The sequence below is a fragment of the Deltaproteobacteria bacterium genome (genome assembly GCA_019309045.1).
Lineage (GTDB): Bacteria > Desulfobacterota > Syntrophobacteria > BM002 > BM002 > JAFDGZ01.
In genome coordinates this window covers 1-43,392 of record JAFDGZ010000037.1, presented here as the reverse complement: position 1 = coordinate 43,392, position 43,392 = coordinate 1, and the positions used below count along the sequence as shown (strand labels likewise).

At 55.4% G+C, this 43,392-nt stretch carries 44 protein-coding genes and 1 pseudogene; 13 read left to right on the top strand and 32 right to left on the bottom strand.

The window, feature by feature from the left end:
- Positions 1 to 108 precede the first annotated feature (108 nt).
- A complete protein-coding gene (locus tag JRI89_09580) occupies positions 109 to 498 on the top strand; it encodes a HEPN domain-containing protein (protein MBW2071494.1) in 390 nt (129 codons plus the stop codon).
- A gap of 635 nt (positions 499 to 1,133) precedes the next feature.
- On the opposite strand, the gene JRI89_09575 is transcribed toward JRI89_09580, so the two are convergent.
- The 3 genes and pseudogenes from JRI89_09575 to JRI89_09565 all read right to left on the bottom strand — a co-directional run bounded on the left by JRI89_09575 (position 1,134) and on the right by JRI89_09565 (position 4,884).
- Complete coding sequence (locus JRI89_09575) at positions 1,134 to 2,291, bottom strand: hypothetical protein (protein ID MBW2071493.1); 1,158 nt, start codon at positions 2,289 to 2,291, stop codon at positions 1,134 to 1,136.
- Between the two features lie 570 nt (positions 2,292 to 2,861).
- Positions 2,862 to 3,206: pseudogene (locus JRI89_09570) on the bottom strand (DUF86 domain-containing protein).
- A gap of 439 nt (positions 3,207 to 3,645) precedes the next feature.
- Positions 3,646 to 4,884, bottom strand: a complete 1,239-nt coding sequence (locus JRI89_09565) for a cytoplasmic protein (GenBank protein MBW2071492.1) — start codon at positions 4,882 to 4,884, stop codon at positions 3,646 to 3,648.
- Positions 4,885 to 5,288: 404 nt separating this feature from the next.
- On the opposite strand from JRI89_09565, the gene JRI89_09560 reads away from it, so the two are divergent.
- From JRI89_09560 to JRI89_09530, 7 genes are all read left to right on the top strand, one after another.
- The gene (locus JRI89_09560) at positions 5,289 to 5,663 is read left to right on the top strand and encodes a hypothetical protein (GenBank protein ID MBW2071491.1); all 375 of its coding nucleotides are present in this window, start codon (positions 5,289 to 5,291) and stop codon (positions 5,661 to 5,663) included.
- A 246-nt stretch (positions 5,664 to 5,909) separates the two neighbouring features.
- Positions 5,910 to 6,641: an amino acid ABC transporter ATP-binding protein gene (locus JRI89_09555; protein MBW2071490.1), complete on the top strand. Its 732-nt coding sequence runs from the start codon at positions 5,910 to 5,912 to the stop codon at positions 6,639 to 6,641.
- A gap of 12 nt (positions 6,642 to 6,653) precedes the next feature.
- A complete protein-coding gene (locus JRI89_09550) occupies positions 6,654 to 7,451 on the top strand; it encodes an amino acid ABC transporter substrate-binding protein (protein MBW2071489.1) in 798 nt (265 codons plus the stop codon).
- A 54-nt stretch (positions 7,452 to 7,505) separates the two neighbouring features.
- Positions 7,506 to 8,174 (top strand): amino acid ABC transporter permease, encoded by a 669-nt coding sequence (locus JRI89_09545; GenBank protein ID MBW2071488.1) that lies wholly within the window; start codon positions 7,506 to 7,508, stop codon positions 8,172 to 8,174.
- A 3-nt stretch (positions 8,175 to 8,177) separates the two neighbouring features.
- Complete coding sequence (locus tag JRI89_09540; protein MBW2071487.1) at positions 8,178 to 8,840, top strand: amino acid ABC transporter permease; 663 nt, start codon at positions 8,178 to 8,180, stop codon at positions 8,838 to 8,840.
- A gap of 15 nt (positions 8,841 to 8,855) precedes the next feature.
- Entirely contained in the window at positions 8,856 to 9,920 is a 1,065-nt protein-coding gene (locus tag JRI89_09535; protein MBW2071486.1) for a D-cysteine desulfhydrase family protein, read from the top strand.
- Complete coding sequence (locus tag JRI89_09530; protein ID MBW2071485.1) at positions 9,917 to 11,089, top strand: saccharopine dehydrogenase NADP-binding domain-containing protein; 1,173 nt, start codon at positions 9,917 to 9,919, stop codon at positions 11,087 to 11,089. Before JRI89_09535 ends, JRI89_09530 begins: the two co-directional genes overlap by 4 nt.
- Before the next feature lie 304 nt (positions 11,090 to 11,393).
- Here the strand turns inward: JRI89_09530 and JRI89_09525 are convergent, their stop codons facing one another.
- Positions 11,394 to 12,149 (bottom strand): hypothetical protein, encoded by a 756-nt coding sequence (locus JRI89_09525; GenBank protein MBW2071484.1) that lies wholly within the window; start codon positions 12,147 to 12,149, stop codon positions 11,394 to 11,396.
- The gene (locus JRI89_09520) at positions 12,094 to 12,546 is read right to left on the bottom strand and encodes a hypothetical protein (protein ID MBW2071483.1); all 453 of its coding nucleotides are present in this window, start codon (positions 12,544 to 12,546) and stop codon (positions 12,094 to 12,096) included. The genes JRI89_09525 and JRI89_09520 overlap by 56 nt, the downstream gene beginning before the upstream one ends.
- A gap of 556 nt (positions 12,547 to 13,102) precedes the next feature.
- Between JRI89_09520 and JRI89_09515 the strand changes: the two genes are divergently transcribed.
- Both JRI89_09515 and JRI89_09510 read left to right on the top strand, forming a co-directional pair.
- Positions 13,103 to 13,255 (top strand): hypothetical protein, encoded by a 153-nt coding sequence (locus JRI89_09515; GenBank protein ID MBW2071482.1) that lies wholly within the window; start codon positions 13,103 to 13,105, stop codon positions 13,253 to 13,255.
- On the top strand, positions 13,252 to 13,542 hold the full coding sequence (locus JRI89_09510; GenBank protein ID MBW2071481.1) for a hypothetical protein: 291 nt from the start codon (positions 13,252 to 13,254) through the stop codon (positions 13,540 to 13,542). Before JRI89_09515 ends, JRI89_09510 begins: the two co-directional genes overlap by 4 nt.
- Positions 13,543 to 13,661: 119 nt before the next feature.
- On the opposite strand, the gene JRI89_09505 is transcribed toward JRI89_09510, so the two are convergent.
- Positions 13,662 to 14,948 carry a BamA/TamA family outer membrane protein gene (locus JRI89_09505; GenBank protein MBW2071480.1) on the bottom strand — a complete coding sequence of 429 codons (1,287 nt, stop codon included), beginning with the start codon at positions 14,946 to 14,948 and terminating at the stop codon, positions 13,662 to 13,664.
- A 618-nt stretch (positions 14,949 to 15,566) separates the two neighbouring features.
- Between JRI89_09505 and JRI89_09500 the strand changes: the two genes are divergently transcribed.
- On the top strand, positions 15,567 to 15,854 hold the full coding sequence (locus JRI89_09500; protein MBW2071479.1) for a transcriptional regulator: 288 nt from the start codon (positions 15,567 to 15,569) through the stop codon (positions 15,852 to 15,854).
- Between the two features lie 309 nt (positions 15,855 to 16,163).
- On the opposite strand, the gene JRI89_09495 is transcribed toward JRI89_09500, so the two are convergent.
- The 5 genes from JRI89_09495 to JRI89_09475 all read right to left on the bottom strand — a co-directional run bounded on the left by JRI89_09495 (position 16,164) and on the right by JRI89_09475 (position 22,747).
- A complete protein-coding gene (locus JRI89_09495; protein MBW2071478.1) occupies positions 16,164 to 16,796 on the bottom strand; it encodes a class I SAM-dependent methyltransferase in 633 nt (210 codons plus the stop codon).
- Positions 16,797 to 16,927: 131 nt separating this feature from the next.
- Positions 16,928 to 18,022 (bottom strand): ABC transporter ATP-binding protein, encoded by a 1,095-nt coding sequence (locus JRI89_09490; GenBank protein ID MBW2071477.1) that lies wholly within the window; start codon positions 18,020 to 18,022, stop codon positions 16,928 to 16,930.
- A gap of 13 nt (positions 18,023 to 18,035) precedes the next feature.
- A complete protein-coding gene (locus tag JRI89_09485; protein MBW2071476.1) occupies positions 18,036 to 19,982 on the bottom strand; it encodes an iron ABC transporter permease in 1,947 nt (648 codons plus the stop codon).
- Between the two features lie 247 nt (positions 19,983 to 20,229).
- Entirely contained in the window at positions 20,230 to 21,231 is a 1,002-nt protein-coding gene (locus JRI89_09480; GenBank protein ID MBW2071475.1) for an extracellular solute-binding protein, read from the bottom strand.
- Positions 21,232 to 21,574: 343 nt separating this feature from the next.
- A complete protein-coding gene (locus JRI89_09475; GenBank protein MBW2071474.1) occupies positions 21,575 to 22,747 on the bottom strand; it encodes a phosphatidylserine/phosphatidylglycerophosphate/cardiolipin synthase family protein in 1,173 nt (390 codons plus the stop codon).
- A gap of 328 nt (positions 22,748 to 23,075) precedes the next feature.
- Between JRI89_09475 and JRI89_09470 the strand changes: the two genes are divergently transcribed.
- Positions 23,076 to 23,333 carry a hypothetical protein gene (locus tag JRI89_09470; protein ID MBW2071473.1) on the top strand — a complete coding sequence of 86 codons (258 nt, stop codon included), beginning with the start codon at positions 23,076 to 23,078 and terminating at the stop codon, positions 23,331 to 23,333.
- Between the two features lie 31 nt (positions 23,334 to 23,364).
- Positions 23,365 to 23,643, top strand: a complete 279-nt coding sequence (locus tag JRI89_09465; protein MBW2071472.1) for a hypothetical protein — start codon at positions 23,365 to 23,367, stop codon at positions 23,641 to 23,643.
- A 48-nt stretch (positions 23,644 to 23,691) separates the two neighbouring features.
- Here the strand turns inward: JRI89_09465 and JRI89_09460 are convergent, their stop codons facing one another.
- The 21 genes from JRI89_09460 to JRI89_09360 all read right to left on the bottom strand — a co-directional run.
- Positions 23,692 to 24,126 carry a type II toxin-antitoxin system VapC family toxin gene (locus tag JRI89_09460; protein ID MBW2071471.1) on the bottom strand — a complete coding sequence of 145 codons (435 nt, stop codon included), beginning with the start codon at positions 24,124 to 24,126 and terminating at the stop codon, positions 23,692 to 23,694.
- Positions 24,123 to 24,395, bottom strand: coding sequence for a type II toxin-antitoxin system prevent-host-death family antitoxin (locus tag JRI89_09455; protein MBW2071470.1), 273 nt, complete (start codon positions 24,393 to 24,395; stop codon positions 24,123 to 24,125). The genes JRI89_09460 and JRI89_09455 overlap by 4 nt, the downstream gene beginning before the upstream one ends.
- Positions 24,396 to 24,624: 229 nt before the next feature.
- Positions 24,625 to 25,917, bottom strand: coding sequence for a 3-phosphoshikimate 1-carboxyvinyltransferase (gene aroA / locus JRI89_09450; protein ID MBW2071469.1), 1,293 nt, complete (start codon positions 25,915 to 25,917; stop codon positions 24,625 to 24,627).
- Complete coding sequence (locus tag JRI89_09445; protein MBW2071468.1) at positions 25,918 to 26,763, bottom strand: shikimate dehydrogenase; 846 nt, start codon at positions 26,761 to 26,763, stop codon at positions 25,918 to 25,920.
- A gap of 76 nt (positions 26,764 to 26,839) precedes the next feature.
- Positions 26,840 to 27,832 carry a 3-dehydroquinate synthase II gene (locus tag JRI89_09440; GenBank protein ID MBW2071467.1) on the bottom strand — a complete coding sequence of 331 codons (993 nt, stop codon included), beginning with the start codon at positions 27,830 to 27,832 and terminating at the stop codon, positions 26,840 to 26,842.
- Between the two features lie 268 nt (positions 27,833 to 28,100).
- Positions 28,101 to 28,898, bottom strand: coding sequence for a class I fructose-bisphosphate aldolase family protein (locus JRI89_09435; GenBank protein ID MBW2071466.1), 798 nt, complete (start codon positions 28,896 to 28,898; stop codon positions 28,101 to 28,103).
- A 129-nt stretch (positions 28,899 to 29,027) separates the two neighbouring features.
- Positions 29,028 to 29,771 (bottom strand): shikimate kinase, encoded by a 744-nt coding sequence (locus tag JRI89_09430; GenBank protein ID MBW2071465.1) that lies wholly within the window; start codon positions 29,769 to 29,771, stop codon positions 29,028 to 29,030.
- Between the two features lie 353 nt (positions 29,772 to 30,124).
- Positions 30,125 to 31,189: a 3-isopropylmalate dehydrogenase gene (locus JRI89_09425; GenBank protein ID MBW2071464.1), complete on the bottom strand. Its 1,065-nt coding sequence runs from the start codon at positions 31,187 to 31,189 to the stop codon at positions 30,125 to 30,127.
- Positions 31,190 to 31,335: 146 nt separating this feature from the next.
- Positions 31,336 to 31,836, bottom strand: coding sequence for a 3-isopropylmalate dehydratase small subunit (locus tag JRI89_09420; protein ID MBW2071463.1), 501 nt, complete (start codon positions 31,834 to 31,836; stop codon positions 31,336 to 31,338).
- A 161-nt stretch (positions 31,837 to 31,997) separates the two neighbouring features.
- A complete protein-coding gene (gene leuC / locus JRI89_09415; GenBank protein ID MBW2071462.1) occupies positions 31,998 to 33,257 on the bottom strand; it encodes a 3-isopropylmalate dehydratase large subunit in 1,260 nt (419 codons plus the stop codon).
- A 121-nt stretch (positions 33,258 to 33,378) separates the two neighbouring features.
- Positions 33,379 to 34,197, bottom strand: coding sequence for a CDP-diacylglycerol--serine O-phosphatidyltransferase (pssA, locus tag JRI89_09410; GenBank protein MBW2071461.1), 819 nt, complete (start codon positions 34,195 to 34,197; stop codon positions 33,379 to 33,381).
- Positions 34,143 to 34,898 carry a phosphatidylserine decarboxylase family protein gene (locus JRI89_09405; GenBank protein ID MBW2071460.1) on the bottom strand — a complete coding sequence of 252 codons (756 nt, stop codon included), beginning with the start codon at positions 34,896 to 34,898 and terminating at the stop codon, positions 34,143 to 34,145. Before JRI89_09405 ends, pssA begins: the two co-directional genes overlap by 55 nt.
- A complete protein-coding gene (gene ilvC, locus JRI89_09400; GenBank protein ID MBW2071459.1) occupies positions 34,886 to 35,872 on the bottom strand; it encodes a ketol-acid reductoisomerase in 987 nt (328 codons plus the stop codon). The genes JRI89_09405 and ilvC overlap by 13 nt, the downstream gene beginning before the upstream one ends.
- 153 nt (positions 35,873 to 36,025) lie before the next feature.
- Positions 36,026 to 36,508, bottom strand: coding sequence for an acetolactate synthase small subunit (ilvN, locus tag JRI89_09395; protein MBW2071458.1), 483 nt, complete (start codon positions 36,506 to 36,508; stop codon positions 36,026 to 36,028).
- A 183-nt stretch (positions 36,509 to 36,691) separates the two neighbouring features.
- Entirely contained in the window at positions 36,692 to 38,380 is a 1,689-nt protein-coding gene (ilvB, locus tag JRI89_09390) for a biosynthetic-type acetolactate synthase large subunit (GenBank protein MBW2071457.1), read from the bottom strand.
- Positions 38,377 to 38,610: a DUF465 domain-containing protein gene (locus JRI89_09385; protein MBW2071456.1), complete on the bottom strand. Its 234-nt coding sequence runs from the start codon at positions 38,608 to 38,610 to the stop codon at positions 38,377 to 38,379. Before JRI89_09385 ends, ilvB begins: the two co-directional genes overlap by 4 nt.
- A gap of 180 nt (positions 38,611 to 38,790) precedes the next feature.
- Positions 38,791 to 39,489, bottom strand: coding sequence for a tRNA (adenosine(37)-N6)-threonylcarbamoyltransferase complex dimerization subunit type 1 TsaB (gene tsaB, locus JRI89_09380; GenBank protein MBW2071455.1), 699 nt, complete (start codon positions 39,487 to 39,489; stop codon positions 38,791 to 38,793).
- Between the two features lie 46 nt (positions 39,490 to 39,535).
- Complete coding sequence (rseP, locus tag JRI89_09375) at positions 39,536 to 40,615, bottom strand: RIP metalloprotease RseP (protein MBW2071454.1); 1,080 nt, start codon at positions 40,613 to 40,615, stop codon at positions 39,536 to 39,538.
- Between the two features lie 236 nt (positions 40,616 to 40,851).
- Positions 40,852 to 42,009, bottom strand: coding sequence for a 1-deoxy-D-xylulose-5-phosphate reductoisomerase (locus tag JRI89_09370; GenBank protein MBW2071453.1), 1,158 nt, complete (start codon positions 42,007 to 42,009; stop codon positions 40,852 to 40,854).
- Positions 42,010 to 42,043: 34 nt separating this feature from the next.
- Entirely contained in the window at positions 42,044 to 42,889 is an 846-nt protein-coding gene (locus JRI89_09365; protein ID MBW2071452.1) for a phosphatidate cytidylyltransferase, read from the bottom strand.
- A 69-nt stretch (positions 42,890 to 42,958) separates the two neighbouring features.
- Positions 42,959 to 43,392 (bottom strand): tyrosine-type recombinase/integrase (locus JRI89_09360; protein MBW2071451.1); only part of this gene is annotated, 434 nt, incomplete at its 5' end.

Here is a 43,392-nt window from a genome sequence, read left to right as displayed (position 1 = left end):
TGATGTGATCTTCAGTCCGCTGTTTGCAACCATCGAAGAATGGGATGGAGGTCTGTTCAGTCAGTTCCCGATTTACCGTGAAATTGTCAGGGATGGAGCTCTGGTGGCATGAAGGAGGAGAAAATCATAGCCTACTGGATTGAGAAGGCGGAGCAGGACCTTGACTCTGCGCGGGACAACCTTTCGGCTGGACGATTTCAGAACGCTGTGAGAGATGCTTATTTTGCCTGTTTTCATGCTTTTTCTGCGGTTCTACTAGCCGAGGGAAAAAGCTTTAGAAGACACAGGGAAGTCAGATCAGCGCTGCACCGCGACTATATACGGACCAAGAAGATTGCGGCTGAGTGGGGAAAGCACTTCGACTGGCTTTTTGATAACAGACAAAAGGCTGACTATCGGCCTTTAGTGCAATTTGAGCAGGATCAGGTTAAAGAGATTATCGAGAGAAGTGAACTGTTTTTGCAAGAGATGGGGGCACTAACCAGAAGTGTTGAATAGGCGACAAAGGAGGAGGCGGGGCACGGTCCTAAATCATAAGATTCTTCTTGCTGAGTTGCCCAGGTGGACTGACTGTATGACCGAGACAGGTACCTGGGCATTGTATTCCAGAGTCGATCTCGAAGATGGGCAGCGCAGGCTGAAGCCTTCGGTTGCCAGATTGTTGCCGAGGCATTCTGCTGCTGTAAGGAAGGAGGGGACGGGCATAAAATTATAAAATTTCTCTGTTGAGTTGCCAGGCAGGCTGCTGGTCTGTATCGTCAACTAGCTGATATTCTATAATAAATGCTTCAAAGGCACCCTGGGATATGCCCTGGGATGATGTTCTTGTGTGAGAAATGGTGGTTCAAAAGGATTGCACAGGGGAGGGATAGGAGGAACTGGAAGTATTTTTGAGTCGATCTCGAAGATGGGCAGCGCAGGCTGAAGCTTTCGGTTGCCTACGTATTGCCGTGAGGCAAGGCATTGCTGCTGGGTGAGAAGCAGCACGAGAGACCATGAGATTGGACAGTGCAAGGTGGCAGCTTGGTGGTCTGAACAGAGCAAAGAAGTGTTCAAAAAACCATGATAGCTTACTGCTGGGGCGCTTCACGAACCTTCCCGATCTGGTTGGCCAAATGGGGCCCAGAAATGCGCTAGTTGCCGAGCAAAAGCAAGTCTAAAGAAGGTGCCAGTACGCACAGGCGTTCGTCAGCCCCGATGTCGGGGGCAGCGCCGAATGCTCTGGTATTCCCTTCGAAATCAGTAGCTGGCAGTCCCGGCGGATCAGGAACAGTGTCTGTTCCAGCATCAATCATGGGAGAGTTCATCTGTAAATGAAAGTCGTTGCTTTCGGGATCTCTGAGCTTTGGATCGATATCCTGGTTGTTTCCCGACTCGGTCCAGGTGCCATGCATTGTGGAATAATTGTTGTTGTAGACATTGGCTGTGGAGGCGTTATAAAAATAGATACCTCCGCCATCGTAAGCGTGATTGTTATAGATAGTGTTTCCAAAAACATGTTGGGTACAGGTGCCTGACCACCCCATAAAGAGTCCTCCTCCCTCAGAAGATGATCCCAGGGCCGTGTTTCTTGCAAACACATTGTTTCTAATCACGTTATTGAAGCCTCCTGGTATCATCAAAAAGGCTCCGGCACCTCGGCTGATATGGGCGAAACTCTCATTTACGATGTTGTCGACTACTAGATTATTTTCCAGATAGAAGGCTCGTGTTGGGTTTACCCAGATGCCACCGCCTTCCTCTTCAGCAGTATTATTTTTGATGATGCAGCTGGTAATAAAAACATTGGCATCAAAGACGCCGATACTAATTCCTCCGCCATTTCTATGCGACTCGAGTGTGCTGTCTCCGTTTTCAATAGTGATGCCTTTTATGCATACATCGAATGCTGGCACTGAATAGTAAGGATAATAAAAAAGTCCCAGTACCCTTCCTTTGTTTTGTCCATCGAGAATAACGTCCTCAGCGGTTGTACCTGACACCCCGGTGATTTCCAGAGAATAGGATTCTGAGTCAGGAGGCCTGTATTCGAAGTTCCCGGCATAAGTTCCCGGAGCCAGATAAATCGTGTCGGCCGCACTGTTGTTTTCTGCAAGATCAAGAGCATCTTGCAGAGCGCACGGATCTGCTCTAGTACAGGTGCTTCCGCTTGCCCCGGGGCTGACAAAAAGTTTGGCTCCTGCTACGAGCTTTACAAACAGTGTGCTGCACAATAGAAAAAGAGCGGCAAGAAAGCAAGATACCATAGCCTGCTTTGAACGGCCTGGGCGGTTGTTCTGGTAAAATTCCATGATATTCTTCCTTATCACTAATCTGTTTGCGTGTCCCTTTCGACCTGCTATTCTTGTATTGTGTTCAAAGATTATTCTTGCGAATGATTGTGACCCTGTCAACAGCAATTTGCGCCTGGTCGGGCCAAGTCAAGTGGTTGCAGGACTGTACAACTTGTCGAAAATACGTCCAATCTGGGTCTATAACGCTCTTTTTGGGGGCAAAAAAAGCCCTTTTCGGCGAGCCCGCGAAATGGCAAGAGCTTTTGAGTGAGGTCGACCAAGACAAATAATTGAAATGTCAATATAAGGGCTTCAAAATTGGGCTGATTTCGGTCTTAGAGCTGCATTCTTGAGGTTAAAAAGTTCCGGTTTTGAAAAGAAAGCAGCAGGAGCGACACCGGCGAGAGATTTATTAAACTGTGGGCTGCCGCTTCCTTTATCTCCCTAATTTTCAGAACAGCCCGGCATCGACCTGCTGGCAAAGGCTTTCTTCCTTTTCTCTTGTGCTCGCTTCGATGGAACACTGAGAAAGCTAGAGTAAAGCAAAAGCTGTGGATTATAGATGCGGGCGATAAATTCGGGAGACGACTATTCCAGCGGCAGGATTTTCTCAGGCTCTGCAATAAGAGGCGGCAGATCCTCGGTTATGGTTTTCCAAAGGATATCTAGATTGATGTCAAAATACGCATGAATGAGACGGTTTCTCATCCCGATGATGTTGATCCATGGGATTGGGGAAAATCTTCACGGCATTTTTCTGATACTCTTGATGCTGCCTCGCCGACTATTTTGATCGCCTTGACCAGAGCAAATTCCAGCTTTCGGTCCTTGCTCAAGGATTCTCTCGTTTCATTTCGAGCGAAGTCAAGAGCCTAGAGCCTCTCTGCAGGCATGCCGCATGTGGCGCAAGCGTATCTGATCATCCCTCCGCATACTGTACCTCAGCCGTTTGGAGGACTTCCTGTCTGAAATATTTGCTCAGGTCCTCTGCTGTTCTCAAATCTATCTTGCGGCCGAAGATTTGGCTCAGTTCGATTTTCATACCAGCCAACTTGATAAGCCCAGGAGTGTGGACTCGCTATATGACCGAGACAGGTACCTGCGCATTTTATTCCAGAGTCGATCTAGAAAGATGGGCAGCGCAGGCTGAAGCTTTCGGTTGCCAGATTGTTGCCGAGGCATTGATTTTTGAAAGCTGAGGCAATCTTTTGGATTGCCTCCGCAGCGATCAATAGCATGACGCTTGGTGTCGATTACTAATGAATGGCTCTGGGGCCAGGTCAACTTTCAGGTTTATGCTCCGAGGCATTCTGCTGCTGGGAGCATGGAACCGTCTCCATCCTGACCTATACTGGATACCAGGTGCCGCTCCTCAGCCGTCATCATCATAATTTTCCCAGGACTTCTTGCTTCTCACAAATTCAAGAAGGAACCGCGCACCAAGGTTGTCGCTCGGGCTGAGCCACAACAGCCTCTCGAATACTTTTTCGGCTTCCTGGAACTGTCCGAGGCGCCAGAGGCAAAGTCCATAACCGTGAAGACACCGCAGGTAAGGCCGGTTATCGATGAGCCCCCAGGCAAGAACTCCGTCGAAGTCCTGCCCCAGGGAAAGCTCACCGATACGCCTGCCAATTTCATAATGGCGCTTTGCAACTTCCGGTCTGTAGTCAAGAACCAGATTGCCGAGGTGTGCATGAGCATCGAGGCAGCGCAGGTCTGCACTCAGAAGACCCATCAACAGGCTGCGGGCTCCATCCAGGTCGCCAGCCGCCTTCAAGTCGTTGGACTGGATGATGGGGTCGTCAAATGGATCATCCAGGTCACAGCCGGGGATTATCTGTTCCATCTCAAATAATGGCCTTGGGCCGCGTGCAATAATTGGCCTGGCCCAGTGCGGGATTGGCTCGTCGGGCTCGCCCCAGTATTCTTCATCAGGATCCCAGGTGCCGCGATGGTGCAGCTGCAGAGGTTTTAGAGCCAGATTGTAAAGGTCGAGCCGCTGGGACAACACTTTGCCGGACAGGTAAGGATGCCCTGCGAATCTCCATCGTTTGCGTGGCTGCACCGTGATAGTCTCACCAGGAACAATATCGGCAATGTCAGAGGAACGCAGGGTGATCTGACGCTCTGTCCCTGGCAGGCGACAACGAGCTGCTTTCTTTTTCACGCTCAGAACGACGAGCTCAACCGGACCGCTGAGATCAATATCCTCGTCAGCCGCCTTGTGGCGGCGCTGCTGTCCAGGTTTCTGCTCTCCGGGCCCGGCTAGAGGTGGCAGACCGACCCATCTGCGGTACGCCGACACATACAGGAAACCGCTGGCAGCTTCAGGGAAGACAACATCAACAAGCGCCACCACATAGCTGCTGCCATCCTGCTTCCGACACCTGGCCGTCAGTCCGAGTCGGGTATTGCCATCATAGTCAATTTTCACAACAGAAACGGGTTCTCCAATGACAAAGGCATCGGCAGGAAGCCTGACCTCGTCTGCGAATACCTGGTGGAAAGCCCACAGCTCCTCATCTTCTCCGCAAGTATCCACGAGAATTTCGTCGATGAGAGCGTCTACACTTCTGGAAGTGCCGTGTCTGTTGTTGGGCTGGCGTGTCACATTTTTCTCCTGTCTTTCACCCCTGGCGAGGGTGCATGGTGGGTGGACTCGAGAATGGTTTTATGCTGGAGCTAGTTGGCTGTACAGCATTTCTTGCACTTTTTGCCTGAGTAGCGTGGCAACGGGAAGATGTCTGCTCATTGGGCAGATCACGGTTCTGAATTGCCGGCCAACGCCTTCTTCTGGGCATAATTTTCCTGTTCTGCACAATCCGTCGGTTGGATCATAAGTAATGAATCAGGGCATCTCTTTTGCAAAGGAGGCTACAAAACGGGGTGCTTTTCTGTCAAGGGAAATGGTTGCTGGCATATGAAAAAATCAGCCCGGGAGGCCGCGGTGGTCCCAGGACACCTGATTGACTCACACCAGGCTGAGATGTTCAGACAACCATTGAGGAGCAAGAAATGAAAAAACTGGCCTCTGCCATAGTTCTGGGAAATCTTCTGCTCGGCCTGATGCTGCTGCCCACGGCCCGGGCCGCCAGGAGCTGGCGCCTGCACACTCCACGCGGCGAAGTGATCAAACTTGTTGTCACTGACTCGGCCCTCGAGGCAATTAGAATCTATGATCTTGCCTTTTCCGAGGATGGTGACAGTTTTTCAATCACGGCAGCGCCAGCTCGTTCCCCGGATACCTCCATAACTGTTAGAATCAATTTTTTCGATGGAGAATCCTCGGTGGACGAAGACTATGTGGACATAGGTCCACAAAAGACAACCCGGCAAATTGACTGCCCGGAAACTTTAGACAGGATGGTTCTGGATTATGTCGGGTACTGAGGCCGGCCTGTCAGCCTGGAGCCAGGATTTGTGATGCAGCCTCCAGTGGCCGGGTCCCAGGACACTGTCAACCATCGTTGTTTTCCCGCCTGGACTGCCCCAGGGCACAGGGGTTGTACTGACTGGCCCGGACTTCCTCCTTGACACCCAACCGGGATGTTGCCTATACTCCTACCCCATCACGGCAGTATTACCCTTGCCATTTTCCGGGAAAGGAGGTGAGGGTATTCAGCGGTATCCCTTTCAATGATTGTCTTCAAAAATGTCAACAAGTGGTTCGGTTCTCTTCATGTCCTCAAGGATATAACATTGCACATCCATCCCGGTGAGGTGGTGGTTGTTTGCGGCCCCTCGGGTTCAGGGAAATCAACCCTTATTCGCTGCATCAATCAGCTCGAGCCGATTCAGCAGGGTGAAATCTATGTGGATGGCATGCAGGTGGACAAGCGGTCCACGAACCTGACCAAGCTTCGCAGCCAGATCGGTTTTGTATTTCAACAGTTCAATCTCTATCCCCACCTGACGGTGCTTGAAAATGTGGTGCTCTCACCCATCAAGGTCAAGAAGCTGCCGAGGAGCGAGGCTGAGGCAAACGCCCGCCGTCTTCTTGAAAGGGTGGGCATTCCAGACAAGGCGGACGCCTACCCCTCACAGCTTTCGGGGGGGCAGTGTCAGAGAGTTGCCATCGCCCGAGGCCTGGCAATGAATCCCAAAATCATGCTGTTTGACGAGCCCACGAGCGCCCTGGACCCCGAGATGATCAAGGAGGTGCTGGATGTCATGGTAGAGCTTGCCAGAGAAGGCATGACCATGATCGTGGTGACTCACGAGATGGGTTTTGCCCGGCAAGTCGCCCACCGGATATTTTTCATGGACGACGGACAGATCGTTGAGTCCAACACGCCGGAGGCCTTCTTCGACCACCCCGAGCACGAGCGTACCAGGGTGTTTCTGAGCAAAATACTAACCCACAATTAAAGGAGGTGCGGCATGAAACACTTGTCCAGACTGTTTATAATCCTGGCCCTGGTCATGGGGCTTGCCTTGCCCGCTGCTGCCGACACGGTGGACAAGATTGTCAAGCGCGGGGAGCTTCGAGTTGCGGTTCAGACACAGGGTCCTCCTTTTTCCTTCGTGGACAAAAACGGAGAGCGCACTGGAAGCTCAGTGGAACTCTGCCGCCTGATTGCCAAAGAGATGGGCGTCAAGATCAAGTTCCTGGATTACGATTGGGATGGTTTGATCCCGGCTCTCCTTTCCAGAAAGGCGGACATGCTGGCTGCGGACATGACTGCCACCCTCAAACGCGCTCTGAAAGTATCCTTTACGGATCCATTTTATGTGTCCAAGAGCGTGGTTTTCACCAAAAGAGAAAATGCAGGAAAGTACCAGACCCTTGAAGACTGCAATAAAGCCGGCGTGCGCACGGCGGTTCTCCTGGGCTCCACTGGAGAAACAGACGCCAAGCGTCTTCTGGCCAACACTGAAATCAAACCCTACAAGGGAGGCGGCCCCCTGCTGATCAATGCGGTAATTTCAGGCAAGGCAGACATCGGGGTCAACGATCTTTCCGCCATCCGGGGGCAGATGCAAAACTTTCCAGAAGGCTCCATTGCCATTTTGCCAATCGCCCTCAGCGCTCAACCCCTTTCCTTTGCTGTTCGTCCGGAAGACACTCATTTGCGGCAATGGCTCAACCTCTTCTTCCTGTGGATCAGAAGCGATGGCCGGCTGAAACAGAATCTCGACTACTGGGTCAATTCCAACCGATGGCGCCAGGACCACTGATCTGCCACCGGGGAGGCCAGAGGCCTCCCCTTTTTCCTCTCATAAGGGGGACCCTTGCTCGAGCAGTTTAACCTCCGGGTCATCGGACAATATATTCCCCTGTTTCTCAAGGGCCTGTGGGCCACAAGCTGGATCTCCGGCATCAGCATTGTTCTTGCGCTGCTCATCGGTGTGGTCGCCTGTGGGATGCGGCTCTCGAAAAAGACCTTTTTACAGAGACTTGCCGGGATCTATATCGAATCGATTCGCTCCACGCCATTGCTGGCCCAGCTGTACTTTTTCTACTTTGGCCTGCCCAGCCTGCACGTCAATCTGAATGAAGTCCAGACAGGCATCCTGGCACTGAGCCTCAACAGCGGCGCCTATGTTGCAGAAATCGTCCGGGCCGGCATTGTGTCGATTCCCAGCGGCCAGACCGAGGCGGCCACAGCCTACGGCCTGTCCTATTTGCAGCGCATGCGCTATGTGATCCTCCCCCAGGCACTGGGCGTTACCATTCCAGCCCTGCTGGGGCAGTTCATCGTCCTGGTCAAGGACAGTTCACTGGTATCACTGATCTCTGTGCTCGAACTGACGCGGGCCGGCCAGCTCATGGCCTCCGAGCGGTTCATGCCAGCAGAGGGCTTCTTCACGGTGGCTGCCTTCTATCTCCTCATCTATTTTGTCCTGAAACATCTGTCAATCTGGTGGCAGGGCCGTCTCATCTACATGGAGGGAAGGTGAGGCATGATCGGCGTTTACTTCAAAGGGCTCATTCATACTCTGCCTCTCTTTCTCAAGGGGTTGTGGGTGACCATCATGGTGTCGGGAATCAGCCTTGTCGCCGGCACCCTACTTGGGGTGATCTGCGGCATTCTCCGCACGGTCAAACAATGGGGACTGTCAAAGCTCATGGGGGCTTACGCCGACTACATGCGGGGGGTTCCCTTTCTGGTGCACATCTTCATAATCTATTTTATTCTGCCGGAGGTGGGAATCCAGCTCGAGCCCTTTCCCGCCGCTGCCATCGCCTTGACTGTGTATGCAGGGGCCTACATCAGCGAGATTGTGGCAGCCGGCATCCTCTCTGTTCCCCGGGGCCAGCGGGAGGCGGCCACCGCATACGGCCTCAATGCCTGGCAGCGCATGCGCTATATCATCTTCCCCCAGGCCGTTCGGGTCATCCTGCCACCGCTGGTGGGTGAATATGTGCTCCTGGTCAAGGATTCATCCATAGTCTCGGTGATCGGGCTCACTGATGTGACGCGGGTGGGCTGGCTGACTGTGCAGCGCATTCCCGAGGGCTTGATGGTCTTTGGTCTGGTGGGAATCCTTTATTTTGTGGTCTGCTATCCCCTGATCCACCTGTCCCACTATCTGGAGGAAAAGGTGAGCTACGAGTCGCACTGAAAAGGAGGAAGAATCATGGGGATCTTTCCTGAACTCGAGGCCTTGCTGGAAAAGAGGATATCCCTTGCCCAGCTCCCCACACCCGTCCAGAACTTAGAGGAGCTCTCCGAGGAACTCCAGGTGAACCTCTTCGTCAAAAGAGACGACCTGACCGAAAGCGTGGCTTCAGGCAACAAGATCCGCAAGCTGGAGTACCTGCTCTACCATGCCAGGCAAAACGGCTGCGACATGCTGATCACCTGCGGCGGCATCCAGTCCAACCACTGCCGCGCCACCGCTGCCGTGGCTGCCCGGCTGGGTATGCGCTGTCATCTCATCCTCAGGGGAGAGCCACCGCGAATTCCTGTGGGCAACCTGCTCATTGATGAGATCCTGGGCGCCACCTGCTCCTTTTATAGCAGAGACGACTTCAAGCATCTTCACGATATTGAAGAGGAAACGGTGGCAGCCTTCAAGGCGGAGGGATACAGCCCTTACCTCATTCCAATGGGAGGCTCCAACGCCACCGGGAGCCTGGGCTACGTGAGAATGGTTGGCGAGCTTCAGGAGGTGGACCCTGCCATGGATGTCATGTTCTGCGCTCTCGGCTCTGGCGGCACCTACGCAGGCATCATGATCGGTCTGCGGCACTACCAGATTCCCTGGAGCCTGCACGGCATTGCCGTATGCGACGATGCGGCCTACTTCGAGAAGGAAGTTGCCAGGATTCTCAAGGAGTTTTCCCGGTGGTACGATGTGGATCTTCCGGCTGATTTGCTGGATACGAACTTCGACGACCGCTTTGTGGGAAGAGGCTACGGCCTCAACACCCTGGAAGAGCTCGAGGAGCTCGTCCGCATTGCCAGGCTGGAAGGCATGATCCTTGACCCGGTCTATACCCTCAAGACCTTCCTGGGGATGGTGGGGCAGATCAAAGAGGGAAAAATCCACAAGGGGGCCAATGTGCTGTTCATTCATACGGGCGGCCACTATGGCATCTTTCCCAAGGGCGAGGAATTTCTGCCTCTGCTCGATGACAGACATTCAGGCAGGGCAAAAGGGAGCTCTGGAAAAGGGAGCCCGCAGGGGAGGGCATCATGAAGTATCTGGTGTTGGGGGCCGGCCTTCAGGGGCGGGCGGTCATCTATGGGCTTTTTCAACTGGATCCTGAAGCAGATATCCTGGTGGCAGACCTGTCAACCGAAGCAGCACGCCGCTTTGTCGAACGGGTCGAAATACCTTCCCCGGAATTCATTCGCCTGGATGCTGCTGACTCGGCAAAGGTTTCCGAATGGATGAGCAGGGCGGATGTCATCATTGATATGCTGCCCATCACCTTTAACGAGTCGATGGCAAGGCTTGCCATATCTGCTGGCAGGCATCTGGTGAACACCTTTTACGCGGGAGAGATTGTAAAGCTGCACAGGACGGCCGTGGAAAACGGGGTAACCATCCTGCCGGAGATGGGGATGGATCCGGGAATCGACCTGGTCATGGCCCGTCGTATGCTGTCATCTTTTGACCAGATCAGAGAATTCTATTCCTACGGCGCCGGCATTCCCGAGCGTGATGCCTGCAACAACATCCTCAACTACAAGATCAGCTGGACCTGGGAGGGCGTGCTGACGTCCTATGTGCGGCCGGCGCGGCTGCTGAAGGGGGGCAGGGAGGTTCTCCTGGCAGGTGCCGAGGTCTTCGCCGCAGAGAACCTGCACACCGTGGAGCACCCGGAGCTGGGAGCCCTGGACGCCATCCCCAACGGAGATGCCCTGTCTTACATTGATCTGCTCGGCCTTTCTGCAGACAGGCTCGAGGAGATGGGACGATATTCTCTGCGCTGGCCCGGCCATGCCGCCATTATTCGAACCTGGCATCAGCTGGGGTTCTTCGAGGAAGCGCCGGCGCCCTCTCTGGGCGTCTCTCCATTCATGTTTCTGGTGAAGCACTTTGAACCGAGGCTCCAGTACGAGGAAGATGAGCGCGATCTGGGCATTGTTTCGATAAGGGCCGTGGGAACGAAAGACGGTCAAGACCTCGCCATTACAGACACCCTCATCGACCGCCGCGACCTTGCCACCGGCCTCTTTGCCATGAATCGTATGGTGGGCTTTTCGGCTGCGATTGCGGCGCAAATGATCGCTTCGCAGACCATAGACAAACGGGGGGTCCTTTCCCCGGCAAGGGATGTGCCAGTAGAGCCCTTTCTCGAGGGACTGTCGAGATTCGGCATGGAGATTGTGCGAAAGGTGGGGACGTCCATAAAATTATAAAATTCTTACTGAACCTCGACTGGTGGTCGGACCAGGTCAGCCAGTAGAGTATTGTATTCGAGAGTCAATATCGATGAAGGGCAGCGCAGACCGAGGCCTGCGGTGATGATGGGCAGCCGTGATTCAGCCGCACTAAACAACAGACTCCTGTCTGGAAGGCCCAAGAACTTGTACCGAGAGATGCCTCCGACACCTGCCGGGGCAGTGTCACTATAGATCACTGAGGGGCTGGGGGCCTCACCCAAAGGCGCCAGGACCGCAAAGGTATTATGCCGCGACACAGGTGCTGCACCTTGTCCCGTACCTATTCTGATAACAGGAGCAGTAATTGTCCGCCGGGATTAACTGCTGAGAGCGGCTGTGAAAGCACCACTCCCCAGTCCTGGTCTCCGCCATAAGGGGTCATGCCATAGAGAGTGGAGCCGCTGAGGATCAAAGAGCCGAACGGGTTTCTGCCATCATTGGCTCCTCCGGTGAATGAGTGCAGGAGAGAGAAGCCAGTACCGTCAGTGTTGATCTTGAAGATAACTCCCAGGTCGCTGTTCCCACCCAACCAGGACATGCCGTAGAGAGTGGAGCCGCTGAGGATCAAGGAGCCCCGAGGCTGGCTGCCGTCATTGGCTCCTCCGGTGAATGAGTGCAGGAGAGAGAATGCGCTGCCGTCAGTGTTGATCTTGAAGATAACTCCCAGGTTGCTGTCCCCGCCGTCGCGGGTCATGCCGTAGAGAGTGGAGCCGCTGAGGATCAAGGAGCCCCATGGATAGTTGCCGTCATTGGCTCCTCCGGTGAATGAGTGCAGGAGAGAGAATGCGCTGCCGTCGGTTTCGATTTTGAAGATGACGCCCAGGTCGTTGGCTCCGCCTTGCTGGGTCATGCCGTAGAGAGTGGAGCCGCTGAGGATCAAGGAGCCCCGAGGCTGGCTGCCATCATCGGCTGCCCCGGTGAATGAGTGCAGGAGAGAGAATGCGCTGCCGTCGCTATTGATCTTGAAGATAGCTCCCTCATCACTGCCCCCGCCCCCAGAGGCCATGCCGTAGAGAGTGGAGCCGCTGAGGATCAAGGAGCAGGAGAGAGAATGCGCTGCCGTCGGTTTCGATTTTGAAGATGACGCCCAGGTCGTTGGCTCCGCCTTGCTGGGTCATGCCGTAGAGAGTGGAGCCGCTGAGGATCAAGGAGCCCTTTGGATAGCTGCCACCAGTGGGCTTTCCGGCAAATGAGTGCAGGACAGAGAAGCCAGTGCCGTTGCTTTCGATTTTGAAAATGATGCCGCAATAATGGTTTCCGCCATTTTCCGTCATGCCATAAAGTGTTGAGCCGTTCATGATCAAGGAGTCCCACGGCCTGAGCCCCTCACTGCCTGTGCCGGCAAATTCGTAGAGCAGGGAGGCACCGCCGCTCGTTTGAACAGCCAGAGAAAGAATAAATCCGAAGAAAACAGCCAACGCCCATTTTTTCATGAGAATTTCTCCTCTATTCGCTGGAGGTCCATCAAAATCAGTCCATGATTTGCCCGTTGATTCGCCTCGGCCAGGACCATGCTCGAACAAACGCAGCTCTATTTTCTCAAATAAAAATCAGGTGGCTGCTCTGCAGGTGAAAAAGTGAGATTATATTGAAGTAACTTGCTGAAATGCGAAAATATTATACGCTATAAAATGTGAAAAGAGCAACCGGAAATTTTCTGCCGCTGCAGGTCGAATCGAGTCAGCTATCAACAGTTCAGGGATAAACCCGACAAAAGAGTTGTCCTGATCATTGCCTCGACAAGATGTTCCTGGCGCCGGAAATGGTTGTCTCGAAAGGATTGCCTGAGGCCCGGGCGAGGCTGGGAGAGACCGCTGGCGCCGGGGTTATCCCCTGAGTCGCTGCTGGTGAAAGACAAAGCAGTGGGCTTGAGAAAAATACCCTCCCTTTGACCTCATCTGTCATTCCCCTGCAGTAAGCTGTGAAGCAGGCAGAGATACAGGTTGGAGCAGCCTGAGAAACAGAACTGAAAGCAACAGGTCGGCAGCCATGTTGATACTCACTGAATATCTCCGCAGGGAAATACCCCAGATAGTGCCATACCTGCGCAGGGTTATTCATGTTGAGGTGGACGGCTACTGGTGGGTGATTCATCCTCACTATACTTATTGCTTCTGCCGCATGCAGGAGATGCTCTGGTGAGCTTTACCGAGACTGTAGAAAACAACTCTGAGATTCAGGGAGCCCTGCTTCTCTACGAGGCAAAGGCCCTGCGGCAGCTGGACCTGCTGACTGCGGCCCGAGAGGTCCTGACAACCGTCTTGCGCCGGAAAAAGGGCACAGGTCAGGAATTGCTGCGAGCGCTAAGGTATGAGCAGGCCCTGGTCCACGAGGGCCAGGGCCAGCGGCAGCGGGCGTGCAACGAGCTCGAGAAGCTCTATGCTCAGGCGCCCGACTTTGAAGATGTGGCCGCAAAGCTGGGGCTATAATTGGGGTCACATCTGGTGAACCAGGTATTCTGTTCCCAAGATGTCGCGCCACTTTATTGCCTTGCTTGCTGCCAGGAACCCTGTTTACAGATCTTCGAGGTCCTGCTTCCATCAGACAACTAGAACTGAAACGGTTGGCTGACCATCATCTGCACGCCGAAGTTTTCGTCGGAATAGGCGCTGTCTATGCGGATGACGATGCCCTTGGCCCAGGCACGCATGCCGAGGCCCACATCCCATTTCATGTCAGAGTGCAGCCGCGACAAACTCCATCTGGAGGCTACCCTGCCGATCTCCACAAAGGGTACGAACTGCAGCCACTGGATGCCCACATATTTCTGCACCCTGGGCCAGCCCGGAAAGGGGTTCCAGTGGGGTATCATCCGCAGCTCGGCAGTATAATAGATGGCTGACCTGTCGCTGAAGCGCTGGGTGGGATAGCCGCGCATTCTCCACAAGCCGCCCAGAGTGGGGCCGGTGTAGGCCGGCGGCCGGTTCTTGACAGTGCCGTCCGCCTGTTTGTCCCAGGTGGGAGAGTAGGAGGTCCAGCAGTCCAGAGCCAGCACTGTCTGCCGCAGCCAGTCAGCCAGATGCAGCGGGATGTAAACATCCAGTTCGCTCTCGAGATTCGTCCAGGAATTGGAGCTGTCGAACAGGCCGAAATCCCGGGACAACTTTCCCCGCAGGCCGAGTCCCTGGGAAGGATTGGCGTAAAAGTCGCGATTGTCCCAGAAAAAGCCGATATCCAGGCCACTGGTCTTGGTTTTGTCGTCCACATGTTTACCGTCCAGCTGCTGGGAGCGGTAAAAGGGACGCAGTTCCAGGTAGGTTTTGCCGCTTGCCAGGGGGTTCAGAGAGGTGCCGCCTGTTGGTTCCGATGTCAGAAGGCCTCGGTCGATTTCATAGGTGCTGATGATCTCATCCTTGCCATTGCCGATGGGCAGCAGATATTTGAACTTCATGCGGAAAAAGTTGTCCCAGCCATCGCCTTTGACGAAATTGTCTTCATCTGAATCGTTGCTCCCAGCCCGCTGCCCGGCAAATCGGGGCTTGCCGTTGACGTAACTTTCTGCATCTTGAAAATATCCCACTGAAACAACCGGATCCAGAAAAAGCCTCTCCAGGTAAGGCATCTTGAGATCACGGCCGACCAGAAAGCCCATGGCCGAGCCCTTGCTGCCGGCCATGAAGGTTGTCAGCATGGTTGCCTGCTTCTGGGGATAGCCCACAAGGGCGTAGACATAGGCCAGGGCGAAGCCGAAGCTCTCGTTGTAAAAGGCGTAGGGAAGGCTGAGGGTCTGCTGGGTGACTTTACCGTCCGGGCCCAGGCGGACGCCCTGGCCGTAGGCTGAAAAGCTGATGAACAGCACCAGGAGAAAAGACAGTGCGCACACAGGTCGTTTCATTGGCAGCCTCTCCATTGATGGCAGAGTTTTACATTTGAGCTTGCAGAGATGTAATCGAGCTCTGCAAGAACCTGATGGTTGCCAGATCCAACGTGGTACATCGAAGCAGATTTTGGCGTTGTCGAAATAGAGAACTCGGGTAGAGAACTCAGGGCAAAAAACTGGGGCAATTTTACCTGTCCAGGGATCTCTCCAGTACTCCAGGATTTATAGAATTCTTGTCAGCCATGTCGAGTTAGAATCTTGGTGAACATTGGTCTGCACACAATCTGCCGGAACTGTTTTACGGTCAGGTGAGCGGCAGACCAATCTCTTCCGAGCGCTGCCATAGCACCGCTCTTGATGTGCTATGATAGGAGATTGTGCCAGGCGTCATTTTCCGATAGATATGCGCTTGTGACAACCAAAAAATTTTGTTTTTCTGGCCGCGCAGGTATAACTTATTGATAATTAAGGGATAAAACCCTCTAGATAAGCAGGTGCTGCTCCCGGACTTGCCAACCTGCAGATCAAGAGGGGCTAGAATTACAGCTCAGGAGCACAGGAGGCAGGCGAATCTCCGCAGAGGAGGTCTCCGCCGCAGTTGAAGTGCAGACAACCCCGGAGGGTCCGTGTCACATGGGAACAATCAGGCAACAGATGGGCGCGCTATTGGCCGATAAAGAGATGACTGCCAGAGAGCTATCTCAGGCAATGGGAATTCCTGAGAAGGAAGTGTACCAGCACCTGCCGCATGTGGCCCGCTCCGCAGCGGCCCAGAACATGAGGCTCATGGTGCAGCCAGTCAGGTGTCTGGCGTGTGGCTATGTTTTCAGGAAACGTCAGCGCTACAATCGGCCGGGGCGCTGCCCGCGCTGCAGGAAGACGCACCTCGAGGAGCCGAGATACCGGCTCTGCTCACTCTAGCGTTGCCCCCGAGTAAGCCGCGAATCAATGGAGGCATATAGCCGCTGCCCAGCGAACCAGTATCAATGTTTGCCAGCAGTCTGAAGGCAGCGGCTGGCGCGGTCCTGGCGAGATGCCGCTTGGCCATTCTGTGAATCAGCCCCCGGATGGCAGCCGCAACCTTCGGGTTGCGCAGGGGACCATCAAAAGAATGATCAGTGGCGTCAATTGAATATGTGAGACGGCAGTGGACAGGGGCAGGGCAGCCTCGTGTCTTGCGGCTGCAGGGATGTTGCTCTATAAAGATTATGCAGTGAGGGAGTTGGCCGGCTAATCTTCCAGCACCTGGTAGACCCAGATCTGGTGGGGCACCTCGTCCTCCTTTCTGGAAAAGGCACAGATGGGATCACTCGCCTCCACCAGCCTCCAGATGCCGGTGGCCTCCAGTTGTTCCTGTTTTTCCCGAAATCCCAGGGACTCATTGGCGTCAGAGCGCTGGATAAAAATAATGTATCCCCCGTCCCTGGTGATGCGCGCCAGTTCATCCAGGCAGCTGGCGGGTGCGTGGCCGTAGGTGAACACTCCCACGCAGACCACCGCATCAAAGGCAGCGTCAGGAAAATCCAGAGGCTCTCCCAGTACCATCTGGTGAAGCTTTCGGTAGACTTTCTTGTCTCTGGCCCTGGCGAGCATGTTTTCAGAAAGATCGATGGCCACCAGATCCCTGTAGCCCTGGTGGTAGAGGCACTGCCCCACAAGCCCGGTGCCGGCCCCGGCATCGAGAATCCGGGCGTCTCTGCTGACATACTTGCTCAAGAACTCGGTGACCAATACAGGGGCCTGCCAGCCGTAGTCCTGCATCAATTCGGCGTCGTAGTCCTGAGCCCACTGATTGTAACGCTCACAGAGCTCCTGATTGTCCTTGCACGAATAAATCCATTTTAGCCTGTCTCGTTCTGTCATAACTACCTCTGAGGCATGCAGCCGTCTCTGTTTGATGAATCTGGTTGCTTTCAGGGTTTTTCCCGGCAAGCAAAGCCAGCTCGCCCGGAGCCAGGGAGTTGCGGGCCTCGTCTCAGCGGACAACTCCCAGCTCAATCCCGCAGCATATGGATCCTTTTTTTCAGAATCAATTTCACCCTCTGGCCTTCCTGAAGCATGCCGCTGTATTGTGGATCTGCTTCATCCACCCAGACAGTTTGCTCGCCAGCAGCAATAGTCACCCGCATGATCGAGCCAATGTACATGGTCTCGGTTACTACTCCCTCGATTACATTTTCTTTGTGGCCAGGCTGTCGATCTCCGTCCACTATTTCTATGGACTCAGGTCTCACCACGGCCCTCAACCTGTCCCCCACGGCCACCGGGAATGAAGGAATCTCCACTTTCAGGGTTCCCTGCGAGATCCTGAAGGACATTTCCTTGCCGGAGACGGCGATCACTTCTCCCGGGAAAAAGTTGACGTGGCCGATAAAGTTGGCGACGAACTCGTCCACGGGATGTTCGTAAATGTTGGTGGGAGGGCCGATCTGCCTCACAACACCCATATTCATGACCACCAGCAGGTCAGAGATGGACATGGCCTCTTCCTGGTCGTGGGTGACAAATATTATGGTGAGTCCGAGGTTGCGCTGCAGCTTGCGAATTTCACCCCGCATGGAAATGCGCAGATTGGCATCCAGATTGGACAGGGGTTCGTCCAGAAGGAGGATTTTGGGTTCGAGGCTGAGGGCCCGGGCAAGAGCCACTCGCTGTTGCTGACCCCCTGAGAGCTCGTGGGGTTTTCTGCTGCCCAGACCGGCCATCTGCATCAGGTCCAGGAGCCGTTCTACCTCCCTGTCGATTTCCTCTTTTGGCCTCTTCCTCACCCGCAGGCCAAAGGCAATATTCTGGGCAACCGTCATGTGGGGGAAGAGGGCATAATTCTGGAAGACCATTGCGGTGTCGCGGCGGTTTGGCGGTAGACTGGTTATTTCCTCGCCGTCCAGGATGATCTCTCCTTGATCTGGTTCCAGAAAGCCGCTTATGGTGCGCAGCAGGGTAGTCTTGCCGCAGCCGCTGGGGCCGAGAAAGGTTACCAGCTTGCCGCGCTGCAGTGAAAAGGAGACGTCATTTACCGCCACCAGACTGCCGAACCTCTTGGTGATGTTTCTCAATTCGAGAATCGCAGAATTACTGCTGTTTTTCATCTGTACTGTCCTGTTAGAAAAATGTAGTCTTGGTGTAATGGGAAAGAACCTTCAGAGCACCGAGACAGGCCATTACCACCACAATTAGCATCACCGAAATGGCGCAGGCCATGCCGAGAAAGCCCTCTTCAGCCACTGCAAGTATATACAGTGAAGCCAGATTGTTGCCCGGCGTGATCAGGAAGATAACCGCGCTGACAGCGATCATGCCTACCATAAAGGTATAGATGAAGCCAGCGGCAAGAGCAGAGCTGATCAGCGGCAGCACCACCCTGGTAAAGGTGCGGAAAGAGCTGGCCCCCATATCAATGGCAGCCTCTTCTATGGCCACATCTATCTGGTGCAGCTTGCCTACGCCGGCCTCCAGGCTCACGGAGAGGTTCCTGAACGCCTCGTTGATGATCAGGATTATGAAGGTGCCGGTGAGCTTCAGGGGGGGAGAATTGAAGAAAATGATGTAGCCGATTCCCATGACCGTTCCGGGCACGGCAAAACCTAGAAGGGCCATGAATTCCAGGAGCCTCTTCAGGGGAATACGCTTGCGAACCAGGATGTACGACAGGGTGACGCCAATAATGGGGGCAATGAGGGCTGCGCCCAGGGCAAACTTCAAGCTGGTGAGCAGGGAGCGAAAGCCGTTGGTGCTCTGGAAGTGCTCCAGGGTAAAACTGTTGTCAATCATCAAAATCTTGGTGAAGGCCCCGACAAGAATGGTGCCGAAGCAGATGATGATCATTGCTGCCACGGGAGCAGCAAAGGCCATCATAGGATAGAATATTTTCGGGCTGATTCTTTTCTGTTCAGTCTGCTGCGGCTTGCCGCCCACAGTGGTGTATTCCCTGCCTGCCAGGATGTACTGATGAATAATGAAAATGACCAGACTCGGCAGGATGAGAAACACGCAGAACACCGCTGCCATCTCCAGGTTGTTTTCACTTATCCACAAGAAGTAGGCATCTGTAGCCAGGAATGACACCCCGCCTCCTATGAGCATGGGGTTGCCGAAGTCGGCAATGGACATTATGAAGACAAGCAGGCCTGCTTTCAGAATTCCCGGGGCAGACAGGGGAATGGTGATCCTGAAAAGAATATCCACGCTGCCGGCCCCCATATCACTGGCAGCCTCGTCAAAGTTGGTGCCGAGAGAGCGCAGGACGTTTTCAATGAGCAGATAACCCAGAGGCAGGAAGGTGATGACCTGGGCGGTGATGACCCCGGGCCAGCCGTACAGATTGAAGGGCAGGTGAAAGAGCCTGGTGAGAATTCCCATACGGCCGCCGATCAGAATGAGAGAAAGGGCAAATATGAACGGCGGCGCTATGAGAGGCAGAAGGCCGAGCAGCCGCAGAATCCTCCTGATGTGTCCAGGAGCATGCAGGCCGAGGTAGGCAAAACAGAAGGCAAGAATGACAACGAGGATGGTGGTGACTATTGCCAGGACAATGCTGTTTCTCAGGGCGCGATAATAGTAGCTCTTTGCAAAAAACTCGCCGTAGGTAGCAAGACTCTTGACGGTTTCCCGACCCAACTGGTACTTGATGCTTTTTATGGTGGTGCTGGCAGGACCCTGCAATTTCTGCAGGGCCCTCTTGATGTCGTGCAGGCCCCTGAGATCGTCCCAGTCCTTGTGAAACCTGACAACAATCTCCGCACCGTGCTCGCCTACGGTGCTGCGCGTCTCTTCGATTCCTTCGATGGCGCTGATTGCCTGCACAATGGACTCTATTGCCAGCTGCTGGGAGGCGGGGCTGCTCGAGGCAGCAGTGGTACAGCGCACAGTAACGGTCGGGTAGGCAACCGTGAAGCTCCTTAGCAATACAGAGCCAATGGGGAAGATGATGAAAACAAGGATGAGCACCACCGCCAGAGAAGTCAAAGCCACCAGCCCGGGTTTACGCAGGAAATGCCTGGTGTCGCTGACCAGCTCCTGGAAATAACTGTTCTCTATGGATGCCTTCATGCTGTCATCCATCTGGTGTGGTGAATTCTCCATGCGCGCGCCGCCGCACACAGCCTCCCTTTGCCCTGGCTCTGCTCTCTTTCGGGTGGAGGTGGTTGTCTGGCTGAATTATGGCCTCTTGACCTGGCCTGGAGAGTCAATGATAGGGCTGCAGGAGGAAACTGCTAAGATTGATTCAAAAACAGGGAATTCTGAGGCCCCTGCACTTGCCGGGGCCCCAGTCGACAACAACAATATTCTCCGGCGACTATTTCTGGAAGCGCCTCTTCCACTCCGACATGATTCTCTTCTGATTTTCACCAGCCCAGAGCGCATCATACTTGATCAGTTCGGGATCGAGCTGCACCAGTCCGGGCACCCCCGGCCTGGTTACCTTGGATCTGAATTTGCCAATGAAGGTCATGCCTTCCTTGGAGCCAAGCCAGTCGATCAGTTTCCTGGCGCCCTCGAGATTCTTGCATCCCTTGAGTATGGCCACTGACTCGAGATCATAGGCGGTTCCCTCGGAGGGAATGATGCCCTCAATTGGAAATCCCTTTGCTACCCTGCCGTAGATGGCTTGGTCCCAGCTGATGCCAATGGCGTATTCACCCTGGGCCACCAGTTGCGCTGGGGCTGAGCCTGATTTTGTATACTGCGCCACGTTCTTGTCCAACTTTTCGAGTATGTCCCAGCCCTTTTTCTCTCCAAAAATCTGCATAATTGCTGAGACGGAAAGAAAGGCGGTGCCACTGGTGCCAGGATTCGGCATGACGATCTCGCCCCTGTACACAGGATTGGTCAGGTCCAGCCATGATTTGGGCTTGGGCAGATTTTTCTTCTTCAGCAGGTCCTTGTTCACCACCACGGCAGCAAACCAGTAATTGTAGCCGTGCCAATAGCCTTCGGGATCCTTGAACTGGGCAGGAATGTCATCCCAGACTGGAGACTTGTACGGTAGAAAATAGCCGCGCTGGGTGCCTACCAGGGCGTGGGCATTGAGGAAGCCCCAGATCATGTCTGCATGGAAATTGGGCGCCTCGGCCTGGACCCTGCTCCAGAGTTCGTTTGATGACATCCTGGGGCTCCAATCGATTTTCATGCCGATGGCCTTTTCCGCCTCAGGAGCCCATTTCTCCATTTCATTCACGTCGGCATTGGTATAAACTTTGAGTACTTTGCCGGCTTGAACCGGTGTGATCAAGGTAAAAGCAGTAATGCCAAGAGCCAGCAAAACAAGCGAAAACCATCTTTTTTTCCATTTTTCCATGCTTGCATCCCTCCTCTGTTGAATTGCCTTTCGGTCTCAGCCATCTCCTCATCCTGCATGTGACCCACTGGTGCACCTTTTTGTGGCCAGTCCAGCACCCTGCTGGAAAACATCCAGTTTGCTTCGACCGGTAGCGGGCGGCTAAATTAATTGTGAGGACGGCCCCCGGCACTCTATCCGAGAACAGGTTCGAGTGCCTAGATGTGTGGTGGGTGTAAAAGTTTATTAATTTTCGATACGTGCATCATAGTACAAAAGGGAGGCCGCGGTCAAGTATGGAAAGAAGGCAATGAGTCGGGCAATGTGGCTACAGCATCTGGGCTCTAGTGTGGCAGCACCATGTTCACCATACATATTTCCCCACCACTGCCTTTATCCTGTCAACGAAAGTCAGCTCGAAAGGCTCCTGCACCTGTTCGCTCTGGGCTATGTCAGCTTGCAGTTGCTGGCGCAATTTCCTTATGAACGGACAATCGCCCTTGCCATGTACGAAGAGGGCGACTTCGCGGCTGGTGAGCATACTGCGGGGGGTCAGATTGGCAGAGCCCAGGGCAGCGATCGCCCCGTCGACCAGGATTATCTTGGCATGACTCATCCCGGGATAAAGAAAGATTCTGGGAGCGTTTACCGTGGTTCCCGTGAGCAGCTTGTTTATGGTGACCATATTGGCACAGCCATGGGTGTCTGGTTTTTTCGGCAGTACTACAGCCACCTGCACTCCCCTGGCAGCTGCCCGTTTTACTGCTGCTATCACTTTGTTGTCTGAAAAGTAGGCATGTTCGATGATGACATTTTCCCTGGCGTTGTCCAGCAATTCAACAAGGGCCGTGCGGATCTCGGTGACGCCTCTGTCGTTGACCGTCAGTATGAAAGGTGCGGGCTCTGGCCAGGCAGAGCCGGCGAGCACCCTGTTCTCGAAGGCTGCCGCCCATCTTTCACCGCGGATAACTGCCATGTAGTCGTGCCACTCTAGATGGTATTCGTCGCCGATGTTCATGCCGCCGAAGATGACCAGCCGTTTGTCTATGATGAAATACTTGCTGTGGTCGGTATGACGGAAAAGTTCGGTTTCCACCTGGATGTGGTCATATCCCCTGAGACCAGCTCTGGTAAAAACAGGACTGGGTCTGCCGCGCAGCATGTCAGCCAGCTCGAAAACCGTGCCGAGCAGATCCTTGCTGATGGTCACCTCGACTCCCCGGTCCGCGGCAGCTTTGAGCCTGTTGACAATCTGGCGGCCTATGTGGTCGTCTTTCCATATATAGGTCTGGATATAAATGGATGAGCTGGCAGCATCGATGGCAGCGAGGATTTCCTTGAAGGCCTCCCTGCCGTCCACCAGGAGCTGCAGTTCGCTGAGGTCTCCAGCAGGCCTGCTGAAAAAGCTGCTGGAAAGCACTGTCTGGGGCTCGGGACCCAGTCCCAGTGGATTGAATATGAAAAAGAAGGCTGCCACCAGAATGGCCAGGGCCAGGACGCCCACAAAGATCAGCATTTTTTGTTTCGTCCCCCTCATAAGCGGCGCTCCCCCGAGAAAGCCGGACGGCTGGAAGATTTCGGCTCAGGAATATCCGTGTCGTCTCTTGCGGCAGCAGGGGCAAGCTTGCATGTAAAGCGGGTCTGAGTTTCCCCTGGAAATATTTGCAGGCCTCTTCGGCGATGGCTGCGAAATGAGTGTTGCACTTCAAAATTGACTGAACTGACCAGCCATAGCACAATTGCTTTTCGAAATCGACACCAACACCGAGCAGGGCAGGCTAGAGTCGTTGGCTGCCAGTTAGTTGGCGTGCCTGCAATCCACTGCCCCGTCTTGTTAGCCGATATTGGTTGTCAGGGTGCACTTTTTGTTTGCATTTAACCTTTGTATCGTTTATTGCTCAGCCGAAGAGAGACGCTCGGGACTCATTGCCTCGCCTCATCACCAGGTGGATGGCAGACAGGGCGATCTTCCAGGATCAGCCAGCAGCAATCCCCCGGCAATCACCCGGGGCGGTCCTCCGGTGAACGAGGCGAGTCCTCCGCCAGCGGCAGCCGGGCGCATTACTGCCGGGTGGAGCTGCCGTTTGCAGCAAGAGCAGAAGAAACTCGAGTCCACGTATTGACCATGGCAGCCAGCTTCTATCTGGAGGATCGATGCGAAAACCGAACAAGGTAATGGTCATGAGGGACCTGCAGGAAGCACTGTGGCAGGCAGTTGCGCCGCAGATTGCTCTATACAGCTTTACTGCCGTGCCGGACAACAAGATAGTGCAATCAGCAATTGAGAGTTTTGTTAAAGAACAGGCCAGGTGCTGTTCAATGGCAGAGCTGGCAGATGCCCTCTATGCCATCGAGGAGACCATGGCGGCCTTTCTGGAATATCTTCGCTCCAGAGGCATAGCCGGCGATCCGGTGAAGGGCACTGCGGTCTGAGGTTTGCAACTGCTGACATAAGGAAAGGGGCTCTTTTTGATCAACGCTCTAGTCAAACCGATGTATCATGAATCCATGCTCGAGAGCGGCTCGATTAAGATTCCGGTCAAAGCAGGAGAAGAACACCTCCATTGCAGCGCTTTCTTCCTTCAAGACAAGGGCTGACGCTAGATGAATGGCGTCGAAGGATCTCAAATCGTGCAAAAAGATCAGCTCAGCCGATCGCTTTACCAGCCCTTCATTCACAGTGATCCATTGAAAGTCTGGCCAGATTCGCAGGAATTCTTGCCGTATGGACTCCATGTCAGTTTTGAGGCATCTATCATCTCTCGTGGCGCGGTTCACAGCCGAGAGAAACTCCGGAAATGCAATAAGGGAAGTGACCACTGTTTTTGCATTGCTTTTGACATCCCGTGCCAGTTGGCAGTAAGGTTCGTCAAAGAACCATTTTACAATACTGCTGGTATCAAAATAGGCGATCATCTTCGATCCTGTACCACCAGGTCTGACACAGGCTGGTGAGGTTTCTGGTTGGCAACGGTGCGCACCTGGCCGATTTTCCCGGTACCTCCTTTTAGAAGACCCTTGCTGCGAAGACGATCTATGAGATTTTGCTCCTCGTCTTTCACAATCGGTCTCAACTCCACCACATCTTTTCCGTGACGGAGTACCCTGATGACCTTTCCCTGTTCAACCATCTTCAAGATACGACTGAGGTTATTCTTGAGTTCTTTTACTCCTATGGTCTCCATTATGTCCCTCTAATTATAGCCACAATTTTTGTTAAAGTAGCTACTTTTTTGCTTCATGTCAACAGCATATTTCCTGCTGCCAGGTTTTCGCCCAGGCCTGAGTCTCAGAGGGCGGTTGAGCGGGTCGGGTATCGAACAGACGGATGAGGTGAACCACAGCCTGTATCTGGCTCTGTATCGACGTTGAGCAAAACGGCTGCAAGTTCACTGCCGCGCCAACAATGCCGGGTTAGCTGCTGTGAAACTTTCCTTGAGATGCCAGGCTGTCCCAGAGCTGCCAGAAGGTGGGAAAGGATTTGCTCACGCAATCTTCATTTCTTATAATTACTCCTGGCAAGCGCAGACCTATGACGGCAAGGGCCATGGCGATGCGGTGGTCATCGTGAGGGTCTACCACGGCGCCTGCCAGGCCGCCGCCGGGGTGAATAATGAGGCCGTCCTGGCGTTCTGCCACCCTGGCGCCGAGGCGCTGCCACTCCGTGGCAATGGCCTGCAGGCGGTCGCTTTCCTTCAGACGCAGATGAGCCACGTTTCTGATGGTGGTTTTGCCTTCGGCAAAGAGCGCCACGGCTGCCACAGTGGGGACCATATCGGGCATGCCGGCCATGTCCAGTTCGATCCCTCGCAGCACCCCCCCCTCGACAGTCACCCGGTCAGTGCTCCTGCGAACACGGCAGCCCATGACTTCCAGGACATCCAGCAAACCTATATCGCCCTGCGAACTGGCAAGGGGATATATGTTTTCCGTGGTGACGGCGCCCTGGGTCACGGCAGCAGCGGCCCAGAAATAAGAGGCTGAGGAAGCGTCGCCCTCCACCGTGTACTCACCAGCCTGGTACTTGCCGCCCGGGGCGACCTGGAAGGAGCGGTAGCCGTCTCTGAGCACTGTGACCCCGAAGCGCTGCATGACGTCCACGGTGAGGTCCACATAGGGCCTGGAAACCAGCTCACCGGTAATCTCTATGCGGATGCCCTCCTGGCTGTAGGGCGCTGCCAGCAGCAGGGAGGAGAGAAACTGGCTGCTCTCCTTGCCCGACAGCTCAACCCGGCCTCCGGGTATGCCGCCGCCACTGACAATCACTGGAGGAAAGCCCTGAGCTGCAGCAAAAGAGATTCCTGCCCCCAGCTTCTGGAGGGCGGCCACCAGCTCGCCTATGGGCCGTTGTCGCAGGCGCGGGGTGCCGGTGAACAGAAACTCTCCCCGGGCCAGGGCAGCGATGGACAGGAGGAGACGAAGCGAGGTTCCCGAGTTCCCCAGAAAGACTTCTTTTCTGCCTGAGACAGGGGGAAACACTCCTGCATTGCCCGAGACCCTGGCGCTTTGTCCATGCCAGGAGATGGGCACGCCGAGGCAGCGGAGCGCCTGGGCCGTGAGCAGGGTGTCTTCAGCACTGAGCAGCCTGTGGAGCACGCTGCTGCCCTCAGCAAGAGCCGCGGCAATGAGGAGCCGATGAGTCATGCTCTTGGAGCCGGGGATGGCGACGACCGCCTCAATCTGAGATGCGGGCCTGATTTCCTTCATTTACTCTGTCGCTCCTGGATGCAGCGCCTGGCGCACAGCCTGCTGCATTTCTTCAATGGGGGGCTGCAGGCCTGTCCACAGTCTGAACTGTTCGGCTCCTTGATAGACAAACATGGCAAGCCCATTGATAGTGCGGCAGCCTCTGGACCTGGCAATCTGCAGCAATCTGGTTTCCAGAGGATTGTAAATGATGTCCATGACAGTCATGCCTGTCCGGAGGACATCCTCGGGCACAGGGCACTGGTCTGCCTGCGGGGCCATACCCACAGGAGTCGTCTGCACAAGCAGGTCTGCAGCTATCTTGGGCAGTTGAGCCAGAGGAACAAAGGAACAACCAAGAAAGCGGGCCAGGGCCTGGCCCCGCTCGGCAGAGCGGTTGGCAACAGTGATGCTGGCGCCTCCTTCTTTGAGAACGAAGCCTATGGCCCGGGCTGCGCCGCCAGCCCCCACCAGGAGGCAGGTCCTGCCGGCAACCGAGATTCTGTCCTCGAGGGCCCGCAGAGCTCCGCTGCCGTCGGTGTTATAGCCCACGAGCTTGCCGTCCCTGTTGACAATGGTGTTCACAGCACCGATGCAGGCGGCCCTGTGGTCCAGGCTGTCAAGCAGTGGCATTACCGCCTCCTTGTGGGGTATGGTGACACTGAGCCCCCTGATGCCGAGGGCTCGCACCCCTGCGAGACAGCCCTGCAGGTCTGCCACCTCGAAAGCCAGGTAGACCGCGTTCAGCTGCAAAGCTGAGAAGGCGGCGTTGTGCATGCTGGGGCTCAGGGAGTGGCCGACTGGAGAACCAATAACTCCATAGAGTTGTGTGTGTTGGTTGATGCGCACGTGCAGATGCCTCCACATGTTTCCTCTAAACCAGGGGACCCTTTGCCAGGAAGCCAGCAACCACAGCTGTTGATGTTGCCCGGGTCAGGCAAGCCTACAGTTCGGTGATGGTCTCTGAAATCTTGTGGCCAAAGTGTCGGCCCGCTTCTTCCACGTAGCCCAGAACCACATCTCCAGGCTGCAATTTTACCACAGAAATGGCTTCCCCGCCGTGAGCCACCAATCGTATGGTCTCGGCGTTCTGACAGATGGTGGTTGCCGGACCATTTGGCCCCCTGGCCTCGATTAGCAGCAGAGGGCGCCTTTCTATTTTTACCCGCCCCAGGACCAGGCTGGTTGTCTGGCCGGCACTGTTTACACCAAGGACCTCGTCTCCGGATCTCAGCTCGGAGAGATACCTGGTCTTGCCGCCCGGCACCATGACATAGGCGTGCACCGCGCCGGCATTGACTCGGAAGGGCCGAGGAGAGACGTAAGGATTTTCTATGCTTTCGGCATGTATCAGAAAAAGGGCCTGACTGCTGTTGCCCACGAGCGTTCCTTCTCCACTGCCCATCATGCTGCAGGTATCGATGCACACCCGGTCGCCCATCCCCAGAGGCCTGATCCGCTCGATCTCGAATTCGACCAGCTCCAGTTGCAGCTGCTCCGCCTTGACCTGGCGAATGATCTGGCGAACCGTACTCGGATCGCTCTGGTTTATGACGATGCCGTCGACACCTTTTTCCAGCACGCCCAGAGCTGTTTTTGCTGCCTCGATGCTGTCGACCTCCACCAGGATGTTTTCAGTGCGGGCCACGAGGTTCTCCAGGGGAATAATGGTCCAGTCAGTGGTCTTGACCAGAACCTTCTTCTGACGGCTGAGGGTGACGATGCTGTCTTCGTCAGCAGCAGTCTTGATCTCGACCCTGACCACATCCTCGCCCCACCTGAGATCACCGCTGTCGGCAACCGTCTTGATGAGGCCGAGTTCTTTGACGTCGGCAATCCTGTCCGCCGCAACTATCACGGCATCGGCCCCAGCCTCGAGAGCTGTGGTCACGAGCTTCTTTTCCCAGGGGTCGGCATTTACCCAAACTTCTTTCATAGCCATGTCCTCGCCAGTATGTCGCTGTTGCCAGAATGACGCTCAGTGCATGAGTGCCTTTCTCCCAGCCATAATGACTGATTCATTATCACGAATCTGCGGAGCTCCAGAAGAATCCTCTCTCGAGAGGATTCCATAAAGCCTGATGGCTGGAAGAGGAAAACCGCAAGCTGTTTTTCCCTGTCCCCACTTTTCGACGGGGGACCTGGAGGCGTCACTTCCACAATGTCGTCTCATTGCCCGTATCAACACCATAAATTTCGTCCAGCTAGTCGCCACTGAGATAGGCCAGGGCCTCCTCCACGGGACTGTCCTCGTGCATTATCATACAGAGAGCCCCGACGATCCGGGTGGGATTCTGGTGCTGGAACACGTTGCGGCCTATCGAGGTGCCAGCAGCACCTGCTTCCTTGGCGCCCTTTACCATCTGCAGGATGGCCAGGTCAGACTCCATTTTGGGGCCTCCAGCAATGATGACCGGCACATGGCAGCCCTCCACCACCTGTCGGAAAGATTCAGGGCTGCCTGTATAGGAGACCTTTACCACATCGGCGCCGAGCTCGGCGCCTACACGGGCAGCGTGCTTTACTGCCTCCACATCGTACTCGTCCCTGATTTTTTCTCCGCGGGGATAAATCATGGCCAGCAGAGGCATACCCCACTCAGCGGCCTCGCGGGCAACCCTTCCCAGGTCAGCCAGCATTTCTTTCTCGCGGCCGTTGCCGATGTTTACATGAACGGACACCCCGTCAGCTCCGAGTCTGATTGCCTCCGTTACTGTGCAGACAAGGGTCTTGGCGTTGGGTTCGGGCGACAGAGAGGTGCTGCCAGACAGGTGGACAATCAAGCCCATGTCCGGACCGCTCTTGCGGTGTCCCCGGGCCACCATTCCTTTGTGCACCACCACCGCATTAGCACCGCCGTCAGCCACCTGGCTCATGGCCTCTTTCATGTCTGTGATGCCGAGGATCGGTCCGGAGCTTACGCCATGGTCCATGGGTACGATGACGCTCTTGGCCGTGTTCCTGTTGATAATTCTCTCCAAGCGAATGTCTTTGCCAATCATGGTTACCCCCTTTCTTTTGTGAACCATGTTTCTAAAAAAAGCAACAACGGAAAAAAGAAAAGGCCGCGTTTCTTTGCCGCCCGCGGCCTTCTGGCACCTGCTTTTTGCGCTGTATAGTCTCCCGGCTGGTCAGGTGGGCGGCTCAGGGCGGCTGCAATAATAAAAACCTCCCGGATAATAGCAGGCAAAGCACTGATGAGAGAAGCAGCAAGCCGGGAATTGCAGAGTTTGCAGCCCAGCCTGGCGCTTGCGCTGGGCGTCTGCGTCGGAGCCGGCAGCAAGTGATTCCTGTCTGCCGCAGCCGGTCTGCCCAGCCGCCGGTCCTGCCGCCTTTGCTGACGGCTGTTCTGCTTCGAGCATCCTTGGCAGGGCAGTGATGATGGCTTCCACAACCTGAGGGATGCTGAGACCACTGCTGTCCACAATCAGGTGGGCCGCTTTCTCATACAGGGGTGTTCTCTGGGCCAGGACGGTTTCAATTTCAGTGCTGGAATCGTCGCCGAGCAGGGGAGGTCTGGTAGAAGTCTGCCTGTCATCTGCGGTCATTCTTTGCAGCAGTGTGGCCGCATCCGCCTTCAACCAGACAAGTCTGCTGTGGCGCCGCAGGGCCGCCACATTTTGCGGCCTGGTCACCACACCGCCGCCAGTGGCAACGACCAGATTGTCCCTGGAGCCGAGATCTTCGACCACCTCGCTTTCGAGCCGGCGAAAGTGGTCCCAGCCTTGCTCAGCAACAATGGCCTGGATGCTCCTGCCACATTTCTGTTCAATAAGCACATCAGTGTCCAGAAAGGTTCGGCGCAATCTATCCGCAAGAAGGCGGCCTACGGAGGTCTTGCCACTGCAGCGATATCCTATGAGAACTATGTTCATGGGGCCAATCCTTTGAAGCTGTGCAAAGCGGTCCGGCCGCTTGACGCTGTTTTTTTCTGGCCGCTGGCGGTAATCTGGGCCAGGCAGCGGGACAAAAATAAAAAAGCCGCGGGCTCTGTCAGCCCACGGCTTGAAGGATAGACACATTGACTCAATCCATGGGCAGACTCCTCCACACAAAAAAGAAATAATAATAGTCTCGCCCTTCAGGATTGCCTTTCACGTTATTCTTCCTGCTTTCAAGGAACTTGGACACTCCTATAAATTAGGACAAATCCAGGCAAAAGTCAAGGACAAAAGTCATAGGGGTCATTTGCTGTCAGCTTTTCCTTGAATCTACCATGAGAGCCTGCTCACTGTTCCAGCAGGTATTTGACCACCAGATCACCAACTTCTGTGGTGCTCTTGCCCATGCGGCCGGCATCGAGGCTCTGGAGATCGTTCTTGACCACAGCCCGGATGGCGTTTTCCAGCTGTCTGCCGGCTTCTTCTTCGCCTATATTGTCCAGGAGCAAGGCCAGGGCGCCGATGGCAGCCAGGGGATTGATCACATTCTTGCCGGTATATTTAGGGGCTGAACCGCCGATGGGCTCGAACATGGAGATGCCCTCCGGGTTTATGTTGCCGCCCGCGGCGATGCCCATACCTCCCTGGATCATGGCGCCGAGATCTGTAATGATGTCTCCGAACAGGTTGTCAGTGACAATGACGTCGAACCATTCAGGATTTTTCACCATCCACATGCAGATGGCGTCGGTGTGGGCATAGTCCCTCTCGATGTCAGGGTATTCTCGGGCCACTTCGTCGAAGGTTCGCTGCCAGAGGTCCCCGGAGTAATTCAAGACATTGGTCTTGTTGCACATGGTAACCTTGCGGCGGCCCTGACGCTGACAGAGTTGGAAGGCATAGCGGATACAGCGCTCCACACCCTTTCTGGTATTGACCGACTCCTGGATGGCCACTTCGTCGGGCGTGCCCTTTTTAAAAAAGCCGCCGCAGCCCGCATAGAGACCTTCGGTGTTTTCGCGAACCACCACAAAGTCAATGTCCTCCGGCCCTTTGTGGCGCAAGGGGGTCCAGACTCCCGGATAGAGGACTACGGGCCTCAGGTTGACATACTGATCAAAAGCAAAGCGCAGTCTGAGCAGGATGCCGTGCTCCAATATGCCTGGTTTTACCTCGGGATGGCCGATGGCGCCCAGGTAGATGGCATCGACCTCGGCCAATTCACTGAGAACAGACTCTGGCAGAGTCTCGCCAGTGCGCAGGTAGCGCTCGCCGCCCACATCATATGTGAGCAGTTCATAGCTGAAGTTGTATTTTTGCGCTGCAGCTTCCAGGGCCTTGAGACCCTCGGCCACAACCTCCGGCCCGGTGCCGTCTCCTGGAATCACGCCAATTCTATAGCTGGCTGCCATATAAACCTCCTGTGGGTAATTTCCCCAAAGATGATCCTTGTGCAACACACCATGGGAGCATAGTGCCTGGGGACCGCTTCAGCCAGTCCGTGTGCAGCGAGAATGTCCGTCAAAATCCCCGCTGTCGTCGGGAGCCGCCCGGGTTCTCAGCTGCGGCTGGCAGACGTCTTCATCACGTAAGGAATGAGGCCGCCCGCGTCCAGAAGCTCCTGCATGAAAGGTGGAATCGGCTGGGCCTGGTATACAGTGTCTCGGCTGATATTGACGATCTGACCGCTGCTGAGATCCACCTGCAGCTGCTCGCCGCTCCTTATTTCCCGGGCCGCAGCCGGTGATTCCAGAATAGGCAGCCCCATGTTGAAGGCATTGCGATAAAAAATCCTGGCAAAACTCGCGGCAATGACGCAGGAGACGCCCGCAGCCTTTATGGCGATGGGGGCATGCTCCCTGGAGGAGCCGCAGCCAAAATTGCTCTCGGCAACAATAATGTCGCCAGGCAACACTTTACCGGCAAATTCAGGATCAGCGTCTTCCATGCAGTGCTTGGCGAGCTCTCCCGGGTCTGAGGTGTTGAGATAACGGGCCGGGATAATGAGGTCCGTGTCTATATCAGCTCCAAATTTCCAGGCCTTGCCAGTGAGCTTCATCTGTCTCTCCCCGTGAAAGATTTTGCATGCGCCCCTCTGGCCATCACCCGCGGGTCGTCCTCAGGCTGAGGTGGCGCCCAGGCAACCCAGCGCCTGAGAATGGTTCCTGGTCCTGAGGCCATGCCAGGCCTTTTCTGAGGCAGCGGCTCCGTCTCTTGTGGTCACAACTCTTCCGGACTGCCGATTCTGCCGAGCACTGCAGAAGCTGCTGCCACTGCCGGCGATGCCAGATAGACTTCGCTTTCGGGGTGCCCCATGCGTCCGACGAAGTTTCGATTGGTGGTGGCCACTGCCCGCTCGCCAGAGGCAAGGATTCCCATATGCCCGCCGAGGCAGGGGCCGCAGGTGGGTGTGCTGATGGCTGCCTCGGCCTCCAGAAAGACGGCGAACAACCCCTCTTCCATGGCCTGCCTGTAGACAGCCTGCGTAGCAGGGATAATGAGGCAGCGAACATGGGGCGCTACCCGGCGGCCGGCCAGCACTCTGGCAGCGATCCTGAGATCCTCGAGCCGTCCGTTGGTACACGAGCCTATTACTACCTGATCCACTGCTGTGTGAGCTAGAGTAGACACTGGCTGGCTGTTGGCAGGGGAGGGGGGTACAGCCACCTGGGGTTCAATCTGGCTGACATCGCAGGTAATCGTCCGTTCGTATGCGGCCTCGGGATCGCTTTCATAGAAGCGGTAGCTCCTCTGAGCCCGTGTTTCTACATAGGCGCGGGTTGTTTCGTCTGGGGCGATGATGCCATTTTTCGCCCCTGCTTCGATTGCCATATTGGCCATGGTGAAGCGCTGGTCCATTGACAGCGCAGCTATAACAGGACCGGTAAATTCCATGGCCCGATAGCGGGCTCCGTCTGCACCGATCTGGCCGATAGTCCAGAGGATGAGATCCTTGCCGCTGACCCAGGGACGGAGCTGCCCCTGGTAGACGAATTTGATGGAAGGCGGCACCTTGAACCATATTCGACCGGTAATCATTGCCGCGGCGAGATCGGTGCTGCCCACGCCTGTGGCAAAAGCCCCCAGAGCACCATAGGTGCAGGTATGACTGTCTGCGCCTATGACCACATCCCCGGGCAGCACCAAGCCTTTCTCCGGCAGCAGAGCGTGTTCGATGCCCATCCGGCCAACTTCGAAGTAGTGCTGGATGTTGTGCTCGAGAGCAAATTCGCGCAACTGCTTTGCCTGCATGGCGGAATTGATGTCCTTGTTCGGTACGAAATGATCCGGTATGAGAGCAATTCTCTGCGGATCGAATACCCTCGCAGCGCCGGCTTCTCGGAAACGCTGAATGGCAATGGGTGCAGTAATGTCATTGCCGAGGCCGAAGTCGATGCGAACCTCGATCAGCTCCTCCGGCTCCACCCGGTCGCGGCCGGCGTGCTCGGCAAGTATTTTTTCGCTGATTGTCATGGCCATGAGAATGCTTCCTCGCTGTCTGGCAAAGATGGCTGTGGTGTGGAAGGCTCCCTGATGAGGCAGTATCCTTTGCCGAACGCCTCAAAGGGTGCGGCCGGGTCACTCGGACTGCCCCTGAGCTTCATTGCTGCGGTCGCTTGGCCGGGGTGACTTCGTTGTTCTCTGTCTGTCGGGTGGCTGGCGACTGCCTGCGGGCCTTGAAGAGTCGGCGGACATACGACGCCGGGCCTGAAATGAGGTAGAGCGACATCAAGGTGAACAACATGATGGCGGGCTGCGCCGCCACCACGGATAGGAGCAGAATCACCAGAACCAGGGTTCGAAACGGCATCTGTTGAAAGCTGTCCAACTCTTTGAAACTGTTGAATGGAATGCTGCTCACCATGAGAAAGCCCAGCAAATAGGTCATGGCCAGCAGCAAGAAATGCTTGGTGGGGCCGCTGCCGCCAAGGCGGTAAAAAAGGAGCACAGTGGTGGCAACCATGCAGGCAGCGCCTGGTATGGGCAGTCCTACAAAGTACTTCTTGGAAACCTTATTGGCCTGCACATTGAAGCGGGCCAATCTGAGGGCGCCGCAGGCCACGAAAACGAAGGCGGCTCCCCAGCCAAGGCGGCCGAATGGCTGCAAGGCCCAGAGATAGACCAGCACCGCAGGTGTCACGCCGAATGCCACCAGGTCCGCCAGTGAGTCGTATTCCAGGCCGAAGCGGCTGTTGGAACCAGTGTACCTCGCCACCTTGCCATCGAGGATGTCAAAGAGACAGGAGACAAGAATGGCGATGGCCGCAAGCTTGAAGTCATGGTTGATGGCGGCCACGATCCCATAGAAGCCGCAGAACAGATTTGCCGTGGTAAAAAGATTGGGCAGAACGTAAATGCCTCGCTTTACCTGCCGCTCTCTGCGGCTTCGGCGTGATTTTTTTTCTTTTGGTAGTAACATATGATGCTTTCCCCTGCTTTCATTTTCTGGCCGACGGTTACAGCCAGGCGGCAATGCTCCGGCAGGTAGACGTCCAGCCTGGAGCCGAAGCGGATCATGCCGAACCGTTGCCCGCGCTGTACTTTGTCGGCCGGCTGCACCCAGCAGTCGATGCGGCGAGCCACCAGGCCGGCCACCTGCACCACGGCCATGCTTTCTCCGGTTGGCAACCGCTGAATCACGGCATTCTGTTCATTGCGGCTGGATGCTTGCTCTTTGTTCGCTGCGACAAATTTGCCCTTCTGATAGCGGATGCCTGTGACCTGGCCATGGAATGGCATCCGGTTTACATGCACGTCGAAGACAGTCATGAAAATGCTGATTTTCAACGCTGCCGAATCGAGAAACCGGCACTGCTCAACTCTGCCAGCAAACACCACCCTGCCATCGGCTGGAGCCACCATGGCATGGGGGATGTCTGGCGGAGTCCTCTCGGGGTCCCGGAAGAATCTTATCACCAATACAGTGGCCAGGAAAGCGGCAAAGGTTAGAAAGGGGCAGCCAATGACCAGGGTCGCCACGAACAATAGAGCTGCGGCAATGATATAAGGGAGACCTACCCTGACGAGGGGCACGCCCAGTCCATGCCGCCACTGCAGATTGCTGCTCTTTGCCTGCAAGCGGTTCCTCTGCTTCTCTGACTTCATGGTTACTTGAGCCACGGCATCATGCTGCGCAGTTTCTTGCCAACTTCCTCTATGGGATGCTCTTTTTCCATGCGCCGCAGCGCATTGAACACTGGCCGGCCAGCCTGATTCTCCAGAATCCATTCCCTGGCGAATTTGCCGTTCTGAACCTCTGTGAGTATCCTTTTCATTTCCTGCCGAGTCTCTTCAGTGATAATGCGTTTACCCCTGGTGTAGTCGCCATACTCTGCGGTGTCGCTCACCGAATAGCGCATATAGGAAATGCCGCCCTGGTAAAAAAGATCAACTATCAGCTTCAGCTCATGGAGACACTCGAAATAGGCAATCTCCGGCTGATAGCCTGCTTCCACCAGGGTGTCGAAGCCAGCCTTGACCAGTTCGCTGACGCCGCCACAGAGCACTGATTGTTCCCCGAAGAGATCTGTTTCGGTCTCTTCCTTGAAAGTAGTGGCAATCACGCCCGCCCGAGTGGCACCCAGGCCTCTGGCGTAGGCCAGGGCCGTGGCCAGTGCCTGGCCGCTGGCATCCTGGTGGATGGCCACCAGGGATGGTACTCCCGCCCCCTTTTGATATTCACTTCGCACCAGGTGCCCTGGTCCTTTCGGTGCTATCATGACCACGTCCAGATAGGGTGCCGGGCGGATCTGGCCGTAGTGGATATTGAATCCGTGAGAGAAGACCAGAGTCTTGCCCTCGGTCATGTTCTCTGCCACATCCTCCCGGTACAGTTTGGCTTGCACGTCATCCTGCGCCAGGATCTGAACCACGTCGGCAACCTTTGAAGCCTCTCTGGCAGAGGTGGGTTCAAAGCCATGTTCTTTGGCCAGCTGGTAGTTGGGGCTCTCCTCCAGTTCGGCAACGATAACGTCCAGGCCGCTGTCTCTCAGATTCTGGGCCTGGGCATGACCCTGGCTGCCGTAGCCAATAATAGCTATCTTCTTACCTTCGAGTACATTCAAATCAGCATCTGCATCGTAGTAAATTTGCATTGGAACCTCCCATGGATTGTGATTCAGTCTGTTGTGCACATGCCAGAACCGACCACATGAGCCTGCGAAGCCTCACTGCCGCCAAGGGCTACATCTCGAATATGAAGTGGGGTTTGACAGGGTGTGTGTCAGTACGGCCAATGCAGACCTTGCCTAATGCTTCTTGCTTCTGGCAATAGCCGCCTTACCGGTGCGGACCACTTCGACAATGCCTAAATGACCCAGGAGATCCAGAATGGCTTCGATTTTTTTCTCGTCGCCAGTCACCTCTACGCTGTAGGTGTGGGGGCTCACATCGACAACTTTGCCGCGGAAGATATCGACTATTCTCAGTACTTCAGCACGGGTGCTCGCTTCTGCCTTCACCTTGATGAGAGCCATTTCACGTTCGACAAAGTCGATGTCGCAAAAATCGATAACCTTGATGACATTGATGAGCTTGTTGAGCTGCTTGATGATCTGTTCCATGATCTGCTCATTGCCGCGCGTCACCAGAGTAATTCGAGAGATCTTCGGATCGAGGGTTTCCGCCACAGTCAGGCTTTCGATATTGAAGCCCCTGCCGCTGAAAAGTCCAGCCACCCGGGAGAGAACACCGGGCTGATTTTCCACCAGGACACCTAGGATGTGCTTCACTGATATTCTCCTTGTCGACCAGAAACTGAAATGCGTGCTCCATCAGAGGCTGCCGCCAGTTCTCTGAAAGCCACTCCGTGAACCTGCTGCCTGTGGATGGGCCTGTCAATGCCTGGCAACAATGGATCGAGCATCAGACAAACAGCGGGGCAGCCATGGAGATTTTCGCGCAGCCAGGGTTGCCTAAACGAGAAGCATCTCGGTCATGGCCTTGCCTGCCGGTACCATTGGATAGACGCCCTCTTCAGGATTTACCACAAAATCCATGAACACTGTCTTCGGGGTAGCAAAAGCCTCCCGGATGACCGCTTCTACCTCAGACGGCTTGGTTGCCCGCAATCCTAGGGCTCCATAGGCCTCAGCCAACTTGACAAAGTCCGGTGCCGCCTTGATGCAGGTGCCGCAGTAATGCTTGTTGTAGAAGAGTTCCTGCCACTGGCGCACCATACCCAGGTACTGATTGTTGAGTATGGCAACTTTTACCGGCAGGTTGTTCTCCACTGCGGTGATCAACTCCTGAATGCACATCTGGATGCTGCCGTCGCCGGCGATGTCTATGACCAGCCGATCGGGGAAGGCAATCTGGGCGCCAATGGCTGCGGGGAAGCCGTAGCCCATAGTGCCGAGGCCGCCAGAGGTGAGCAGGGTTCTCGGTTCAGAAAAGTGGTAGTACTGGGCAGCCCACATCTGGTTCTGGCCGACTTCAGTGGTAATAATGGCTTTGCCTTCCGAGAGTTCATAGAGTTTTTCCACCACGTATTGCGGCTTGATTTCATGGTCACTCTGTTCATAGGCGAGGGGATAGGTTTCCTTCCACTTCTGGATCTGCTCCAACCAGGGCTTCCTTGTGGCATCAAGGCCCTCGAGGCGGTTTTCATCGAGCACATGCAGGAGTTTTCTGAGGGCGTCCTTGCAGTCGCCGACTATTGGGATGTCGACCCGCACATTCTTGCTGATGGAGGTGGGGTCTATGTCAATGTGGATGATCTTGGCTCTGGGGGCGAATTCGTCGAGCTTGCCTGTGACCCTGTCGTCGAAACGGGCGCCGATGGCTATGAGCAGATCTGTATTGGCCACCGCCATGTTGGCCCTGAAGGTGCCGTGCATGCCCAGCATCCCCAGCCACAAATCATGGGGCGCTGGAAAGCCTCCGAGCCCCATGAGGGTGGTGGTTACCGGACAGCGGAGGGTTTCCGCCAAGCGCTTCAATTCTCTGGCGCAACTGGAGGCTATGACGCCGCCGCCGGCGTAAATAACAGGCTTCTTGGCCTTGGCAATAGCTGCGTAGGCGCGCTTGATTTGGCCCAGATGGGCTTCATAGGTAGGCCGGTAGCCAGGCAGAGAAACCTTTTTAGGATACTTGAATTCAGTCTTGGCATTGATCACATCTTTGGGGAGATCTACCAACACAGGCCCTGGCCGACCTGAGCGAGCCAGATAGAAGGCTTCCCGGATAATCCGCGCCAGATCGGCAATGTCCTTTACCAGGTAGTTGTGCTTGGTACAGGGGCGGCTGATGCCGATGATGTCAACTTCCTGAAAGGCATCGTTGCCGATGAGACTTGTGGGTACCTGGCCAGTAAAGATCACGATGGGAATGGAGTCCATGTAAGCGGTAGCAATGCCAGTCACCGTGTTGGTGGCGCCGGGCCCCGAAGTTACCAGACAGACTCCCACTCTGCCCGTAGCCCGGGCATAGCCGTCGGCCATATGAGCTGCACCCTGCTCGTGCCGGACGAGCACATGGCGTATGTCGTGCTTTGGCATTTCATCGTAGATATCGATAACTGCCCCGCCTGGAAAACCGAAGATGGTATCCACGCCTTCTGCCTTGAGGCATTCGAAAAAAATCTGGGCACCTGTAAGTTTCATGGTTCACCGTCCTGTCTGAACTTGGCCAAAATGGCTTCTATTTTGTCCCGACCCGCCAATTTCAGCTTCTGCAGCCTCTTCTTTTCCAGGGCCTCGGCTGTGGTCAGGTAGGGACGACTGTTGAACTCCTCCAGCTGCTCTTCATACCTGTGGTGCTGCTCCACGTATTTGCGCAATTCTTCATTCTGGGGGAGAAGTTGGGCTATCAATTCCTCGTCCCATTTTTCCATGCTTCACCTCGGACTGGGCAATTCTAATGGTATATCTCCAGATGTCTTCATAGTCACTCTAAGAATAACCTCTACTTTTATGCAATCATGACATTTTTGTCAACTGCCCCTTTGACAGTACTTTACCAGGCTGCAGGGACGCCTTTCCGAAAGTGGCCCTCCGCTGTGAACCCGCTTGAGTCAGCTGGCTCGGGACGAGCGCTGCAGCAGTTCAGCCTCTGAGGCGCGAATATAGAGCGGCGTGCAGTCGGCCACATCATCGCTGTCGCCGCGCTGCAAACGTTCTGCTGCCAGCCAGGCAATGGCGCTGGCGCGGATATGGTCGAGATGCTGGGGCGCCCGCAGCAATTTTTCCCCCAGGACTGCAGTCAGCACCTCTGCAAAGCGGCACAGACCGTCTCCCAGGACAACTGTGGGCTCGCTGACCAGTTGAGCAATTTCTGCTGGCTGCAGCACCAGGTAGTCGCTCTGTTTCTCCAGGCGGCTGAGGTCCTGCCAACGGTAGAGAGCTGTATAGATTTCGCCCTTGCGGGCATCCAATACAGGGCAAACCGGCAAGGTGGAGGGTGTGGTATTGGCTGCCAGGGCATCCAGGGTGGGGATGCCAACCATGGCTTTGCCAGTGGCCCAGGCCAAGCCCTTGATGGTGCTCAGACCGATGCGCAAACCAGTAAAACTGCCAGGTCCCAGACCAACGGCAAAAGCATCCAGGTCGCTGAGCAGCCAACCGCACTGGGCCAGGATGCCATCAATAGCCGGCAGCAAACGCTGATTATGGGTCCTGCTGATATTGACCAGGTATTCGGCCCTGAGCTGCCCTGCTTCCATGAGAGCAACGCTGCCAACTGGCGTAGATGTTTCTACTGCGAGGATTTTCATGTCAGCACAATGAGGCATGCAACTGCCTGGGATAAAACTCTGCAAACTAGGGGAGGGCTTTGCCTGGATAGACCAGCCGGTAGATGTCGTTGTAGAACACAAACACCATCAGGGCGATCAACAAAAAGAGACCAACTTGCTGAGCCACTTCCCGCTTTTTCATGCTCAGGGGTTTGCCCATAACACCTTCAATGGTGAAGAACAGGAGATGCCCGCCATCGAGCACCGGTATAGGCAGCAAGTTCAAAATTGCCAGGTTGATGCTGAGCAGGGAAAGAAATGACAAGAAGGCCACGGGGCCGGCCTCAGCCACCTTGCCCGACATCTGGGCGATGCCGATGGGGCCTGCAAGTGTCCTGGGCGAGATAGCACCCTTGATGAGCTTGCCTATGACCACGAAGGTGAGCCTGGTAACCTGCCAGGTCTGGTCGGCGCCGTAGACAATTGCGCGCAGGGGGCCCACCTTCTGGACGGTAACCTTGCTCGAGGCAACAATGCCGATGAGTGGCCGGCTCACTTCCTCCCCGAAGATGGTTTTGGTCTTGGTAAGTCTGGGCGTCACCACCACGCTCAAGAACTCATTGTGTCGCTTGAGCCGGATGCGAATAGGTTCTGTACCGCTTTTCTGGATGAGTTCGGACAGTTCTCCCCACTCGTGAACCGGGGTGGAGTTGATGGCCACGATGGTATCTCCAGGACGGAGTCCTGCGTGAGCTGCTGGAGAGTCGGGGGTTACTTCTCCCACGTCTGTTGTGGTGCGAGCCAGGCCGAAAAATGCAAAAGTAAGGGTATAGAGAAGAAAGGCGAGCAGGAAATTCGAGCCGGGTCCTGCAGCAACAATGGCCATGCGGCGTCTGAGCTTCTGATAGGCAAAGGAGCGGGGTCGCAGGTGCGGTGGGATTTCCTCGTCGGCAGACTCGCCCAACATCTTGACGTAGCCTCCCAGGGGAAAGGCAGAGATTCGATAGTCGGTTTCACCAAGCTGTTTGCCGAACAGACGTGGACCAAATCCCAGAGAGAAGCGTTCAACTGTGACGCCGAAGAGTTTTGCCGCTAGAAAGTGGCCAAATTCATGTATGAAGATGAGTATACCGAGAGAAGCGACGAATGCCGCCATCGTCCGCAATGCTGGCCAGATAGTCTCCAAAATATTTGCTCCTTGTTCTCCACGATTGCCATTACGTTATAACACAGTTTGCTAATATAACCACTTTGTCCGGTTTTGCCAATGTGGCTTGCCTCTGATTTTACAGCAATGAGCGCTGTTGGCCGCGAAAGCATTGAGGCCGTTCTGTACTTCTCCGGGTGACCGCTGTGCCATCGACCGAATGACGAGGCTGGCGACCATTCCTCTGGCCATATTCAAATGCGTTTGAGGATCTCCGCCATTTTTTCTCTGGCCCAGGCGTCGGCTGCCAGCACTGCCTCTATGTCTGGCGCTGCTGTGGATTGATGCTCGTCCAATACCCTCTGCAAGCATGCGGCAATGCCAATGAAGGGGATGCGGCCCTCCAGGAAGCCCTCAACCGCCACCTCGTTCGCCGCATTGAGAACAGCTGGCATGGTGCCGCCCATGTCGCATGCTTGCAAGGCCAGCTGCAGGCAGGGAAACCGGCTGAGGTCCGGCGGCTGAAAGGTGAGACTGTGCACGGCAAAGAGGTCGAGAGGAGGCAGATCCAGAGGGAGCCGCTCGGGATATGCCAGGGCGTAGGCAATGGGAGCACGCATGTCTGGTATGCCGAGTTGGGCGATGACAGAGCCGTCCACGTATTCCACCATGGAGTGGACTATGCTCTGGGGATGAATGTGCACCACGATCCTGTCCACCGGCATGTCGAAGAGCCAGCTCGCCTCAATGACCTCGAGGCCTTTGTTCATCAAGGTAGCTGAATCGATGGTAATTTTGGCGCCCATCTTCCAGTTGGGATGGGCGAGGGCCTGCTCCGGGGTAACCCTGGCCAGCTCCTCCATGGACTTGTGCAGAAAAGGTCCACCTGAGGCAGTGAGAAGGATCCGCTTGACATCCTGGCGACGGTGGCCCTGCAGTGCCTGAAAAATTGCACTGTGTTCACTATCCACAGGGAGCAAGCGCACCTGGCGATTGCGGACTTCCTCCATAATCAAGCTGCCCGCCATCACCAGGGTCTCCTTGTTGGCAAGGGCCACCTGCTTGCCCGCCTGGATGGCAGCCCAGGTAGGCAGAAGCCCTGCAGCTCCCACTATGGCTGAGACCACCATGTCAGCCTCAGGACTTGCCGCCAGCTGCTGATAGCCCTCGGCGCCGACAAGCACCTCGGGAGCAGCCACCCCCTGCAGCCTTGCTTGGAGTGCGGCAGCCAGTTCATGGTCGAATACAGCCACAGCTTGCGGCTGATGCCGAATTGTCTGCCGGGCAAGAAGATCGATGTTTCTGCCTGCTGCCAGCCCACTGACGGCGAAGCGATCCGGGAACTGTTCAACCACCTCGAGGGTGTTGCAGCCAATGGAGCCTGTTGATCCCAGGATCACCAGTTTTTTCACGCTGCTCCTCCAGTTATTGACAGGTGCTGTTCGCTCACAGCCTGCTGCTGAAATGGCTGAGCAGGAGGCTGCCATAGTAGGCCAAAGGAAAGGAGAACAGCAGACTATCGAGACGATCCAACAGGCCGCCATGTCCTGGCAGCAGTCTGCTGGCGTCCTTTACCCTACAGACGCGCTTTAGCATTGACTCGATAAGATCTCCCAGCTGGCCCACGAGCGCCAGCACGCCGGCGAGCAGCAGCATGGGCCAGATGGTCACCTCCAGGGCGCTGAAGAAAGTTTCAGCAGCAATGAAGCCCACCACCAGGGAGCACAGCAGGCCGCCCAGAGCTCCCTCCATGGTTTTGCCAGGACTGAGCGTGGGCGCCAGTTTGTGTCTCCCCCAGCGGTGGCCTATATAGTAGGCCCCGGTATCCCCGGCAAAGATGACAGCAAGGACGAAGAAGACCCAACTGCGGCCTTCTGGCAGGTGGTACAGGAGAACAATGTGCGCCAGCATGAAAGAGAGGTAGAGATGGGCAAAGGTGGTGGAGCCCAGGAAATGGATAACGTTGTCTCTGCTGGGATAATGGAGCAGGAAGATGGCGATATTCAGAAAGAGAACCAGGGCGGTGGCAGCAGCCAGGCCACTGATGCCGGCCAGATACGCCCCCAGGGGCAACAGGAGGCCCAGGCCAAAAGTTATGGCGCGCAGCCCTCTGCTGGCCGCGGCCAGGAGGAGTTCGCTGAGTTCTGCCAGGGCCGCGGCTGTGGCCAGGACTACCAGCAGCAATACGCTCCAACCGGGTCCCAGGGCAATGACTCCTGCCAGAACTGGTACGAGGAGCAAAGCTGTCAGCCACCTCTGCAGGTGGGCTGGATCCCTGCGGCGGTCTTTCATGGTTCTATTCCTTCGGGCAAGGTGGTAGTGGCTTGTGCCAACGCGTCACCATAATATGAAATAGTCCGCCTAGTGCATAACCATGCGGGTTTGCTCCTCCTGGGTGCGGTCAGGGTGCGTAAGGTGCAGGTAGTCCAGTTCATCCACCTGCGCCTTGTGAGCCCGCGGCAGCCAGTGAGCGTATCTCCTCAAGGTGAAACCGGCATCATGGTGGCCTAGCTGGTTGCTTACATCCACAATGTTATCACCCTTGGCAATGCGCATTGTAGCGTATGTATGCCTCAATGCATGCAAACCTACAGGACGCGGCCTTATCTTGCGGTAGTGCCTGCTGATGACGTCGTAGTGAAGCCTTTTACCTGCCTTCGTTATAAAGATAGCGCCCTGATACTCCTCGCCATGCACCGCCTTCAGCTCACGCAATGCTTTTATGGTGGCGGCTGAAAGGTCCACTTCCCGCGCCTTTCTGTTTTTCGGGGCAGTTAGCATAACCTGCTTTTTGG

Bases quoted from the DNA above. Each gene is read 5' to 3' on its own strand.
- JRI89_09455 (MBW2071470.1), bottom strand. From the start codon at position 24,395: ATGGAGACCATAGGAGTAAAAGAACTCAAGAATAACCTCAGTCGTATC.
- JRI89_09435 (MBW2071466.1), bottom strand. From the start codon at position 28,898: ATGATTGGCAAAGACATTCGCTTGGAGAGAATTATCAACAGGAACACG.
- JRI89_09520 (MBW2071483.1), bottom strand. From the start codon at position 12,546: ATGAAAAAATGGGCGTTGGCTGTTTTCTTCGGATTTATTCTTTCTCTG.
- JRI89_09475 (MBW2071474.1), bottom strand. From the start codon at position 22,747: ATGAGGGGGACGAAACAAAAAATGCTGATCTTTGTGGGCGTCCTGGCC.
- JRI89_09480 (MBW2071475.1), bottom strand. From the start codon at position 21,231: ATGGAAAAATGGAAAAAAAGATGGTTTTCGCTTGTTTTGCTGGCTCTT.
- ilvC (MBW2071459.1), bottom strand. From the start codon at position 35,872: ATGCAAATTTACTACGATGCAGATGCTGATTTGAATGTACTCGAAGGT.
- JRI89_09530 (MBW2071485.1), top strand. From the start codon at position 9,917: ATGAAGTATCTGGTGTTGGGGGCCGGCCTTCAGGGGCGGGCGGTCATC.
- JRI89_09555 (MBW2071490.1), top strand. From the start codon at position 5,910: ATGATTGTCTTCAAAAATGTCAACAAGTGGTTCGGTTCTCTTCATGTC.
- JRI89_09550 (MBW2071489.1), top strand. From the start codon at position 6,654: ATGAAACACTTGTCCAGACTGTTTATAATCCTGGCCCTGGTCATGGGG.
- JRI89_09490 (MBW2071477.1), bottom strand. From the start codon at position 18,022: ATGAAAAACAGCAGTAATTCTGCGATTCTCGAATTGAGAAACATCACC.
- JRI89_09465 (MBW2071472.1), top strand. From the start codon at position 23,365: ATGCGAAAACCGAACAAGGTAATGGTCATGAGGGACCTGCAGGAAGCA.
- JRI89_09540 (MBW2071487.1), top strand. From the start codon at position 8,178: ATGATCGGCGTTTACTTCAAAGGGCTCATTCATACTCTGCCTCTCTTT.
- JRI89_09460 (MBW2071471.1), bottom strand. From the start codon at position 24,126: ATGATCGCCTATTTTGATACCAGCAGTATTGTAAAATGGTTCTTTGAC.
- leuC (MBW2071462.1), bottom strand. From the start codon at position 33,257: ATGGCCATGACAATCAGCGAAAAAATACTTGCCGAGCACGCCGGCCGC.
- JRI89_09580 (MBW2071494.1), top strand. From the start codon at position 109: ATGAAGGAGGAGAAAATCATAGCCTACTGGATTGAGAAGGCGGAGCAG.
- pssA (MBW2071461.1), bottom strand. From the start codon at position 34,197: ATGTTACTACCAAAAGAAAAAAAATCACGCCGAAGCCGCAGAGAGCGG.
- JRI89_09515 (MBW2071482.1), top strand. From the start codon at position 13,103: ATGTTGATACTCACTGAATATCTCCGCAGGGAAATACCCCAGATAGTG.
- JRI89_09560 (MBW2071491.1), top strand. From the start codon at position 5,289: ATGAAAAAACTGGCCTCTGCCATAGTTCTGGGAAATCTTCTGCTCGGC.
- JRI89_09495 (MBW2071478.1), bottom strand. From the start codon at position 16,796: ATGACAGAACGAGACAGGCTAAAATGGATTTATTCGTGCAAGGACAAT.
- JRI89_09575 (MBW2071493.1), bottom strand. From the start codon at position 2,291: ATGGAATTTTACCAGAACAACCGCCCAGGCCGTTCAAAGCAGGCTATG.
- JRI89_09440 (MBW2071467.1), bottom strand. From the start codon at position 27,832: ATGAAAGAAGTTTGGGTAAATGCCGACCCCTGGGAAAAGAAGCTCGTG.
- JRI89_09485 (MBW2071476.1), bottom strand. From the start codon at position 19,982: ATGAAGGCATCCATAGAGAACAGTTATTTCCAGGAGCTGGTCAGCGAC.
- JRI89_09425 (MBW2071464.1), bottom strand. From the start codon at position 31,189: ATGGCAGCCAGCTATAGAATTGGCGTGATTCCAGGAGACGGCACCGGG.
- JRI89_09430 (MBW2071465.1), bottom strand. From the start codon at position 29,771: ATGAACATAGTTCTCATAGGATATCGCTGCAGTGGCAAGACCTCCGTA.
- JRI89_09420 (MBW2071463.1), bottom strand. From the start codon at position 31,836: ATGAAGCTCACTGGCAAGGCCTGGAAATTTGGAGCTGATATAGACACG.
- JRI89_09365 (MBW2071452.1), bottom strand. From the start codon at position 42,889: ATGAAAGACCGCCGCAGGGATCCAGCCCACCTGCAGAGGTGGCTGACA.
- JRI89_09535 (MBW2071486.1), top strand. From the start codon at position 8,856: ATGGGGATCTTTCCTGAACTCGAGGCCTTGCTGGAAAAGAGGATATCC.
- ilvB (MBW2071457.1), bottom strand. From the start codon at position 38,380: ATGAAACTTACAGGTGCCCAGATTTTTTTCGAATGCCTCAAGGCAGAA.
- JRI89_09505 (MBW2071480.1), bottom strand. From the start codon at position 14,948: ATGAAACGACCTGTGTGCGCACTGTCTTTTCTCCTGGTGCTGTTCATC.
- JRI89_09500 (MBW2071479.1), top strand. From the start codon at position 15,567: ATGGGAACAATCAGGCAACAGATGGGCGCGCTATTGGCCGATAAAGAG.
- JRI89_09385 (MBW2071456.1), bottom strand. From the start codon at position 38,610: ATGGAAAAATGGGACGAGGAATTGATAGCCCAACTTCTCCCCCAGAAT.
- tsaB (MBW2071455.1), bottom strand. From the start codon at position 39,489: ATGAAAATCCTCGCAGTAGAAACATCTACGCCAGTTGGCAGCGTTGCT.
- aroA (MBW2071469.1), bottom strand. From the start codon at position 25,917: ATGAAGGAAATCAGGCCCGCATCTCAGATTGAGGCGGTCGTCGCCATC.
- JRI89_09445 (MBW2071468.1), bottom strand. From the start codon at position 26,763: ATGTGGAGGCATCTGCACGTGCGCATCAACCAACACACACAACTCTAT.